Raw genomic sequence first — 57,671 nt, forward strand, 5'->3', positions numbered from 1 at the left:
GAATTCAAATACGGTGATGGACAGAAAGCATATCTTAGCGCAATTCTTGACCTTGCAGATAGAAGCATAGTATCTTACGTTATTGGCCATTCAAACAACAATGCACTTGTGTTTGAGACTTTTGATTTGGCAGTTGCTAGCCATCCTGATGCAAAACCCATCTTCCATAGTGACCGTGGCTTCCAATATACCAATAAAACCTTTAAGGCAAAACTGGATAAGGCAGGAATGACCCAGAGTATGTCTAGGGTAGGCCGCTGTATAGATAATGGCCCTATGGAGGGATTCTGGGGAATCCTGAAATCGGAGATGTATTACTTACATAAGTTTGATGACTATGATAGCTTGAAAAAAGCGATTGAGGAATACATAGATTACTACAATACAAGGAGATACCAGAAACGTTTAAAATGCATGACGCCAATGGAGTATCGCAACTATCTTGCCGGTATGCAGCATAAAGAAAGCACCAACCATTTTTTTGATTGGTGCCTTACATAGAATTTTAATTATTTCCACTGTCTACTTGACAGGGGGCAGTTCAAAGGAGGGGCGGTTTTGTTTTATTCGAACCTGTCCTTCAGTTTTTCCATTACCTGAGGCAGGGTTGTATACTCCATCTCGTCCAGCGGGAGGCGGTGAGGTTCAAAGGGACCGAGCTGCCTGAGGTAATCGGCCATTTCCAGAGCCTTCTGCCTCGCTCTATCAAAGGACACATCTGCAAACATGTCCTGAGGGCCTACCAGCTTGCCGCCGGCCAGCTGGAACCCCAGCGCCGTCACCCTCGGCGGACCGTCAAACCTGCTGGGGGTGGCACCTTTGCAGGATACCGGCATCAGCGGCCCAAAGTGGGAACCCCTCATCCACCCCGCCACCAGGTGCGGATTGGCAAATGGTTCCAGAGCTTCTCCCACTGCGGGGAAACCGCTCTGGCAGCGAACTACAAGCACGGGGTCATCCTTGCCCACATATCTTCCGGCCATCAGGTTCATCCTCTGCGTGGAGGATACGGCGGCCGGTTCTCCGCTCTTGCTGTATACGGCTTTCACCGCATACCGGTTCGACGCTCCTAAAAATACGAGCAGGTCGTAAAGCTCCTCAGGGCAGGAGAAGACGATCTTTTTATTTTCCATGGTATCGAGAACTTCGAACTTGAACCCTTGATGCATCTTGGGATCTATCACAAGGCCGATGGTGTTGAACGGGTCGGCAAACATCTTGTAAAGCGGCAGGTTCCACGCCCCGGGCTCCGTCTTATCGGCCATAAACACTATTAAGGGTTCGCTGGGACGTTCCTCAAATTCCATTTCCGCGACTCCGGGGCCCATCCCCTTTATGTTACCGGAGAAAGAATCGGATAAAAGGTCCTGGCCCGCCCCGTAAAGTTTCAGCCTCTTCGCAATCTGGGTGCACGAAAGGAAAGTGTCCCAGGCCAGCTTGTGGATTTCAGGATTGTCTACACCCTTCCTGTGAGTCATGATGAGGTTGACGTCATCACCCACATGAGTTACAACGTAGTCCTCCAGCAGGCCTTTTCCATTTTCCTCAAGAACTCTGTTGGCTTCTTCGATCAGCTCGGGATGTACGCTGCAGTGCCCTACATATCCGCCGATGTCGGCTTTAATGACTGTTAAAGTTATTTTTGACATATTATGGTTGACCCCCTAATACTTAATATGTTAAAATATAGTATAACACATTACCCTGTAATCACGTAATTATTATAGCATATTAAGACTTATATTAACAACATTTTTGTGAAAAAAAAAGCACCGTTTTCACGGAACGGTGCTTTTTTTTAAAAAATGGTCTAGGATTTTATATAAAATTTCCCTCTCTGGAACGTCGTAATATACGCCCGCCCTACCCAGTTTCTCCGGCAGGGCAAACGCCAGGCGACCTCCCTTGTTTTTCTTGTCGCAGGCCATTGCTTCAATTAAACCGCCTGTTTCCACGCACCCCGGTATTTCCACCGGCACTACCCGCCTCAGGATTCTCTCAATCCTTTCATAATCCTGCCGCTCGAGTAAACCTATTTCCAGCGCAATGCCCGCCTCAATTATCATACCGGCGGCAACCGCTTCGCCGTGAAGCAGCACACCGTACCCTACCAGTGATTCCAGAGCATGGCCCACGGTGTGCCCGTAGTTTAGAATCATCCTGGTACCTTCGTCCCTCTCGTCCAGAGTAACCACCGACGCCTTTATGGCGCAGGATTTTTTTATAGCGTATATCAGGCTTTCCCCGCCCTGCCGGAGGGTCATGACGTTTTCCTCGAGCCAGTTAAAGAAATCCCCGTCCCATATTATCCCGTATTTAATCACCTCCGCAAGGCCTTCCCTGAATTCCCTGTCGGGCAGTGTCTTCAAGGTGAGAGGATCTATTATCACGGCCACCGGCTGGTGAAAGGCTCCAACTATATTTTTGGCCGACTCAAGATTAACGGCAACCTTTCCTCCGACACTGCTGTCGACCTGGGCCAGCAGGCTGGTAGGCACCTGTACGTATCTTATCCCCCTCATATAAGTCGCCGCTACAAATCCCGCCAGGTCTCCTACGACACCTCCGCCCAGAGCTATGACGGCGGAGTTCCTGTCCAGGCCGTAATCCAGCGCTATATAGTAGAGCCTCTCGGCTTCCTTCAGGGTCTTGCTGGGTTCTCCCGGAGGAATTGCCGCAAGGTGCGCGTCGAAACCGGCTACCTTTAACAATTCCAGCACCCGGCCGGCGTACAAATCCCTGACATTTCCATCCGTTATAACCAGTATTTTTTCCAGGCCTATCAACGCCCTTAAGATTTTTCCTATTTCATCGAGGATGCCCGGCCCTATGTGAATGGGGTAAGACCTGGCGCCCAAATCAACGGTTATGCTTTCCATGGGATATCCCCCGCATCCTAAAGATTAAGAGATGACATGAATCGATGTAATCTTTTTAGAATTCCTGCAGGTACTTCATCCACCTTTCGAAACCCTCCTGCATCTCTTCCACCGTGTCGCTTCCGAACTTCTCCACCAGCGCCTCAGCCAGTACCCAGGCCACCGCCGCCTCACCCACTATGCTGGCAGCAGGTACGGCGCATACGTCGGATCGTTCTACGCTGGCGGCAAACGGTTCCTTTGTCTTTATGTCAATGCTCAAAAGGGGCCTGTAGAGGGTAGGTATTGGTTTCATGGCCGCACGAACTACCAGTGGACACCCGTTGGTAATGCCGGCCTCCAGCCCGCCGGCGTTGTTGGTCTTCCGGTAAAAACGGCGGCTTTCGCTATCGAAAAAAATTTCGTCGTGAACCTGGGAGCCCCTCCTCGCTGCGGCTTCAAAACCAAGCCCGATTTCTACACCCTTTATGCCCTGCACACTCATAAGCGACCACGCTATCCGGCCGTCCAGTTTTCTATCCCAGTGCGCGTGGCTGCCCAGCCCCACCGGCACATTGAAAGCCACTACCTCAAAAACGCCCCCTAGAGAATCCCCCTCCCTTTTCGCCCCGTCTATGGCTGCCATCATTTTCTGCCCGGCGAACCGGTCGATGCACCTTACGGGAGACTCGTCGGCCCTCCTCAGATCTTCCTGCCCAGGGTTTTTAATTGCTGCTTCTATCCCACCAATGGCGATCACGTGGCTTAAAACTTCTATGTTAAAAATTGATAGCAGCTGTTTTGCCACTGCGCCCACGGCCACCCGGGCAGCCGTCTCCCGGGCGCTGGCCCTTTCCAGGATGTTTCTTATATCGTTCTGTCTATACTTTAAAGCCCCGGCAAGGTCACCATGACCCGGCCGGGGCCTGGTTACGGGTTCTACAGCTTTATCCTGCCAGTTGGGGTAATCGAGATTCGGTATGAGGAAAGCTACGGGACTGCCGGTAGTGCATCCTTCTTTCAAACCGCTTATGACTTCCACCGCATCTTTTTCTATCTTCATCCTGCCGCCGCGGCCGTACCCCATCTGGCGCCTCGAAAGTTCCCTGTTTATGAAATTTATATCGACCGCAAGGTTCGCCGGCAGTCCCTCTATGACGGCAATGAGGGCCTTCCCGTGGGATTCACCGGCGGTTAAAAACCTCAACACGATGGATACCTCCGATCTTTCGCGTATTATCAGCCGAACCTGCCAGTTATAAAGTCTTCTGTTCGCTTGTCCTTCGGAACCGTAAACATGCGGCTGGTCTCCCCGAACTCCACCAGCTCTCCCTGCAGTAAAAAGGCTGTATAATCGGCCACCCTTGCCGCCTGCTGGATGTTGTGGGTTACAATCACTATGGTGAGCCTTTCCTTGAGCTGCCTGATCAGTTCCTCGACGTGCATGGTGGAAATCGGGTCCAGAGCCGAACACGGTTCATCCAAAAGCAACACCTCGGGCTCTAAAGCCAGCGCCCGCGCGATGCACAGCCGCTGCTGCTGACCTCCAGACAGCATATAGGCGTTTTCATGCAGCCGGTCCTTCACTTCGTCCCACAAGCCCGCCCTCTGCAGCGACTGCTCCACCAGAGCCGAAAGGTCCCCCTTATAGCCGTTTATCCGGGGGCCGAAGGCTACATTTTCGAAAATACTCTTCGGGAAGGGGTTAGGTTTCTGGAAGACCATGCCTATCCGGAAGCGTATTTGAGCCGGGTCGATCTTTGGAGAATATATATTCTCGCCCCTGTAAAGCACCTTTCCCCCGACCCGCGCCCCTTCAGAAAGATCGATCATCCTGTTCATGCACCTGAGCAGTGTGCTCTTCCCACAACCCGACGGTCCCATAATCGCAGTGATTCTGTTTTTATATATATCGAGGTTGATGCCTTTTAACACCTTACGGTCTCTGTAACTCACATGGAGATTTCTGACGGAAATAATGCTTTCCAAAGTCATACCTCTTTTATCCTTCCCTGGTATTTATTGCGAAGCAGTATGGCAATCGAATTCATGCCGAGCAGCACCACCAGAAGCACCACTATCCCCGCCGCAGCTATGGCCCTGAAATCATCCTGGGGTCTGGAGGTCCAGTTATAGATCTGGATCGGCAGTACCGTAAATGAATCGAAAAGGCTCCCGGGTATAACGCGGATAAAAGTCAGCGCGCCTATAGGGATCAGCGGCGCCGTCTCCCCTATTGCTCTGGAGAGCGCGAGAATGATGCCGGTTAGTATCCCGGGCAGGGCCGAAGGAAGCACCACGTAGCGGATGGTCTGCCACTTGCTGGCCCCCAGGGCGTAGGAAGCGTGGCGCCAGGACTGCGGGACGGCCCGGATAGCTTCCTGAGCGGTGACTATTATAACCGGGAGTATTAAAAGGCCCATGGTGAGACCCCCCGCGAGGAGGCTGCGCCCCAGCATCATCCACCGGACGAAAACTGTCAATCCCAGTATGCCGTAGACTATTGACGGAATCCCCGCCAGGTTATAAATGTTCACCTGTATGATAGATAAAAATTTGCTCTTTTTCGCGTACTCCTCAAGAAACACGGCTGCTCCAATGCCGAGGGGTATCGCAAAAACGGCTGTTATGATCATTAAGTAAACGGTGCCGTACAGTGCCGGAAGTATTCCTGCTTTTTCGGGAAATCTGGAGGGAAAGGAAGAAATAAATTGAAGGTCCAGCCATCCCCAGCTGTCCCGCATCACTTTTACAAGGAGCGCGGCGAGCACTACCAGGCCCAGGAGGTTTGCGCTCAAAAAAATCCACTTAAAAATCCGGTTGCGGCGCTGGCGATTTTGAAGCCCCGGAGAAAACATCTCATCCTGCCTGATCATCAGTACACCTCCTTGTAGCGGCGCACGATCCATGTCCCTATCAGATTCAGGGACAGCGTCACAACAAACAGCACGCTGGCAACAGCATAAACGCTCTTATACTCTATGGACCCGAAGGGCGCATCTCCCAGCATTACCTGCACGATGAAAGCCGTCATGGTCTGTATGCTGTCCAGAGGATTAAATGTCAGCTTGGGAGTACTGCCCGCTGCGAGGGTCACTATCATTGTCTCCCCTATGGCCCTGGAAAAGGCTAGGATGAAGGACGCCACTATCCCCGAAACCGCCGCAGGTATTACTACTTTGTACGAGACTTCGAGTTTGGTGGCTCCCAGGGCATAAGCCGCCTCCCTGAGAGAATTGGGCACGGCTGTCATGGCGTCTTCGCTGAGGGATGAAATCATGGGTATAAGCATTATCCCCATGACAATTCCCGCGCTGAGGGCATTAAATACGTTGGTCTGCGGGAATACCGCCCTGATGATGGGTGTCACGAAGGTGAGAGCGAAATATCCGTATACAATGGTGGGTATTCCGGCCAGTATTTCCAGCACCGGTTTAATCAAGCGCCTTACTCCGTCAGGAGCGTATTCGCTGAGGTAGATAGCACTCGCAAGCCCCAGCGGTGCGGCTACGATCATAGCTATAACAGTGACCAGCATTGTACCTGCAACAAGAGGAGCTATGCCGTAATGGGCCGGGCTGAAAAGCGGAGTCCACTTGGTCCCGGTGAAAAACTCCTTTACGGATACTTCTTTGAAAAAACCGGCCGTCTCGCTGAAAAGGGAGACGACTATGCCTATGGTAACCAGCACCGAAACCGAAGCGGCCAGGGCCAGCAGGATTTCGACGCCCTTTTCCCGGCGAAAACCCTTACCGGCAGAATCGACCATTTTATGATTCCTCCAGTTTAACAAAATTTTTAAAATTCAAGGGCACAAAATCTGACGGCCGCCAGGGCTTCCCCAGATTTTCGGCCGTCAGACCAGTCTACATAAATTACATGGGAGGGGTTTTAATTTATCTTATTAAGGTTCTCCTGATACACGCTGTCGGGCATAGGGACGTAACCGATTTCCTCTACCAGCTCCGGCGCATTTTCCATATAAAATTTAACAAACTCTTTAACTTCGGGGCGCTCGAGGGATTTTTTGTTCACATAGATGAAAACCGGCCGCGCGAGGGGTTTATAGGTGCCGTTGTTTATGGTTTCCATGGTAGGCTCCACCGGCCCGCTGCCGCCGTCAATCGCCACTGCCCGCACCTTGTCCGAATTTTCCAGGTAGTAAGCGAAACCAAAGTAGCCCAGGGCGTACCTGTCGCCGCTCACACCCTGCACAAGCACGTTGTCGTCTTCGCTGGCGGTGTAATCGGAGCGGCTTTTCTTAGCTTCACCGTTAATCACTTCGGTGAAGTACTCGAAGGTACCTGAATCGGTACCGGGGCCGTAGAGGTTTATCTTCTCGTTAGGCCAGCCGGGCCTTATATCACTCCACTTGGTGACCTTGCTACCCGGCGACCAGATCTTCTTCAGTTCTTCCACGGTCAGACGGTCAACCCAGTCGTTCTGTTTGTTGACAACTACGGTAATGCCGTCGTAAGCCACGGGAAGTTCGATGTATTCAATGTTGTTTTCTTCTGCCTTGGCGGCTTCCTCATCCTTGATCGGTCGGGAAGCGTTGCTCATGTCGGTTTCACCCGCGGTAAAACGCTTGAAGCCGCCGCCCGTACCGGAAACACCGACGGTTATATTCACGTCGGGATAAATATTCATGAATTCTTCAGCTACAGCCTCGGTGATGGGATAGACCGTACTGGAACCGTCGATCTGGATGGAACCGCTTAAGCTTGCCTGACCGCTCTGGCTCCGGTTTGACGCACCACAGGCAGCCAGCACCAGAACCGCCGCCAAACTCAAAGTAAACAGGGCTAGTATAAAGCCGGCCTTCGTGCCCTTAAGCTTCGATGCCATATCATCTCTCCTTTTTTATGGTTTACACCATTCATTATACGAGCCCTGTGTTAAATTATAATTAATCAATTGTTAAGGTTGCGTTAATTGTTACTCCCATTCGATGGTGGCCGGCGGTTTTGAGGTTATGTCGTATACTACCCGGTTGACCCCTGGGACTTCGTTCACGATCCTGGTAGACATATTATCCAGCAGGTCGTACGGAAGCCTGGCCCAGTCGGCCGTCATGCCGTCCTCGCTCGTAACCGCCCTGATCGCCACCGTATATGCGTAAGTCCTCTCGTCACCCATCACTCCCACGCTCTTTACGTCGGTAAGCACCGCAAAGACCTGCCAGAGCTCCCCGTAAAGTCCCGCCTTTTTTACTTCTTCGGTCACTATAGCGTCGGCTTCCCGCAGGATGGCCAGTTTCTCGCGGGTTACTTCACCCAGAACCCTTACGGCAAGCCCGGGACCCGGGAAGGGATGGCGGTATACGATTTCCTCGGGCAACCCCAGCTGGAGCCCCACTCTTCTGACCTCGTCCTTGAAGAGATCCCGGAGGGGTTCAATCAGTTCGAAATTGAGGTCCTGGGGAAGCCCGCCCACGTTGTGGTGGGTTTTTATAACCGCCGCCGTCTGGGTGCCGCTTTCAATGACATCGGGGTAGAGGGTTCCCTGAACCAGGAAGTCGATCTTTCCCAGTTTCTTAGCCTCGTCTTCGAATACCCTGATGAATTCTTCGCCGATAATCCTGCGCTTCGCCTCCGGGTCTGTAACACCTTCCAGCCTTTTTAAAAACCTGTCGGAGGCATCAACGGCAATCAGGTTCATATGGAACTTGTCCTTAAAAGTCTCAACAACCTTCCTGGCTTCGTCTTTTCGCAAAAGACCGTGGTCCACGAAAATACAGGTCAGGTTATCCCCCAGGGCCCTGTGGGCGATCAACGCAGCCACCGAAGAATCAACTCCGCCGCTCAGGGCGCAGAGGGCTTTTCTGTTCCCCACCCTTTGCCTGATCAACTGGATCTGTTCCTCGACAAAGGCCTTCATGGACCAGCTGCCGATACAGCCGGCTATGCCGAAGAGAAAATTGTTAAGAATTTCCTTGCCCCTGGGCGTATGGGCAACCTCCGGGTGAAACTGCACCCCGAAAAGGTTCCTGCCGTTGCCGATAGCCGCATGGGGGGTGTTTTTCGTGCGGGCCAGAGTCCTGAACCCTTCGGGCAGCGTTATTATCGAATCCCCGTGGCTCATCCAGACGGTGAGGTTTTTCTCCAAACCGCTGAATATACCGTCCTCCTCGTCAACCATGAGCTCGGCTCTGCCGTACTCGGGGGTTTCGGCCGGTTCCACCCTTCCGCCCAGCATATGGCACATGAGCTGCATACCGTAGCAGATTCCCAGGATGGGTATGCCGGTATCGAAAATCCTCTTATCGCACACGGGCGCATTTTCCGAGTATACGCTGGCCGGGCCGCCGGAGAAAATTACCGCTTTCGGTTTTCGGCTTAAAATTTCGTCCAGAGGGGTATTGTAGGGTAAAATCTCGCAATAGATATTCGCCTCCCTAACCCGGCGAGCTATCAGCTGGCTGTACTGCCCGCCGAAATCGAGGACGATCACGTTTTCCTGGTCTTTAATCATTAAAATTCCTCCTATCCAGTGGTGTTGATACCGCACTTTTATTATAATTATTCCAAAAAAACCGGTACTTTTCTATCCCCGGCGGGAAAAAAGATCGTCTTCTCAATAAAACCTGTATATGCCCTTTTCGGTCACGATGGCGTCCATCCTTATGTCGTGTTTTTCCGCCGGTATGTATTCGGTAAGCTGTAATTCAAAAGCGAGGGCGATTTTCTTCACCTCCGGCCGTAGCCGCGGTAAAAAGCCGTCGTAGTAACCGGCGCCGTACCCCAATCGGTAGCCCCTCCTGTCGAAGGCCACCCCGGGTACCACGACCAGGTCGATCACTTCCGGATCGAGGCCGTCGTCTTTTTCCGGTTCGAGTATGCCGAAGGTGCCGGGCACCAGTTCACCGGTACCTTTTATCTCCACAGCCAGAAGTCTTTGACCTTTTATCGTTTTAGGCACAGCCACCCTTTTTCCCATGGACAAAGCCCGCTCTATGGCTTCACGGGTCTCGACCTCGTTCCTGGCATCCACGTAAAACATTACGATTCCCGATTTTTTAAACTCTTCAAGGGCAAAGAGCGTCGATATTATCTTCTCGCTCATATTTTTTACGTCTTCCCGGGATAAACTCAGCCTTTTATCAAGGAATATGCGCCGGAGCTTTTTCTTGTCCAACACAGCATGCCCTCCTCACCTTTATAAAATTAAAAAGGCGGCAAGGTCAACCCTGCCGCCGTTATAGCTGTAATATAATAGTATCCTTGGTATTTTATTATATCATTTTCAACGGGACCGTCAAGGAATTTTTTAGGTCACTTCCATTTTGTGCCTAAACCGCTCGAGGATCTTCATAAAGCCGGGGCCAAAGAGCAGGCAAAAGGCCGCATTGCCCGCAGCGTGCAAAGTGTCAAACCAGAAACTTGCCGCACAGACGGCAATAAAGCTCTGCCAGTTTAACGGCTTGACAAAGCCGATCCAGGACCACAGATTTAATATCCACCCAAAAAAATACCCCCATAAAAGGCAGAAAAATGCCATGCCCCATCTGCCTATACGCGGGGATAGACTTTTAACCATGCCCGCCGATGAACCTGCAAGACCCCAGGCAAACATCTGCCACGGTGTCCAGGGCCCCTGCCCCAGAAAAAAGTTTGAAACCAGGGCCGCAGTGGAACCCACCATAAAACCGGCGGTGGGGCCGAAGACATACCCCGAAGAGATCGCTATAAACGTGGTGGGTTGTACGTTGGGCAGGGCGGCAAAAGCAATCCGGCCTGCGGCCCCTACCGCTCCCAGCACCGCTATCACCGCTATTTCTCTGGGAGACGACGTTTCAAGTTCAAACCCCAGGTACATCAAAGCAATGGCAGCAAAGATGACGATGTAAGCCGCCACGCCCCATTCCCCGGAGATAGTCGTCTTTCCTGACATGGCAGCCGCCATAAATACCGGGATAATCCCAAAGCCGGACCAGAACAGGATTTTTGACAGCACTTTTTTCATAATCATCTTCCTTCATATAACTAATTAATTATTTACTACCGCAGGTTTAAATACATCCAAAGCTTCTTCCGGAGTCAGGATACCGTCGGCAAAACCCCGGCACATCCTGCCTATCTGGGTGGAATAAAAAATCGAATCGGAAAGGACCTGATGCACCGGGCCGTCACATATCACCCTGCCGCCGAACAACAGGATAACTCTCGATGCGTATTTCGCTGCAAATTCTACATCATGGGTGGTCAGCACGACACTGGCACCCCGTCCGCAAAACTCTGCCAGTACCTCTCCCAAGTCTTCTTTCAGGCGATAGTCCAGCCCCTTGGTGGGTTCGTCCAAAAGCAAAAGCTTCGGACCGGTGACCAGCACCGAAGCCAGGGCCACCCTCTGGCGTTCACCGTAGCTCAAATCCCGCGGGTTTACATGCCGAAAGTCCCGTAAAGAAAGCTTTTCGATTATTTCATCAACCGCACCGGTCGAGCCGGTGCCGAAGTTTTTTAAGGTGTATAATAATTCTTCCTCCACAGTATCCTGAAAAAGATAATCGTTGGGATTCTGGGAAAGATAACCCACGCTGGGGTCCCAGGTCGTTCGATCAGGGCTGCTTTCCTGCCGACCGCCCGTCAATATCACCTGGCCGCGCCCGGGTTTCAACAAGCCCGCCATGTTCTTGAGGAGTGTGGATTTGCCCGAGCCGTTGGGTCCTATCACGGCCACCATCTCTCCGGCAGAAATCTTCAGGTTTATATCCTGAAGCGCTTCCCTGCCGTCGGGATATGTAAACCACACTCCGTCCATGCGTAAGATCGGTTCGCTTTCGTGTACTCTTTTCAAAGACTTCATAAATAAATTCCCGGAAGCCGGGTTAAAATTTTGCCTCAGCACCCTCCTTCCCTCTTTTACAGTGACGGGAATGGTATCAAAGCCCGCCTTGCCGAAGAAACTAGCTACCGGTGGAATAAAGGGGTTTTCACAAAATGCCGCCCTACGCGCCACCTGCTCGGGCGTGCCTTCAAACTTTATTCTCCCATCTTCCATGATTACAACTCTGTCGGCAAGATGAAAACATCTTTCCAGCCGCTGTTCTATCAAGATCACGGTCATGCCCATATCTTCATTCAAACGTTTTACCACATTTAAAAAATCCTCCGCCGCCACCGGGTCCAGCTGAGAAGTGGGCTCGTCAAGGATCAAAACCGAAGGCTGCATGGCCAGGACTGCAGCCAGGGCAAGTTTTTGCTTCTGGCCGCCGGACAATTTCGCCGTAAACTCTCGCCTCAAATCCGCAAGGCCCAAAAAACTCATGACTTCGGCAACCCGGCGGGCCATTTCCTGCTGTGGAAGGCCCAGGTTTTCCGGGCCGAACGCTATTTCGGCTTCCACGCTGGTCTTAACCAGCTGTTTTTCCGGATCCTGGAATACTATCCCTACCTCTCTTGCCATAGTGCGCCGGTCAATCTGCTCTATATCTTTCCCCCGAAAAAAAACGCTACCGCTGATGCGGCCGCCGGAAAATCCGGGTATCAGGCCGGCAAGCACCCGCGCCAGAGAAGATTTCCCCGAGCCGGAACCGCCAGTAACGAGCAAAAACTCGCCCTCTTCAATGCTCATGTTTACGTCTTTCAATGCGGGCCTTGGGCTTTCCGGGTAAAAATAAGTCAGATTTTTGATTTCAAAAACGGCCAAATGTGCCACCCCCAGCTCAAGAGTAAAGGAAAGGATAATAGAAAAATTACGGCAAAGAGGAACCCGATACCCGTACGCCCGTCAATAAGATTGCCGGCCTGCGGGTAAAATCCGAAGGTACCCAGGCCTTTGCTCCAGCCGTATACCGCCGTCACCAGAGCGATCAGGCTTGCGGCAAGGCACGCTCCGTCCCTGGGTCGCAAGTTTTCGCGAACGTAGCATGAACGCCTGCCGCTGCCAAAGGCCCTCGCGTACATGGCCTCGGCCGTCTCCATGGAATCTTCCAGAAAAGTTAAAAGCAGGATTTTCATCAATACGGCGTATTTTGACATTTTTTCTTTTAATGTTCCGGCGTTAAAATCGACTCCCCTTGCAGTCAGTGCCTCCCTTATGCCGTCAATTCGACTTACCACGGCGGGAAACATCCTGGCAGCCAGGGAAAGCACCAGCCCGGACTTAGAAGAAAAGCGGGATAACAGATCCAGTACACGATCGGGATGAATCATAAAATTGTAAAGGCAAAATATGCTCATTATTAAAAGGAGCCTTAATCCCATGACCGCACCAAATAAAATGGCCTCTAGCGAAACGTCCAACCTCCCGAAAACCGGGATATGCGGTCCCCCCCACAGGACGGTTTGTCCAGCCCTCACGGTAAGCACGTTAACAATTATGATAACAGAAGTCGCCCCCAGGCTTATTTTCAAAAAAGCCTTCCAGGCGTCGAACCCACCAACAGCTTTGACGGCCGCAACTGTAATCGATAGCAACCCCAGGAGGTATAGCGGGTGGTTGAACATCAATGCCAGCGTCAGCAAAACCGCAATATAGACGAGCGCTGACAACGGGTGAAGGCTCTGCAGAAAGAGCCCTTTTTCTCTATAAAAAAAGCGGTCCAGCATGATGATTTTCCCCTATTCTGCCAGGCTCTCCCAGGTGGGAGGGGGGTTATTAATGCTCTCATTGTACCACCATATTATCCGGTCGCCCGGTTCGATTTTTTTCTCACTGGCCGCTACCATCGGAACTTCATCATTGACGCTGTACATCCAGCCCGCCATGCCTTTGTTCGCCTGCCCCGCTATGCTTACCACAAAACCGTCATACCCCTTGCCGGTCTTATAATCAATCCCGGTGGAATCCAGAGCCCCCAGCGCCGTCAAACCCCACCGGTTGTTCTCTTTTACCGTCACGGTACCGGGGCCGTACAGCACCCGGCCCTCCTTTCCTACAACGGCAATTTCCACCCGGCATTCAGCATCACCAGTGGAACTCGAATCCGTTTCCTTTAGGGAATCACCGCCACCATCGGCGCCTTTTTTCTCAGGAACAACCCAGGTCGCACCATCGCGAGAAGAATTCGCTGCGTCGCCCGTGGAAGTATCTCCTTTGCCGAAAGATTCATTTTTTGTGCCGGAAGTCTTTTCCTCATTGATCTTTGATGACACATCGGAAGGCTCTACTTTTTCGATAACCTTCTTTTCTACCTTAGTGTCACCCGAACCGGCATCCGCCTCAATCTCAGGCGGTGTGTTTGTATTAGGTTTGCCTTTCTGCTCTGCAGGGCCGTCCATTGGGGCTTCGGAGGATTCCCCGCCGCCGGCCTCTGCCGGGTTTGCATTCGCATCACCGGACACTAAAGTCCTTTGATTCTCTTCAACCGCCGTTAGGGGCCCTTCTTTTGTATCGTAAAAAATATTTTTGGCGTATATTACATACCCCGCTGCTATGATAAGCACTAACGCCAGAATAATTGCCAGCTTTACGGTTTGCTTTTTCACTGAAATCACCCATTAAATAAGTGTTGCAAAGCCGGGAGCGCAATAAAGAGCGCGCCCCGGCCTCTAATAAATCTACTATTCCCCCAGGAAGCGGTAGATTACGACAGCGGCTTGGGCTCTGCTGGCCGCCGCTTTAGGCCGGAATGTCCCATCTTCAAAGCCGTTGATCAGCCCGCCGGCTACGGCAGCCGCCACACCGTCCCTGCTCCAGGGCGAAATCGATTTTCCGTCTTTAAAATCCGGATTTTCTCCGGAGGGAGCAAGGCCCCCCGCCCGGGCAAGGATAACCGCAAGTTCTTCTCTGGTAATGCTGCCGTCCGGCCGGAAGGTGCCATCTTCATATCCGTTCACAAGCCCCGAATCCAAAGCGGCGTATACGGCCTTCTCGTACCAGGAGCCTTCCTCTACGTCTTTGAATTGTCTTTTTTCGCCTGTCTTCGGCTCGAGGCCCAGGGCCTTTACAATCATGGTAACGAATTCAGCCCTGGTCACCGCCCGCCCCGGCTCGAAGCGGGTTCCGTCAACTCCAGTAACAATCCCGGAACCGGCCAGGGCTTCAACGGCGTCTTTGGCCCATCCGAAGGACGTGTCGCTCACATCCGCAAAGGACTTTCTGACTTCCTTTGCAAACACGGCAACTTTCGAGAAATGTTCTATCCTGGCTATAATGACGCCTTTTGCCATGTCGACCACGGCAGGGATGACCGTCCACCTGCCGCCTGCTTTATCGTACCGCGCCAGGACCAGATTTTCCGGCTTTACCAGGGGAGAGACGGCCACTCTTATTGCCAATGTTGCAGGCATTGAAAGAGAAGTTCCTTCAGGTGCAATTTCGTAAATCCCCGATAAAGCTTTGAAACCAGGGGGAATTGTACCGTCGCTCTCTTTGATCGATATTTCCAAATCCTTTTTCAATGCACCGGCCGGAACGAGGAGGGCAACTTCCTCTTTGCTGTCAACGATGGCCGCACCTATAGAAGCGGCTGTCTCTTTCTTCAAATCGACCTTGTTTTGAAGAAGCTTTTCTTTTAAATTCAAGAATTCTCCTCGTTTAAACGGTCCACTGTTTCCGGTGAGTACAACGGCTTTGTCTATTTCTTCAATGCCTATCGTTTCTTGTGCGTTTTCTTTCAGTTCGAGCAATTCTGCCAGCGCTTCTTGGGAAACCTGTAGAGCCTCCGGAATTCTTTCGTTCTGCTCTTCGAGGTCCTCGGGAATGACCCCCTCCTGCTCTGGAACCGCACTTTTATCCATCAGGTCTTTCCATGTGGGGCCGGATGAATTATAATCCGTGCTGTACCACCAGATAATCTCGTCCCCGTCGCGAATGGCTTTTTCCGATGCCGCCACCGACGGTATTTTCCCGTTGACCTTGTACATCCACCCATTCATGCCCCGGTTGGCCTGGCCTTCGATGCTCTTTACAAAACCGCCGTCACACTCGTAATCGAGGCCGGTGGCATCCAGGGCGCCCAGGGCGGTCAACCCCCACCTTCCGTCCCGGCTCACGGTGACAGAGTCGGGGCCAAAGAGCAGCTCACCATCCTTACCCACCACCGCGATATCCACGGTGCACTCAATCTCACCGGGAACCGGCTGCGGAGATCCCGGCCCTGACCCCGGTGATCCGGTCTCGCCCTCCAGGAGGATAAATGCGTGCAGGGCTTCCGCAGCATCCAGAATATTTTTGACAGGGCCGAAACTGCCGTCGGGATTTAACGCTTTCTGCATCATGTAGTCGACGGGGGTAAGACCCTGGCTGCTCTTCCATTCTCTTGGATCGCGCCCCAATTTCTTCAAAGTAACGATTACCTCGGCCGTATCCACCACCGGATCGTCCGGAAACGGCTGTGTGATATAGACGCTGCCGTCGGGCTGCAGCTGTTTTTTGAGATAAGCAAGGCCTTTTTCTATCGCACTCTGGACCTCCGCATCCCCTGAAGCCGCGGGCAGGTAGGTGAGCGCCCGGATGGCCTGAGCGGTTGACATAAAGTCAGGGTAAAATGCGTCACCCCATTTTTCTCCCCAGGGACCTTTAGCGCTCTGCTTACCCAGTATGTAGCTTTTGGCTTCTTCCGCCTTTATTGCATTTATCTTCCCAGCTTCGCCCAGTGCTATATACGCCCAAAAGTCGGTGTAAACGCTGTTATCAAAACCGCTTGAAGAATGCCTCTCTTTTAAAAGATTTACCAGCTTCTCTACCCTAGCCGCATCTTTCATAATGTTTAAAGCCAGCAGGTGCTGGGCGATGGTCTTCGTCCCCGATCTTTTCACCCAGCCGGAACCGGCGCCGGCATAATCTTCATATGCCTTTCCCAGCGATTTTAAAGCTATGAGGGTTTCGGCGGTGGCAAAGGTGCTATCATACTGGGCTTTTATGGCCGCCGTGTCAGCGTCCTGGATATCCTTTAGATAAGCAAGGCCTGCCTCAATGGCGTTATAGACATCGCTGCCGGTATCGCGAGCACCATCAAAATACCTGAGGGCCGTAATCACCTGGGCCGTCAGGTCGGGCTCTTTTTCTTCAAAGCCGCCCCATGCGGCGCCGGCGGGATTTCCCCAGGCATCCTCATGCTGGTGTTTGAATTTTTCCACATAATTAAAAGCCTTTTGCTGGTCAATCAGGTCAAGTTTGCCCGCCTTGCCAAGAGCGGTCAGAACCATCACATCGTCATAGATGCTGTCCCCAAACCAAATCGAATCGCCGTCGGTATTCTTCTTATCCGCAATAGCCTGAGCAAGAATTTCGATATTATCCGATTGCGGTTCTACCGCGTAAAGGGCGGTCAGCTCTTTGGCGAGGTAAACGGCATCGAGGACTGCAGCGTTATCCGCTGCGGCGTCGGCGGAGGTGATGACTATTTCCTTGAGAGACTTACCGTCATGTACCCATTTTGACAGGTCTTCACCGGCGTCGGCCAGTGCCTCTACACAGCGATAGTCGAAGTTAAACCCCTGGGCGTCATAAGCCAGGCTTCCACTCATATAGCGGTCTTTAAAATATTCGACCGCCCTATCGATGGCCTTCTGCACCCGCCCGGAAATATCCCCCTCCGGCAGGTCGCCTTTCACCATCGCCAGCGCCTGCAGGGGGGCCTTGGTGCCGTATTCGTTGGCATAAGGGCCAAAACTGCCGTCGGCGTTCTGCGTGGCCAGAATGTATGTAACGAGACTGTTTTGATTGCCGAGGAGGTCCGCCGACTTTCGTATCTCCTCCTTCAAGCTTAAATTATTCCTGGTCCACTTTTGGGACGCCAGATTTTCCCCTGCCAGTGTGAGAACGTACGCGGTGTAGCCGTCGATTTTTTCCCCGGATTTGAATTTGTCGTTAATAAACTCCACGGCCTTGGCGGCCAGCTGATCGGAAGTATAACTTCCCGAGGCAGCCCGGGCTGCAGTCAGAACCTGCCCATCCACAGGAATGCTCAATAAAAGACAAAAGACCAGAATCAGCGATACCAGTCGTTTTTTGATTTTACAGTGCATGATCTCATCCCTTCCACCGAGTATTCTTTTTTTAGTGTAAAAAGTGAGAATACCTGTTGGTGCCGCTAGAAATTATTGCAATATAAAAAACGGCTCATTCCAACACCTCCCCTTTAGGGCTCCCCTCAGGGGGGTTGAAACACGCCGCCGCTGAAGTAAAATAAAAACCCTGGCTCCAACGTAAACCAGGGATAAGCTGTTTCCCCATCCTGCGTAGGGAGCACCAGTTCGACGGCAAGCACCAGGTATCCTGGCTCGGATTCACCGCTCCCCCACGCCTTCCCGGGTATTCCCAGTGGCATATTGTAGGGTCGCTCCTCCTCACAGTGGCGCGGACCGCGCCGGAATTTCACCGGCTTCCCATGGTTGCCTGTCCTATTCAATTTGCTTTGTCATTTTTAATAATATATTAAATATTCCGGTTTGTCAATAACTTGTTTCTTCTGCCATGTAGATGAGCTCGAAAAAACTGACGCCCATTACTTTCTGATAGAATATGCCATCCTTCTATACGTATGCCGTTTCCCTCTTATGGCAATCGACAAAGCCATAATATTTTCGGGGAGGGCTATGCCTGAGTAGCCCGCATCGCCTATGTGCTGTATATCCACACCGGCCATCTTGGACATGAGGGCCATCTGTTCTACAACGTCGGCACCGGCCCCTTCCTGGGATGTGCCGATGGCGGTCATGGCCAGAGCCCCGGCCTGGTGAATCGCCTCGACCTGGCGCTTTGCCAGTTCCAGGTCCATACCAGGCACGGTCCCGGGCGCGGGAATCAGGACCACATCTGCCCCCGCTTTGGCGAAATCTTTCAGGACCTCCGGATCGTAGATATTTTCTCCGCCGGCGCAATGCATCTTGCCAGCTATTATGATAACGCGGTCCACCAATATTTCGGACGCCGTCTCGATGCCCTTAAGTATCCCGCCATCGGTTACGCCGGTGTTGGGGTTGCCGGTAATTACAATGTAGTCGAACCCCATTTCCAAAGCCCTTCTCAGGTTCGCCTCGTCCAGCTTCCTGCCAGCAGGGTAATCCATGCCATCCGGCACCGGTTCCAGATTTACGCCGATGAATCTGCCCACAATGTCTTTGACTTTTTTGGCATAACCAGGCGTCCTGCCGTTTTCAAAAGACCTGCGGGATACCTCCTCGAAGGCGGCAGCCCCCCGATTCAGGTCGATGCCATTATCGTCTATGCCGAAGATAAAAGGAGCTTTTAGATCTAAAAAATTGAGTGTGACCATGTCGGCTCCGCAGGCTGCCGCCAGTTCCGGGTTGCTTACGCCATATATAAGGGGAGGGACGGCAACGATCGTCTCCGCCATTACCGTCCTGCCCTCGGAAGCTTTAATGCAGGCCAGGATTTCCGTCTTATCCATGTTTATTACATCGTTAAAGCCCAATTCAAAAATCCTCTTCACTTCATACCACCTCAAAACCCACTACTTTAAAAATACTCTCATCAGCACATCTTTGCCCTTTATTACTTCTTTTTCCCGGGTCAGCTCGATGCTCTTCACCTTATTCATGTCGGGGATGACCAGGGGACTGACGAGAGGATTGCCTTTACTCTTCAGCAGGCCCATGTCAAACTCCACAAGAGGGTCGCCGACCCTGACTTCCTGATTTTCAACCGCGAGGATTTTAAAGCCTTCTCCCTTCAAATTCACGGTATCGATCCCTATATGGATCAAAAGAGGCAGCCCTTCCACAGACTCCACCACCAGGGCATGGCCCGCGGGAAAAACCTGCTTCACGACCCCGTCAAAAGGCGCCACCACCGTTCCTTCCGCGGGATCGACGGCAATTCCTTCTCCCACCATTTTTGAAGAAAATACTTTGTCGGGAACCTCCGAAAGATCCACGACTTTCCCGCTCATCGGAGCTGCGACAGCAACAGGTACGCTATTATGTCTCTTTCTGCCGAATAAACTGAAAAACACCGGAAATCCTCCTTATACGCGACTGTGAATTTTTGAGGCAGGCAGGCAGGAAAGAATCCGCCTTCCCTGCCGCCAAATCGATCTTTCTTTAATCATATCACAGCAATTTCTTTATTTCCTCCACAATTATTTCCGCTTCTGTACCGACGACTACCTGCAGGTTTCCTCCTCCCAGTTTCATTACACCCGTCGCCCCGGCCTGTTTGAGCACTTCTTCGATGGGAATAAGCATCAGGGGGCGTGTGGCAAGACCGTAATTTAATACGTAATCTATCAGACCGGCGGAAAATCCGAACCCGTGTAATGGGCACGAAGCGCTTACCACCGAAAAAGCCACGAAAATCAGGCAGTTTTATGTCCTTATACTTATTGTAAAGATGAGCCGCTACGTAATACCCCACCCCGCCGGCGAGAGCTGCAGCTCCGGCGCCACCGGCAAGTCCCATGGAAACACCCAGGGCAAAAACGAGGGGCAGGTTGTCGAAAATGGCCTTGCCGCCGGCCATTATAACCGGTACATTGAGCACATCTTCTGCACCCAACCTTAAAAGCAGGGCCGCTGCAGGCATCACCGCCACCGGTGTCATCAAGGCTCTGCCCAGTTTCTGAAGGCTTCCCAGTCTACCCTTCATAATGTAAACCTCCTTTTATGATTTTGAAATAGAAAGCGGAAAAAACGCATTTCGGCCTGACCATCACCTCCATTTTAATGTGTGCAAAAACAAAAGAGCCGAGAAGGATAAACGCATCCTTCCCGGCTCATGCCCGCTTTGCGACACCGGTAACACGCCGGTTTATATCGGTACTTTAATTATGTACTTTATTTAATATTATAACACCCTGCTGAAAAAAGCAATTGACAAAATTAAAAAAGTACAGTCAAGATTGGCTGCCGTACTTCGATTTTTCCCGGTACCACTTAAGCGCCTTATGTTCCAATTCCTTGACAAATTGATCTTTACCATCCATATAGGCCTCGATGTCATCGGGGAAGCGTTTGGCCAACTTCTCTTTCAATTTTCCGTACTCTTCTGCGGCATCTTTATGTTCCCTTAAGTAATCCCGGAACGCCAGATGCCTTTCCACTTCCGTCGTATTGTCGAACTGGTATATATGTACGTGGTGAGTGCGGTTATCCCCACCCTTTCTGAAATACCTTCTTCCAGGAAGGCCGAATTCCCCCATGGGTTCATATCCGAGTTCAATCATTTTATCGTTAAATTTATCGACCGCATTAATGTCCCTGACCACAGGCATGATATCAATGATGGGCTTTGCTTTCATTCCCGGTACCGATGTGCTGCCGATATGATGTATGGCAATCAATTCATGGCCAAAAATTTTTTTAATTTCAGCCGCTTCGGCTTCAAACATAACAGGCCACATAGGATTATACTCGGTAACTACTACTCTACGCATTATTGAAAATTCCTCCATTTTGAAAATACGAAACGTCAATTTTTTATACTATCTCACCGGCCGCCGAGAGGCTTATTCTGTGGATGTGCAGCGCAAGGTACCCCAGTTCATCTTCAGGGACCTTCCTGCCCATTCGCTGACATATAAAATCGCCCAGTTTTTCCGCTATCTCGTAGTTTTTCCGAAACTCTCTTTTAATGTTGGCAAGCAGCGGATTTCTTACAGGGGCGTTTTTATCGATACGATCCAGGGTAAACCTCAGATGGACCAGGAGTCTGGCATAATTTATCCCGTGCCTTTCGATTTTTGCACCAAGTCCCTCTTCTATAACTTCAATCATAGTATTGATCATGGAGGCATATTTTACAGTCCGGGAGACCTCGCGGTTCGCCCTGGCGGAATGGATGTGCATGGCAATGAATCCCTTCTCGCCGTCGGGTATTTTCACGTTGAATCTTTCCTCGATCATCTTTGCAGCCCTACAGGCCAGTTGGTAATCCTCGGGATAGAGCACCTTTATTTCTTCGAGAAAAGGATTTGCTATCTCCAGACCCCCGGCCAGGCGCTCGAGGGTGAAATTTATGTGGTCCGCCAGTGCTACGTGAATATGCTCGTTGAGGAGTGTTTTAAGCTCGGCCGTCGCCATGGCGATGATCTCTTCGGCAACCCCGATCACCCGCTTATCTATACGGTTGATAATAGTCTCGTACTGGCTGAACTGGTCCTTGTCGAAAAAATAAAATACCTTCTCGATCCTGCAGGCATCGACCTTATCACCGGGCCCGGCGTTAAACCCCAGGCCCCTTCCGACCAGCATCGCCTCTTCTCCGCTGGCTTCATCTCTTGCCAGGACCACATTGTTGTTGAAGGCCCTTTTTACGGTGTAACTCACCACTGCGAACTCCCCCGGATAACCAATTCCTTTTGCCCTACAAATATATTATACATTAGAGTGTAATTTAAAAAAAGGAGCTGGGAATGGAAACCAATTTATTTTTCATTTTAACTATATGATCGTTAACAAGCCGTTTTTGCTCTGCTGCATCTGCCATGAGACAGGAAAGGCTACGCGGTAAGCTAGGATCCGCCTGACAGGATTGATTCTTTGAAAAATTATCTGTTATAATATAAAAGGCTGTCCGCATTATAATAAACACGGGAGGGGATGCTTTTGAAGAACAACAACAATCGGAGGGGGCTTTTCAACCGTTTCCTGGACTTCGTCGAAAGAGCGGGCAATAAACTGCCCCACCCTGTGACGCTGTTCATCATTCTGGCCTTATTGGTAATCGTTATTTCCGCCATAGCGGCATCAGCCGGCGTCCAGGTATCCTATGAACGCTTTAAGGACGGCCAGCCTGAAATGGTTACGGTGACTGCTGTTAACCTCTTAACAGTCCAGGGAATCAGGCAAATATTCTCGGAGGCGGTGAAAAACTTCACCAGCTTTGCCCCGCTGGGCACCGTTTTAGTGGCCATGCTGGGCGTAGGTGTCGCCGAAGGCACCGGCCTTATCCAGGCATCGCTTAAAAAGCTGGTCCTCAGCACCCCTAGGCAGCTGGTGACCTTCGTGGTGGTCTTCGCCGGCGTTATGTCCAATATAGCTTCCGATGCCGGTTATGTGGTGCTGGTACCGCTGGGTGCCCTGGTTTTCCTCAGCTTCGACCGACATCCGCTGGCAGGCCTTGCAGCTGCCTTCGCGGGAGTATCCGGTGGATTCAGCGCCAACTTGCTCGTGAGCACTCTCGATCCATTGCTCGCGGGTATAAGCCAGGAAGCCGCCCGTATGTTCCAGCCGGGTTACGTGGTAAACCCCACCGACAACTATTACTTCATGGCGGCATCCACGATTCTTATATCACTCCTCGGCACCTGGGTCACCGAAAGGATCGTGGAGCCCAGACTCGGAATATACGAAGGCGAGTTCCAGCACGAGGAAGGTCTCACAACGCTGACACCTGAAGAATCGAAAGGCCTCAAATGGGCCGGCATCACACTGCTTATTTATGTGGCCGCTATACTTGCCATGGTGGTTCCGCCCAATGGACTTCTCCGCTCCGAGACCGGAGAAGTCTTAAAGAATTCCGCATTCATCAACGGGCTCGTGCCCATAATAGCTTTCGGCTTCATGCTGCCCGGTATAGCCTACGGCATGGCCGTCGGTTCCGTTAAAAGCGACAAGGACGTAGCATCTATCATGTCAAAAGGCATGTCCACCATGGGCGGTTATATCGTGCTGGCGTTTTTCGCGGCCCAGTTCGTGAGTTACTTCAGCTGGTCCAACCTGGGTATAATTCTGGCTGTAAAGGGGGCCAACTTCCTGAAAGCCGCCGGCATGACCGGAATTCCGCTGATGATCGGTTTCATACTCGTCTCGGCGTTTATAAACCTGTTCATCGGCAGCGCCTCGGCCAAGTGGGCGATCATGGCTCCGGTATTCGTGCCGATGTTCATGGCTCTGGGTTACTCGCCGGCCTTTACCCAGTTAGTTTACAGGATCGGCGACTCCTCCACCAACATCATTACTCCGCTCATGTCTTACTTTGCCGTTATAGTAGCCTTCGCCCAGAAGTATGATAAAAATGTCGGCATAGGCACGCTGATTTCGGCGATGCTCCCTTACTCCATCATGTTCCTAGTGGGCTGGACCATCCTGATGGTAATCTGGTTCATACTGGGACTGCCCATCGGACCTGGTGCATATATAACACTATAATTACGGCAAAAATTCATGCCACCCGCCTGCCGGCAACCGGTTCTGGCGGGTGGTCATTGTTTTTAAAATAAGGGCAAAGGGGAGGTTTTGATGATAAATGAGGAAAGGCTGATAAACGAATTCCTGGAGCTCGTAAAAATCGACAGCCCCTCGGGCAAAGAGGGGCGTCTGGCCCAGGTGCTGATCGAAAAACTCTCTACGCTGGGCCTTAAGGTCTCCGTCGACGATGCGGGCGAAAAGGTCGGAGGTGAGACGGGCAACGTAATAGCCCGGCTGAAAGGCAAGCCCGGCGCTCCCGCCATTCTGTTCAGCTGCCATATGGATAACGTAATGCCTTGTGAAGGTGTAAAACCGGTTATAAAGGACGGTGTCATTTACAGCGACGGTACCACTGTGCTCGGTGCCGACAACAAAGCCGGTATCGCCGCAGTTCTGGAAGCCCTGAGGGTCGTAAAGGAAAATTCAATCGATCACGGCGACGTGGAAGTCGTCTTTAGCATCTGGGAAGAGGGGGGCCTCAGGGGAGCCAGTAATCTTAACGCCGATCTTCTAACGGCGAAGTACGCCTTCGTCCTGGACAGCGGAGGTTCACCCGGTGAGATAATAACCTCCGGCCCCGCCCAGGATAAAATCGAAGTGAAGCTCATAGGCAGGGCAGCCCACGCCGGTGTGGCACCGGAGGAAGGCATCAGCGCAATAATGATGGCCGCCCGTGCCATCGACCGCATGAAACTGCTTCGAATCGATGAGGAAACTACCGCGAATATCGGGGTGATAAACGGCGGCCAGGCCACCAATATAGTAACACCCGAAGTAACCGTAAAAGCCGAGGCCAGAAGCCTGAGTGAGGAAAAACTTTCGGCCCAGACCAGGCATATGGTCGAGGCTTTCGAGAAAGCAGCCGCTGAGTTCGGCGGCAGGGCCGAAATAGAAGTGACAAGGATGTATCCACCTTTCAGGGTGGAAGAAAGTGACGATATAGTCCGCGGCGTAAAGAGGGCTTTAGAGCGCATAGGTATTACGGGCTACACCCGTTCCACCGGCGGAGGCAGCGATACAAATATATTCAATGGTATGAGAATCAAAGCCGTAAACCTAGGCATCGGAGAGAGGAAGCCCCATACCCTGGAAGAACACATTCACATCAAAGACCTGGTAGATACCGCTCGCATGGTAATCGAAATAATAAGGGTATTTGCCGAAATGTAGATGCAGGGCCCCTTCCACACGAAGGGGCATAAAAAACTAATTCCTGATTTTAAACGGTGCTCTGTTTGCTTTTTTCGAATCGATCAAAAACACCGGAATTCCTCTTAATACGAGTTAAGTATAATTTCATTTAATTTTATATTTATTGTAATTTGACTTCAACATTACCCAAAAAAATTAATATTTTCTTGGGGCAACCGCTTTACTGGTGTTTTCCAGGTATTTGATTATATCGTCGTACTTCCTGCAGGCTACGATGGTGAAAAGGATGTCGATTACGCTAAGCTGCGCCATGCGGGAAGCCATAGCACCGCTCCGGAAAAGCACCTCCGAGGAAATGACGAAAAGCTTAGGCCGAATTTTGTTTTGCAAAGGTTTTAATTTTTATGTTACTATATTTTAAGGTGATGTTATGAACCTCGATAAAGCCAAAGGCTATCTTGCCGGAGTGGGTTTTTCATCTATTTTCGGGTTTTCTTTCATGTTCACCAAAAACGCTTTGGAAAGGGTGGACCCCTTTCGATTCATAGGTTTCAGGTTTGCCCTGGCAGCTTTCACTATCGGATTGCTGGCGGCTACGGGCGTGATAAGGTTTTCGCTGCGGGGCAGAAGGCTGGCGCCCCTTCTCGCGGTTGCCTTTTTACAGCCCGTCTGCTACTTCACATTTGAGACCATGGGGGTAAACCTCACTTCTTCTTCACAGGCCGGCATGATGATGGCACTCATTCCTATCTTCGTGGCCATTCTCAGCGCCCTCATGCTGAAAGAGCGCCCCAGCCCGGCCCAGACTTTTTTCATCATCCTCTCAGTATCGGGTGTGATTATCATAGCCGCCTTTCAGGGTGTAAACGGCGGTGAAGCCAACCTGCACGGGCTTTTGTTCCTCACCGGAGCCGTGCTCTCAGCAGCTTTTTATAACATTGCCAGCCGGCGCTTTTCCGCTGAATACACGCCGTTTGAAGTCACTTTTGTTATGATGTGGGTGGGGGCCCTTTTCTTCAATACCGTGGCTTTTATACTGCACCTGAAATCGGGAAATCCGGGCACTTTTTTAGCCCCTCTCGCCGACGGCAGGGTCCTGGTATCCCTCTTTTACCTGGGGATAGGCTCTTCGGTGATAGCCTTTTTCCTGGTGAACTATTCACTGTCGCGGCTTCCCGCATCCCAATCGGCGGTGTTTTCGAATCTGACCACGGTCATATCGGTACTGGCCGGAGTAATTTTCCGCGGCGAACCCTTTTTCTGGTACCAGGCTGCCGGAGCACTTCTGATACTGGCAGGCGTATGGGGAACCAACCATTTTGCCGAGTTGGCGGAAGAAAAACAGAAAAATCTCCGTGAAGGAGGAAAAATCTCAAAATGAATAGCATCCTTTTGGTTGAAGACGATTTGAGCCTTATTGACGGTCTTAAATTTGTACTCCAAAAAAATGGCTTCAATGTTGATATTGCAAGAACAGCAAAAGAAGCACTAAATGCAGTTCAAAATAAAAAATATGATTTGTTGCTCCTTGACCTGACCTTGCCTGATGGAAACGGATTTGAAATATGCAAAAAAGTGCGTCAGTCCTCCTCTGTACCAATTATTTTTTTAACGGCATCAGATGATGAGGTGAATATTGTAGTGGGGCTAGATATAGGAGGAGACGACTATATTACAAAACCTTTCAAGCTCAACGAACTGATTTCAAGAATTAATGCCGTGTTGCGGCGTGCTAAACTGTCAAATAACGTCCATCATGAGCTTCACTCCAATGGTATAACAGTAAATCTTCTTGAAAATCGTGTATGGAAGAATGGCCTTGAGATTGAACTTACTGCTTCAGAATATCGGCTTTTATGCTTGCTAATGCAACATCCAAATACCATTTTAACAAGAGAAACCATAATGAATAGGCTTTGGGACAATAATGGCAACTTTATAGATAATAACACCCTATCGGTCTATGTTCGCAGACTCCGGGAAAAAATTGAAGATGATCCTGACAATCCAGCATTTCTGGTGACGATTCGAGGACTAGGTTATCGTTGGAATGTTATAAAGTGAGGGATTGGGGATCTCTATGAAAATTTTTATAAATAAAGAAGTGAAAAAGCTATTTATTACCCTGGCAGGAGTATCCATTATATTTATAATATTAGGACAAGTTGCTATAATGTTTTCCGCAAATGACTATAAGCAGAATATGCTTCAGCATGATTACGAGGTTGCGGGATATATGAGGCGAAGAGGAATTGATAAATTGTTGATTATTCGTTCATTTACATGTGAAAAATCAAATGAAGATATAGAAGCAGGTCGAAAGTTACTCCAAATGGCAGGATATAACAGCGAAATTCAAAACAATCTTCTTCCTTCAGTAGAGCGCTTTTATCAAAAAAATGCAGCAATTTCGCTGGCACTTTTCATTACTTTTTCAGTAACAAGTAGCCTGACCATTCTTTTTTTTGTTTTACAGCACTATAAAAGAATTGAGGAAGCTGACTTAAGTTTGCGGGATTTTATGGCTGGCAATACCAATATCCGTTTGGACGAACTGGGAGAAGATAGTTTGCACAAACTTTTTGCTACAATCAATTCAATAGTAACTTCACAAGTCGCACATATTGAAAGAGAAAAACAGAACAGGAAATTTTTAAAAGATACGATTTCTGATATATCGCATCAACTGAAAACACCGCTTGCCGCACTTAAAATGTATAACGAAATTATACTAAATGAAAATATTGAAAATAATGTGGTAAAAAGTTTCTCGTTAAAAATTGAACGCGAAATTATCCGGATGGAATCACTTATTCAAAACCTTTTGAAACTAGCAAAGTTGGACGCGGGCTCAATTAAACTCGAAAAAAGTACGCACAATCTAAAAGATTTCCTTAGAGAAGTTATAGAAGGGTTCCGAACACGAGCAGAAATTGAGTGCAAAAAGATAATACTTGATTGTGACGAACATATTGTTATGAATTTTGACAAAGAATGGCTGCTAGAAGCGCTCAGCAACATCATAAAAAATGCTCTAGATCACACCGAAGCTCAAGATAAAATTGAAGTGCATTGCACTGAAACTCCTGCATTGATACTAATTACAATAAAAGACAATGGAACAGGAATTCATCCTGAGGACATTCCTCACATTTTTAAAAGATTTTATCGCAGCAGATTTTCAAAAGATAAACATGGAGTTGGTATAGGGCTTACTCTAGCAAAGACCATTATTGAAATGCACGGCGGAATTGTTACAGTTGAGAGCGAAGTAGGTAAAGGGACTGCCTTTAATCTGATATTCCCAAAGCTTTCAAATTTGTAAGATTTAATTCACGTTAAAGTAAGGGTCAAATGTTACTATTTAAATATAAAAACTTTCCTATAAGACGTTCTCCCAGATAAGTGAGGTGTTTTAATTGAATGTATTAGTAGTTAAGAATTTAAGCAAAACATACGGATCCGGTGAAACTAAAGTGGAGGCTCTAAAAGATGTTTCATTTTCCGTTTCAAAAGGAGAATTTGTTGTCATAACGGGACCCTCAGGTTCTGGAAAAACTACTCTGTTGAATCTTATAGGCGGATTGGATGTTCCTACTTCCGGCAAGGTGTTTATAGATGGCAAAAACATTTTTACAATGAAAGAAAGTGAACTTACCGTTTTTCGCAGACGGAATATAGGGTTTATTTTTCAAGCATACAACCTGGTTCCTGAACTTAATGTGGAGGAGAACGTAGTCCTCCCAATGCTATTGGATTATCGAAAACCCGATGAGAAGTATATAAATGAACTCCTTGATATCTTAGGTCTTGCAGAAAGAAAGCATCATTTGCCGAACCAGCTTTCCGGAGGTCAGCAACAGCGAGTAGCTATAGCTAGGGCACTCGCCACAAAACCAGCTATTATTCTTGCTGATGAACCTACTGGAAATCTGGATAGTAAAAATAGCAAAGATGTCATCAATTTATTGAAAATGTGTGTTGAAAGGTATAAGCAGACGTTGATAATGATCACTCATAATCAAAATTTTATGTCTTATGCTGACCGTGTGTTTTATATAGAGGATGGCATACTGACCGAGCTAGGGGGCAGACAAAAATGAATAGTTATCTTTCTATTGTCCCGAAATATTTATCTGCTCATAAAAAAAGAACAAGACTAGTTATCACCAGCGTTGTCATAGCTGTAGCCCTTGTCACCGGCATATTTTCCATGTTAGATGTGTTTTTAGAATTTCAAAAGGTACAGGTCATCCAAGACTTTGGAAATTACCACATTGTTGTAAAAGAAGTAACCGAAGAAGAAATTCAGATAATCGGCAGTCGTGTTGATGTACAAAATGCAGGGAGATGGATAGATCTGGAAGAGGGAACAATCAATGGTGTTAAATGCCTACTCGGAGCTATTGATCCAAACTTTGCCGAAAATATGAATATCAAGCTCATTAAAGGTAAGTATCCTACTGAAAAAAACGAGCTTATGCTAGAAAATTGGGCAATGGAAAAACTGAAAGGATTAAAAATCAAGGATAAAGTGAAAATTGCGTTGAAAAACGGGATAACTAGGGAATTTGTTATAAGTGGTGTTTACAAGGACTTAAGTAATACAAAAGGAGCAGGAGTTCCGGGGATATTATTATCCATTAACGGCGCTAAGGAGCTTGTCCCTGGAATCAAAATGGATTATGTTGTGTTGTTTAAAGACGGTGTAAATATTATTAAAGCAGAAGCTGAAATAAAGGAAGCGTTGAGCATAAAAGATGATAGAATAGCGCGTAATGAACGGCTGTTAGCGCTTATTGGACAAAGCACTAACAGTTTTGTTATAGGCATTTATATAACCGGATGCATTTTATTTTGTATCGTCCTTATTGCTGGTTTTTTGATGATTTACAACACTTTTAATATCTCAGTGATGGAAAGAGTTCGACAATTCGGACTTTTGCGCTGTATTGGTGCGTCGCAGAAACAAATCAAAAAGATGGTAATACAAGAAGGACTGATTATCGTATTACGAGCTATTCCCATAGGATTAACGATAGGCATGTTCATAACATTTCTATGCTGTGCAGTGCTCAAATTCTATAATAGCAGCATTTTTGGAGAAATACCTCTGTTTAATATCAGTTTCTTAGGAATAGTTGCAGGTGTCTTGGACGGGTTCCTGACTGTATTTCTTGCTTCCTATGTACCTGCAAAAAAGGCATCAAAGGCATCTCCTGTTAATGCTGTAACGGAAATTAGTGAAATTAGAATTAGTAAAAATAAAAAGCACGGGTATTTAACAAAAATACTTCCTGCTGAAATTGCCATGGGTATCAACAATGCTGTTTTAAAAAAGAAAACGCTCTTTTTGATGTCCTCGTCTATTGCCATTAGCATTGTGATGTTCTTAGGCTTTCAGGTATTTATCGATTTCGTGCATTCTTCACTCAAAACAACAAAACCCTACACTCCGGATATCTCGATTGTTTCGGAACAGGGATTAGACAGTAGCCTTTATGAAAATATCTCCGAATTGAGTGGTGTAAATAAGGTTTCACGCAGAATGTTCAGTTATGTATATGCTACCTTTGATGCTTCAAGATTAACCCCTGCATATAAAGATATCGTTGGCAAAATTGAAACAACGGAAAATGGGTTGTTTATACCACCCGAAAAATCTTGGCTGATCTCTTATGACAAAAACCAATTGCAGTGGGCAAAGGAAGATTTGATTAAGGGAGAGCTTTCGGAAGAAAAGTTGAATAAACATAATGGAATCGTAGCAGTCGCCGAAACATTAAGAAATGGCATAGGAATTAAAACTACAAATTTGCAATTGGGAGACAAGGTTTATATACAAACACCTGACGGGGCAAAAGAAATGACCGTAATGGGAATTCTTCGTACTGTTCCATTCAGCAGTTCTGAACCTACTATGACTACTTTTATCACAACCGAGAAGATGTATACCCAACTGACGAGAGATTCAACGATAAAAGTTATCGACATTAAGCTTAAAAATCAAGGGCAGGAGAAGACGGTAAATGAAATTAAGGAGATTTTAGACGACTCGGTTTCGTTTTATGACCTACGCCAGAAAAATGCAGAGATTAATAGACACTTTATAACAATGGCAGTTTTTGTATATGGATTTGTAGTAGTAATTGCACTAATCAGTGCTTTAAACATCATTAATACCATGAATACCAGTGTAGAAGCAAAAACTCGATATCTAGGGGTCATGCGGGCAATAGGGATGACTGGTGTACAGCTAGAGAAAATGGTACTGGTAGAAGCGCTCACATATAGCATGACAGGATATATTGCGGGATGCATTATGGGTATAGCGTTGCAGAAGATTATAATTCATAATTTTCTTACAAAGCTTCTTGATATATGGAAGTTTCCGTTTATACAAATTGTGTTGATATTAATTGTCCTCCTTTTAATAACATTTATCTCCATTATTAGTCCATTGAGGCGGATTAAAGCTAAAGGGATTTCTGAGATTATTAGGACATTATAACATTAATTCGATATAATTTATCAATATATACCCCGAACCTCAGTGATTTCAACAGCCTGTTTAAGCGATTCCTAATTGCCGAAATTAAAGACTTCTCCTCCCACAACAACGCTTTTTATACTCAGATTACCGTCAAATATTACCATGTCCGCATCCTTCCCCACCTCAATACTACCCTTCATTCGCGACAGCCCTATCACTCTGGCAGGGTTTAGGCTTGCCATCCGCACTGCATCATGCAATGGAACCCCCAAGGTTTTGACCAAATAGCGCACCGCCCTGTCGAGGGTGAGGGTGGAACCCGCCAGGGTTCCGTTTTTCAAGCGGGCCTCGCCGTTTTTCACAAAGACCTGCTGGCCCCCTAGGGTGTATTCGCCGTCGGAAAGCCCGGCTGCCATCATTGCATCTGATACGAGGATTACCTTTTCCTTGCCTTTAACTTTAAGTATCAACTTCACGGCCGCAGGGTGTAGGTGTATGCCGTCACAGATCACCTCGCAGTAAACCCTCTCGTCGGTTAGTGCAGCTCCGGCGGCACCTGGCTCCCTATGATCGAATCCCCTCATACCGTTGAAGGTATGGGTTGCCAGGGTCACGCCCAGATCTATCCCGCGCTTTGCTTCATCGTAGGTGGCATTGGTGTGGCCCATAGCGGCCACGATACCTCCTTCCTTGAGAAAAGATATGGCATCCCCGGCACCGGCGGCTTCCGGAGCCAGCGCCACCACCCGGATGCTGTTTTCCGAAAGGCGAAGGAGCTCGTCCAGTTCGGCCGTATCGGGTTTCCTTATGTATTCTGCGGGCTGGGCTCCCTTTTTTGCAGTTGAAAAATACGGCCCTTCCACATAAATTCCCAAAAGCTTTGACCTCGCTTTATCCGGCCTCTGGATTTTTATAAAACCTGCCGCATTTTTAACCGCCCTTTTCATCTCCTCAAAAGGTGCCGTGAGTACTGTTGCCAGGAATCCGGTAACGCCGTTTTTCAGGTGAAATTCAGCTATGGTCTCCAGAGCCCCGGGTGTAGCCTCCATAAAGTCCCTGCCGTAACTGCCGTGATTGTGGATGTCGATAAAACCGGGCGCCAGGTAGTTACCCCCTGCATCCACCACTAAGTCGAAGTTTTCGGCGGGTTCCCTCCCTTTTTTCACTTCCGCAATCCTGCCGTCCCGAACCAGAACCCAATGGTCATCCAGCACCTCATAGGGAGTTATCACCCGGGCGTTTTTTATCAGCACCTTCATTTTACACCACCCCCTAGAAATCAGACGCCGGCTGTATCGCAGCGTCTATCTTTTTTGCCCTATTTTTGTAAATTTCGGCCGCATCTTTATCCATTATAACAGTGACGTCCCTGTGGAGAAGCAGAAACGAAGCGGGCACCCTGGTGGAAACCGCATCATCATCCAGAAGTTCCGCCATTATAGCGGCTTTTTCGGGGCCGCTGGCCAAAAGCAGGATTTTCTTCGCCTGCATTATGGTACCCAGGCCTACTGTTATGGCTTTTCTAGGAACCTCGTCAATGCTCCCGAAGAAGCGGGCGTTGGCTGTCAGGGTATCGGGCGCAAGATCGGTCAGGTGGGTGGCGGTCAGGAGCTCATCACCCGGCTCGTTGAAGCCTATGTGGCCGTTTACGCCGATGCCGAGAAGCTGCAGGTCGATTCCGCCGAACTTTTTTATTTCTTCGTCGTACCTGCGGGATTCCTCTTCCACGTCCGGGGCCGTTCCGTCGGGAATATGGATGTTTTCCGGCCTTACGTTTACGTGGTCGAAGAAGTTCCTGTACATGTAGTAGTGGTAGCTCCTGGGATCATCGGGCGAAAGGCCGTAGTATTCGTCCAGGTTGAAGGTTATTACCCGGGAAAAGTCGAGTTTTCCTTCTTTATACATTCGCACCAGTTCCCTGTAGGTGCCGAGCGGCGTGCTCCCCGTAGCAAGGCCCAGCACCAGGTCCGGCTTTTTTTTGATTTCCTCCGCTATTATGTTAGCCGCAATCCTGCTCATCTCCTGATAGTCCCCGGCGATAATTAACTTCATAAAACTCCCCCCATCTATCACCGGTTGAGGTTTACCGTTATTTTAAACTGATCTGACCTGTAATAGGAAACCTCGTAAAAAACCGGCTTTGTGTGAAAGTAGACGCTCTCCACCTTCAACAAGGGCATGGTCTCCTCCAGCATCAAAAGCGCTTCGAGATCCGGAGTGGAGAGCACCGCCGAAAAACTGGTCCTGGAACTCCTGACTTCGATTCCGTACCGGGTACTCAAAAGTTCGTATAAAGAACCGCTTAGGTCTATTTTTTCAAAATCCGGCACCAGCAATACGGGGATGTATACGGTCTCCACCGCTACCGGTACCCTGTCGGCTTTCCTTAATCTAGCCACCCTGTAGACTTCTTCTTTCAAATCTATACCGAGAAACTCTCCCATTTCACCGGCGGGAATGCTGTCAAATTCAACCACTTCGGTCCGGGGCGTCATCCCTCTGCTCATGACCATCTCGGTAAAACTCATGAGGCCTTCCTGTTCTATACGGGGGATGGCCACAAAGCTGCCCCTGCCCTTTTCCCTGACGATAACGCCTTCCAGTTCCAATTCCTTCAGAGCCTGCCGCACGGTCATCCTGCTGAGGCCGAAGCGCTCGCAGTATTCCCTCTCGGAGGGCAGCGGGTCCCCGGGTTTCAGGTCCTGCCTTTTTATTTCATCCCTGATTATCTGTTTCAATCTAAAATAGGCGGGTATCGGGCTTTTTTTGTCCAGCATTGGGACACCTCCACAATTAGTTTACCATATATATGTATAGTTGTATAGACACGTTATGTTAAAAAATTTACGTCAATATATTTTTGCCGCCTTCGCTGACCGGGCGATCGCGTTAGCCGCTTCCATACCAGTCTTCAATGCACCGTTGGCCCAGCCATGGGTCCCGGATATATGTTCTCCTGCGAAGTATACCCTGCCGTCGTATTCGGGGAGCGCCGACGCCCAGGAAAATATTCGCTTTTGCTCCGGAAAATAGTAACAAAACCCCCCTAAAAAGGTTGGCTGCCTACCCCAGCTGATTCTGGCAAAGTCAACAACTACGGGGTCAAGATATCCTTTGGGCAATCCGTGGACTTCCTCCACCTGACGCTTTATTATTTCAAAGGCCGCGTCATCGGGTATATTCCCCAGGCGGGCCGCATCCAATGTTAGATTATAAGAGGCCAGAAGAACCCCCGGTTCATCAGGTGAATACCCGTGTCTCATATCCCAGCTGTCCGCCGGCGACACAAAGAAACCCCTGCGCACCCTCTCCTTCCATTTTGAATGGCACCGCGCATGGTCCGATGGATACCGAATTTGTTGGATCGGCAGGTCTGTATAACTTGCTCCGCCGACAATTCTCTCGCCGGGCCCGCCAAGTTCCCAAAAGCGGAACTTGCAGAGAAAAAGGGTTTTCTGGGCCTCGATATAATTCACCTCTTTTATCGCCTGCATCTTTCTGTTGCTGAAAGGAGGATCTATCTTGACAATCCTGAGGGTCGAAAATGGTATTGCGCATACCACATAGTCAAAATCTTCCTGAAGGCATTCTCTCATATATTTTGTTTTATACCTGAGGGTTACCCTTCCGTCTTTTCGATGTCTAAATATTCCGTCCACCCAGGTACCTCTTCGCCACGTTACTCTGCCCAAAAGTCGGGCAGGGATACCGGGGTATTCTTTCGGATTCGGGTTCGTCAGCGATTCGTAAAAAGCCAGCGGAAGGCGGACCATACCTCCTATTATTTCATACAGGAAGGTGAAGGCAGAGGGATACACTTCCTGAAGAAATTCTGTATAACCGTTATACAAAAATGAGCCAACACCGGGAGATAAACTTCCCAGGAGATAGATGGCATCCTGGCTGAGTCCCGCCTCCTCCATCACCCTGCGTACGCTGAAATAGTCCCAATACACTATTTCCGGACTATACATGGGCCTGACTTCCACCGTTTCCGGGCGGACCTCCTCCGGAATTCGCAAAAGCGGCGTTTCAAGAGCGTAAAAGAGGAGGTCCTCCCAGGGCATCCTCTTTTCCCACTCGGCCAAATCGAACTTCGGGTAGATCCTTTCCATTACGTTCCTTCCTTCTGCATCGTTCCTTACGCGGACGCGGTGTACATAGAGAAACGCGTTCTCATTGGTCTGGACGAAGGGGCGGGTGTGCAGTTTAAAAAGGTTGATATAATGCCATGTGGTTTCGTGGGAAACGGGAAACCGCATAGCCCCCAGTTCGCCGTAATATTTTTTTTCCTCGTCAAAATAGTACGTATAGATCCTTCCCCCTATGCGGTCTTCCAGGGCTTCGAATACGGTGATATCGAATCCCAGCTTGCGAAGCTCAAAGGCGGCGGAGAGCCCCGCCAGACCGCCACCGATAATTCCTACCTTTACACCTCTAAATTCTCCCGGCGAGGCAATGGTCGTAATATCGGGAGGCGGCCCAAGCACCTTTAATATATTGTCAAAATCTCCAAGCCGCCCCCCTTTCGCCAGCGCATAGCGTAGCAGATCGTACCTTTCTTCATCCGTAGGATCATCGGGCATATACGGCGTAAACCCCGGCCCCGAAGGAATCATGCTGGGCTTTTTTGTATGGGACATGGTCGCTTTCCCCCTTGTGAGTTAGCTATCAGCTTATACTGAATCTATTCAATAAAATACGAATTATTGCATGTACGGTTACAAAGGTGGGCAAGCCCTCATAAACTTAAGGCTTTCTCACCGCGCCACCAGCAATATATCACATGGGTATTTGGCTTACAAAACTCGGGGTCAACGCCTTGTAAGTTGATATATACTTTCTCGATTGATATAATTTCTTTAAGAATATTAAAAAATGGTGATTTACATGGATTATATTGAAAAATGCGTTTCCGAGCTGAAGACTTTCTCTTTGCTTCACCAACAATATCTTATTTGCGTGCTTAAGCGGGTAATTGAATACTATAAGGATTCACTTATGGGTCTTGCAATTTTCGGTTCTTATGCCAGGGGAGAAAACCGGAAAAATTCCGACCTGGACCTGTTGATTATTTTAAAAAAAGCCCCGGGTTTCAGCCGGAGAATCAAAGAATTTGTGGAAAATGTGGAAATTGTACATGAATCCTTAGGGCAACAATTATATGAAGAAGAGGATATCCTTTGCGAGCTCTCTCCCTATATTCTCTCAAAAGAAGAAGCATTAAAGTTTCAACCTGTTTATTTTGACTTAACCGAGCATAGTAAAATCTTGTTTGACCCGGAGGGTATTATATGCCGTATAATCGAGTCTACAAAAAATTTAATGGACCGATATGGTGCAAGAAAGTCAGAATTCGGTAACTTTTGGGAGTGGGAAACGGAAAAAAGAGGATTTATAGGGGGTACTAAATTATGAAAGTAGATGCCTTAACTTTAGCCTATCTAGAAAAAGCAAGGGTTCGCTTCAAAGCACTGGGCTTTTATTATGAAAATGGTGCTTATTCAGATGTGGTTAGGGAAGCTCAAGAAATGGTAGAACTATTATTAAAAGCTGTGTTGAGGGCTATAGGCGTAGAAGTACCGAAAATACACGACGTGGGTCGCGTACTCGAAAAGCATAAAGAATCGCTCCCTCAAATCTTGCAGGAACACCTCGATAGAATCAAAAGCATTTCTAAACGCCTACGCAAGGAAAGAGAACTGAGTTTTTACGGTGCTGAAGATTTTATTCCTACTGAAGAATACGGACCCGATGATGCCGAAATGGCAATTAAAGATGCGGAGTTTGTTCTGAAAACCGTTGAGGAAGCATTTAAAAAAGGTATATAGGTTTTCGATAAACTTGAAATTGTGAGGAGAAGAAAATGTTCATTGAAGTTTACCCCACAGCGCAGAGCGTGAAGGATCTGAATGGAAAAACCGCAATAGTTATAGATGTGCTGAGGGCTACCAGCGTCATAACCACCGCTCTTCATAACGGCGCAGAAAGGGTCATCCCGGTGCCTTCGGTGGAGGATGCTTTTCGTCTGGCGAGGGATCTTAAGTACAATTCGCTTCTTGGAGGGGAGAGAGGGGCTGTAAAGATTCCGGGTTTTGACCTGGGAAATTCGCCGCTCGAATACAAAAAAGAACTGGTGGCGGGAAAAACGGTGATCCTCACCACCAGTAATGGCACAAAAGCCATAAAAGCTTCCGAAAGTGCCGAGCACATCCTCATAGGATGTTTTTTGAATGCCTCAGCGGCGGCCGGAAAAGCCCTCCAGTTTGCTCTGTCCAGCGAAACCCCCGGTGTGGCGGTGGTATGCGCCGGCACCCTGGGGGAATTCTCGCTGGACGATGCCGCCTGCGCCGGCCTAATCGTGGACAGCCTGGTCAGGAATATCGAAAGGATGAACGAAATTCCGGAACTTTCGGACCTGGCCTTCGCCTGCCGGGACCTTTATCTGGAACACCGGCACGACCTTAAAGCTTTCATATCCCATGCCGCACATTTCAAAAGGCTTCTTGGCCTGGGCCTTGAAAAGGACATAGACTACTGCCTGCAACGGGACGTAATAAACTGCGTGCCGGTTTATGATAAAAGGACACCTATAATTGACGTCCCTTTAATAACTTTATTTACCAATCCACCATTTTAAATCCGGCATCAAAAGACCATTTTGAGTAAAATCGCATTATCGTTATGCATGTAATAGGAAGAATTGAAATTTATCCTATAATGTTGTTATTGATACCTTCAGCCTGAAAAAGGGCCAGTATATGAAAAAAAATTTAGACGACCACAAAAAGGCCGCCTAAATTTTTTATGAGCCTAAATTTCCCGCGGCTTTCACACGGATTCTAATGGCATTTCCCGGAAGGTACGCAAGAGGAATATCTTCTACCTGAACGATTTTCACCGTTTCCGGATTGGCTCCGGCTTTTATCGCTTCATCTTTAGCCCTTTGCTTTGCCTTATTCAGGGCTTCGTCCCTGCTCATTTCGCTTAAGGAAAAGATGCTGTCAATCTCTCCGCTTACCTGAGCTATGGCCGCACCTAGTGCATTAGCAACTCCGTAGTTGTTGGGCCTTATTATTTCGCTTACACCGGTGATTTCGTTACCAACGATGATGCTTCCGCCGCCGACCAAAACGAGGGGTTGGGGATTTTTGCTGGTTTTCATCTTATCCACGGATTCGTTAATCATTTCCTGCATTTTTTCGTATGCCCGCAGGGCAAATTCAAGGGGAATATCCTTTGCCTTGTCCTTTGATCCTATATCAGCAAGTCCAAGGCGCACCACTATATCCGTAGCTGTTATTGTATTTCCTCCGAAGACTAAGGCTTCTTCGGTTATCCTGTAACCCACGCTTTCGGGTCCTATTTTGATTTCTCCGTTTTCTTCGCGAACTATTGTGCTTCCTCCTAAAGCAATCGAGATTAAGTCGGGCATTCTGAAGTTTGTCCTTACCCCTCCTATTTCAACGGCGATGGATGATTCCCTTGGAAACCCTTGGGAAATTACTCCTATATCGCTGGTGGTTCCACCGACATCAAGGACCAGCGCATCATCCAATTTGCTTAGAAATGCCGCACCTCGAATGCTATTAGTGGGACCGCAGGCGATAGTAAGAATTGGATAACGCATGGCATATTCTATGGACATTAGCGTTCCGTCGTTTTGGCAAAGGTAAACCCTAGCTTCTGTCAGGCCTTCGCGCTTTAAGGCTTCTTTAAAACCGTTGGCAGTGGTACGTGCAACTTCGACCAGCATCGCATTTAAAACAGTGGCATTTTCCCTTTCGAGAAGGCCTAGGGAGCTAATTTCGTGGGACATGGATATGGGGATATCCCCCACGATTCTTTGAAGTATATCTTTTGCCCTTAATTCATGAGCATTGTTAACTGGAGAAAATACCGAGATTATGGCGATGCTTTCAATTTTATTGGCTTTGATATCTTCCGCTATTTTAAAAAGGGCCTCTTCTTCAAAAGGACTTATTTCCCTGCCGTCGAATTCATGGCCTCCCGAAATGAGGTAATGGTAATTTCCCACGGCATCAATGAGATCTTTCGGCCAACCCACCAGCGGAAGAATGGCTGATGTTGCCGGATAGCCGATTCTAATTATTGCTGTTTTGCAAAGCCTTTTTCTTTCAACGATGGCATTTGTCGCATGGGTCGTGCCGAGCATGGCGTATTTAACCCTTTTACGGTCGATTTTACTTTTTTCCAAAACCTTATTCATTGCTTCGTATATTCCGCTGGAAACGTCTTTGGTTGTAGGTACCTTAACGCTTTCAATGACCTCTAAATTTTCATCTACTAGGACGGCATCGGTATTGGTGCCGCCCACGTCGATCCCGAGACGGTACTCCATTTTTGCCATACCTCCTATTGCAGATTGAGTTCTTCTACCGGTATATAGTCAACGTCATATCCGAAATAGTGGGGTCCCACGGTTTGTATTCCCTTTTCGGTTCGCCACTTTTCGTCGCAAGGTATTCCTAGAACGAATACTCTTTGCCCGTAGCGCAACCCTTCGGTGGTTATGGGGAGTCCGGTATGGGCATCTACCACGCAAATTAGATCCGGTACCGTTGCTACGACCTTCCCGTTCCGGAGCGCTATTAAATTTTCGTTTTGGAAGTTAATCGTAAAAGATTCGCCTTTGTACTGGTCGATTCCATCAAGATAAGCTTCTCCGCGGACAAAACCTCCCGTGGTGCGCCTTATAACATCGGATATTTTTCCTTTGAAGAGCGGTATGCCATCTGTCGCTTTTAAAAGTGCTTCTATCGGATCGTCTCCCCTTTTAAGGGCTTCCCGAATTACCCTTCCTATTTGTGCGGAATAAGATACAATATTTCTAATACCTGCCTGTTTTACCTGCTTCCCGGTCATCGGGTAAATCGCTATCATGACCGAACCGCCCATTACGACCGTCGCGTTTCTCGCGAGGCTTTCTGTCCAAAAGTTATTGATGGTTTTTAAGAGCAGGGAATTTCCCTTTTCATCGGCCAAAACCATGGGTGTTGCGGAGATTCCGAAAAGGTGGTACGTCACCATTTGAAGTTCGGGGAAGGCCCTTCCCATGCCATCCACGTCAACCAGAGGAACCTTCTTTTCCGCTGCAACCATTATGGGAATCATGGAATTTACCCCTCCTGCTTCGATGGGAAGGACGGCGAATACTTCCTTTCCGAGGAAGTTTTGGAGGCTTTCAAAGGCATTGAAAATTTCCCTTCCTGAAGGCACTTTTTCTACCAGCACCGTCGGTGCTCCCATCATAGCAACGGGGACTACCAGTGCATCATCAGGTACGTCTTCGACATCTATTAATTTCACTGGACCGTTCTTTTGAATTGATTGAATTGCCATAAGTTTACCTACGTGAGGGTCACCGCCTCCGCCGGTACCCAGCAAGGCGGCACCCACTGCGATATCTTCCACGGCTTCTAAATCGATTTTTTCCAATCTTTCTGCGGATTTTTTCATCGTTCTAAACCTCCTTGAAGTTGGTTGCGGTTTTCGTTTTATAGGCTTTTAGTGGATAGTAAAGCACAAGATAAGATATCATGGAAATGATTATACCATTTATGGCAGAGATACCTGTTTTCAAAAACATGGCTGCTAAAAAACCTAAAATCCAGGATATTATTCCGGCCCAGTTGATATCGGTTATTTCGGACTCCCACAGTTTTTTGTTGCCTTTTTTCAATATCCAGTAATCGGCTATCATGCTGCCGGCAATCGGTGGAATACCAGCTGTGAGTAAAGTGAGGAAGGAAGTGAAATAATTCAAAAATCCCATGACGGCCAGGACTGTTCCCACAGCTCCGGCAATGAAGGTCATAAGAGGCCTTAATTCGTTTTTCATTTTGAAGAGGTTAATTATGGCTAATCCTCCCGAGTAAGCGTTGACGGTATTCGTGGTCCACGTGGCTAAAACGAGAATTACCGCACCGATGAATCCCAGGCCGAGTTTTGTTACAGCTATGGTAATATCGTAAGTGCCGCTGACTACCGTAAGAAGAACTCCGACAATGAGGAGAAACACTCCCGTAGGCCATACCCCCACGAATCCCGATAGCATGGCATCCTTCCTGTTATTTGCGTATCTCGAAAAATCGGCGGCGATTACACCGCCTACCGCAAAACCTCCTACGGAAAGGCCTATGGCATAGCTCCAGGAATAATTTTCCTTGGGAACGTAGTTTATAATATTCGTCATGCCGTAAGATGAAAAAATTTTTGCAAGGCCCCAAAGGGAAAGGATGATCAAAGAAGGTATGGCGATGTAGTTTAAGAATTCGAGAGCCCTAAACCCGTATACTGCAGTTGTGAGCATGATGATTCCCCAGAGTAGTCCGCTCAACCAGACGGGGATGTTTATGCCGAGCCAAAGGTTTATTATTTGGGAAAAAGCCGAGCCGGCTACGTTTGCCTGCACTCCGAACCATCCTATTGTGGAAACGGCAAGGATGGTTGAAATAATAAAGCGCGCTCCCTCCCTGCCGAAGGCGGAAGATGATACTACAACCGTTGGAACTCCTAAGTCGGAACCCTGCATCCCCTGAAAGGTCATAAATACGATTATTATAGTATACCCGATGGCTCCGGCGGCTATGGCCTTTAAGATGGGCATTCCTTGAACTATTGCGCCACCTACCATTAAAGATGACACGCATATCATGGCGCCAGCCCATATTAATGCTATGTTATACCAGGACCTCCTTTCGTTTTTTGGGATCGGATTCAGTGCGTGCTGTTCCATTGAGAATACCTCCTCCTTGGTTTTTATTTAGTGCTGATTTATGGGTTCTGTTTCGATGGTGGGAATGTATAGCAAATACCGTGCCAATACTTCGCCGCGGATTTGTTCTAATAGGGGGGAAAAAAGGGCCAAGAAGTATGTTTTTGCGGGGACATATTGACATATCAATTGCTGTTGGAGTAAAGTATTATATAAAACTTCCGTTATTTTTTAAATCGTACGTTGATTTTTATCATAATTTCTCATTATTTCTTGGTGATAAAGTATGAGAAGAGAATTGGAGGAGCTCCTCGCAGAAGATCTGGGCTTAGAAAAAATAAAAAAGGAATGCGAAACTTATATATTTCTTAGGGCTTCGGGCTACGACGTTTTTTCACCGCCCTGTAGTGAAAAGTGCCCGATTGCAAAAGAATGTCCCTACGATTTGGTAATTTCTTTTCAATTAAATAAGGAAAATTTCTCATTAGGGTTGCCGAAAGATAAAACTTTAAAAGTTCTGCCCGCTACAATTGTCAAGTTATTGTTCGTGGCTTATGAAAAGTCGTTAATTTTGGAAGAAAAAACTAATGATATTAGCCTTGTCGAAAATGCATTAAAGTTTTTGGCTAATCAGTTAAATATGGAGTTTTTGCTCTTTGATAAAAGCGAAAGGCTGCTTTTGAGCCAATGTATTTCCCCCTATCAGTTGCCTTTTTCAGAGGGTCGGGAAAAACTCAATATTTCCTCCGATCCCGAAGGTATTACAAAAACGGCACTGGGAAATTATTATTACCATAAATTTATAAGAAACGGCGATACAGAAGGCATTTTGTTGTGGAGGACTAAGTCTATAAAGAAAAAGGAAAATGATGCACAAAAAATTAAGGATCATTATTTTGCCTTGGTAGGAAAAAATCCCCATTTTGTTGAGATTAAACGACTTTTGCGGCAAATAGCGGAGACGGACCATACGGTGCTTCTTCAGGGAGAAAGCGGTACCGGAAAGGAGTTATTCGCGCGCTATATTCACAACTTAAGTTCCCGAAAGGATAATCCCTTTATTGCGATAAATTGTGCTGCGATCCCTGAAAATCTTTTGGAAAGCGAACTTTTCGGATACGAGGATGGTTCCTTTACAGGTGCCCGGAGAGGGGGTAAACCTGGAAAATTCGAGCTGGCGGATGGGGGAACCATATTCCTCGACGAAATCGGGGACATGCCTTTGCCGCTTCAGGCTAAGCTTTTGAGGGTTTTGGAAGATAGGCGCGTTGAGAGAATAGGAGCTATGGCATTGAGACCCGTAGATATAAGGGTTGTTGCTGCTACCAATAAAAATTTAAAGGAATTAATAGATAAGAAAATGTTTAGGGAGGACCTTTTTTTCAGGCTAAACGTTTTTCCCATCAACATACCACCCTTGCGCGAAAGAAGGGATGATATATTGCTCCTTTTGGATTTTTATCTTAAAAACATCTGCCTTGAGCAGGATAAGTGTTTTAAGGTATTCAGCCCCGAAGCGTTTGAAATCCTGCAAAATTATAACTGGCCAGGTAATATAAGGGAATTAAAGAACGTGGTAACCTATGCGGCATCGATTTGCAAGGAAGATGTCATCTCACCACAATATTTACCTAAGTACCTTCAAAACGGAATGCCCCCCGAGATACCTACAATCGATGATTCGAAGGGAGAATTTTTGACAAGCGACGAGGATAAATTGAAAAACCAATTGGAAATCATGTTGGAAAAATACGGAAGGTCTACGCATGCGAAAAAAACGATAGCCTGCGAAATGGGCATAAGTTTAGCTACCCTATATCGTTGGCTTAAAAAATACAAATTAAAGTAGGTGGTAGGATGCAAAGGATAACGTCAAGTTGGATCGAACCCCTTTGGTACGGCAGCATATTTCTCGGTTCGGGTGGTGGGGGGAAAAGCGAACTTTTAGCTTCTTTGCTAGATAAATACCTTAAAGACAAGGATATTCCTTTGATGGGTATTGAGGACCTACCCGGCGGCGATTTTTTTTGCGGTGTAGGCTTTTTGGGCTCACCGGAGCTTACAGAAGAAAACCTTCCCTCTGGGAAAGAAATAAAAATTGCAATTGAGGAATTGGAAAGGTATACGGGAATTGAATTTCGCGGAATTTCGGTGGTAGAAGGTGCGGGGGTAAACATTTTCTATCCGCTTTTGGCGGCTCTTAAAACGGGGCTACCGGTAGTGGACGGCGATGCTATGGGTAGGGCTTTTCCCGAACTGCAGATGACCACATATCATCTAGAAAATCTGCCCGTGACCCCTCTCGTATTGGTAGATGGTACTTATAACGTCCACCTTTTCCTCGAAAAGCAGGATACGTTTCTTTTGGAGCTAAATACCCGTCAAATAGTTTGCCAAAAGGGAGGAGTGGGGTATTTTGCTGGTTTTCCCTACCCGGGATCCGTTTTAAGAAAGGTGCTGTTACCAAAAACCATCAGTTTTGCCCGGGAAATAGGAGAGTGCTTTTTAAAGGCCGAAAGCTACGGTGAGTTGGTGGATTTGCTTTTGGAAGTTACTTCTAACTCCTTTTACGGCCCCGTGGTTGAGATTTTTAAGGGTACTATAAAAAATATATCTATATTTTCCACCTCCAAGTGGAAGGCAGCAACGCTCGTTTCTAAAGGAGATGAACTGCAGCTTTTATTTCAATACGAAAATTTGCTTGCTTTCAAAAATGGACATATAGCCGCTAGCGTGCCGGATCTGATTTGTGCTATTGACCTTGACAAGCTGAAACCCGTCAATAACAACGAATTTTATGAGGGACAGCCTTTAACGCTTTTGGGTTTACCGGCACCGCTCAGACTTAGAATAAATAAAGCTTTGGATGTGGTCGGGCCCCAGTGTTTTGGCTACCGCACGATTTACATGCCTCTGGAAAAGATATACAAGGACTTTTACAGGGGGGTATATTTTTGAAGATAGCTCTAGGGATTTTAAAAAACGGTAGGACCGGAACGATTATAGCATCTTCCGGTAAAAGTATTTTGTATGAAGGAAGATTTTGTCTAGAAAACTTTTCGGAAAAACTTTTGCACTGTGTTTCGGTCTTAGGAGTATCAAAGGATGATGTGGAAAAAATATACCTTTCCGCCCCTTTTTTTTCCGAAAGACAGGATTGCGTTTTTCCGATAATCCACTTTAGGATCGCACCCGAACTATTCGGTGATGTTCCGGCTTATCCGTATTATTTGCTCAATAATGTAAAGATTTTACAATCAACCCCGGAAAATTTGGCAGAAAAAATTGAAGAAAATTTGAGTCTCATAAAAAATGCCAGCGTAATTTCTACCATATCTCCTTTTGGCTTGGTGTATCCGAAACAGGAAAGCAAGGTAGTATCCATAATGGTAAATTTCGGAAAGGAGAAAATTTTAACCTCTAGGGATTACCCCCATCTTGGATTTTACCAGCGGGAAAAGGTTCTTATAATTGCCGGAAATTTTTTGGTTTCCGCCTTGCCTTTGATATATCAAATAAAAAGCTTCTTTTCCCCTCTTAACCCTGGAATATACTGGGTGGAAAATGAAGCTGTCTTTTTAGAGGCTGATTTTTTACCGGGGTCCTGCGGCGTATATCACGAAGTTGCACCTTTGATCCAGATCGCCAGGGGTTGTGCGGTTATACACGATTGCGGTTATGCTTTGGCCCTATTTAAAATGGGTTCTACTTTTAAACTTTTTCAAATAGAAGGCACCAGGGTAAATGAGCTACCGCTTCAATTCAATTTAAATTCCACCGCATTTATACAACTGCAACGCCAGCTATATGATATTAAGAATAGGTATTCCAAGGATCTTTGCGGTACCATCCCCGTTTTTAACTTTTCACGTTATGATTTCGCGGATTGTGATCCGTTCCGCTTTTACAAGGTGGATTTTATGAAATTAAAGTTATTGCGCTACATTGGTTTGATTTTCGCTCCGAAAAGCTTAGCTTCAGGTACCATTTGCGAACAAAAGAATCTTTTCGATATCAAAAAAAATCTTTTTAGGAAATTATACCTTGTAAGCAGGCGCTATGATCTTCTAAAAAGTCCCTTGGCCTTTTCGCAGGAAATTCCAATCCGCTACCTAACTTCGAGCTTCATTATTTTAAAAGTTGAACTTAGAGAAAGAGATGGCGAAATAGAGGGGATTAAACGCCAGCGCCGGCGTTAGACATTAAGGGGACGATATTTTGGGAGGTGCGGTATATCGGCTGGGGACAAGATAGAAAAATAAGCTCCCCCTTTCCCCCAGCAATTTTCATTGCCAAACCATGAATTTTTTCCTTGTCAAACGCACCCCGTAAATAAACAGAACAATTACGGGTGATAAGATAATCCCTGACGCTACTATTGCTGTAGGAATTGAAATCTTCAACGCTATTAACCCAATAATGGGACCTCCTATAATTTGGCCTAAAGCGTCTATTTGTCCGTATGTAAGATACATGAATAAAGCCATGCTAAAGTTTCTTGATAATCCAAATAAAATCATGGATATAACCATAAATACATTAATTAGGGCCAATATAAAAACCCGTTCCAATTCCCTCGTCTTCTCCATCCTTCTCTTTATATATTCAACTGCCAGTATGCTCAGCAGCATTGCACTTCCATTTATAATTCCAATCCAAACCACCGGCTTTGTATTTACTGCAGTCAGGAAGCCTATGTCCGTTAAAAAATGGGCTGTCCACAATCTATCGAAACCTTCAATATATAATCCGTATAATAAGGAAATAGCCATCATCAGCATTAACACCGACTTCCCTCTTATGAATTTAACACCTTCCATAAAGGTATGCCTCATCTGCCCCCAGGATTTTCGGTCTTCTGCAGGAGATGGTGTAAAGTTTGCTCCCTCATAAAGAACATGAATAGGGGAATGGTTCCTTCTATTACGAATGCTATGCCCATTAATATAAGCCCTATAATAACCGAAAGCTTTCTGCTTCTCATGTCCGCCACAATTCCAGTCGGTATCTCAAAAATAAAGCAAGAGATTTCCAGCGCCGTACCCACCAGTACAAGCTGAAAGGGGTTTAAGTGCAGCATATCAATTCGGTATATTTGACTTACTGTAAAAGCTAAGGAGAAGAAAAAGGCAGGGGCACCTGAATAAATTAAATAAATTAAAGGTTGTGATATGCTTCTGCTCATTAAACCGGCCTCCTTTTATACCCTATCCATTTAATTATATCATTTCTACTTAATATCAACCTTCCTCCACCGACTGCCAACTGCCGTTTTAAAAACCGTCGAGGAAGCATTGAAAAAGGGCGAATAGATCTTTTACATTCGCCCCTTATTAATGCCTCCTACTTTTTAATTTCCGAAATCAGATACTGGCCGCCCTTTTCTATAAATCTTATTTCCACCCCTTGTGCCGGGCCCGAGATTATCCTTATTGGGCCCCGGCGCTCCCCCGACGGATCGCTAAGATCTATCTGCCACTTCTGGCCGAGAGGGTCCTGCACTAATTTCAGCTCTTTCGCCCTGTCGATGAGGGCTTTACCGGTCACCCACCTTTCGGCCTCACCTTCATCGGCGGTGCTGAGGGCGTATATGAAATTCACCAGGGTGTTATACGCCGAGGGAACGACATTGAATTTCATGAGAACGTAATCATCGCCCGAAGCAGCCCCTTCGGGAGTCCCCTTAGTCCCAAATTCGCGAACCCATCTGGCCTCAAACCGCCTGTGAGGCCCCGGGTTGCTCTCCATGAAAATATCTTCCTTCCCATCTTTAAAGCCCCAAAGGTCTCCTTCCATTGTAAGCTCCGAAAGACCCCGCCCTGTAAAAGAAACCCTTGATCGCACGTTAGGCCACCGGGCGGCGGGGTGGGATGATGACCATATTACCTTCCACTCGCCGCCCTCCAGACGAAGCAGCCTGTACGCGGGAATGGGGCTTCCGCTGCCGCCGGTGGCGGAATCGTATATTACCCCCATTTCCACCGTATTGTTCCGGCCGGTGGAAAGGCGGGCGTCCATGACGGTAAAAGTCGGGGAAAATCCGTGCTCATCATCGTTGGCAGAATAGAACACCTGGGAATAAAGCTCATCCTTTTCCCACCAGAATATGGCATGGCCGTCTACATAGCCGCCCAGCACTTGAGAATCCGAAGTAAAATCCACCAGTAAAGTCAGCGGAAGGTCTCCTTCAGTATTTTCGGCCAGCAGATGGTTTATACTGATACCCTGGTCCTTGCCCCATTTATCGATGTCCTGTATTTTCTGCCACCTTTCCTCGGGTTTTATAGAAGCCATGTACCGATAAATCTTTTCGTATCCCCTGACGCCTTTCAAGCGCCGCAGGGCTTTACCGGCCGGCATCAAAGCCAGAGTCTTTTCGATGGAGTCTTCCTTAAATAGTGTCTCTGTTATTTCCATGGACCGGCGGTAACAATCCTCCGCTTTATCGTATTGCTTGAGGCTTTCATAGCTTTTGCCCATGTCAATCAAAGCCTCGGCTTTGATTTTCTTCAAATATGCGGGCTCCTCCTGCTGCCGGCTGCCGGGAAGCTCGGGCGCTTTCGCCTTTATAACATCATTCAAAAGTCCTATGGCTCTGTCGTACTGGCCCAGGTCATTTAGCGCCCTGGCTTTCACTATCATAAACTTATAATCCGGCGGGTAATCCCCTTTTAGCGAAAGGCCCTTTTCTACAGATTTCAAAGCTTTCTCCGGCATGCCCGCCTTCTGCTGGGCATCGGCCAGGTAATACCAGATAACCGGTGCGTCGGGTGCTTTTTTAAGCTGTTCTTCATAGTATTCAACTACTTTTGGAAAATACTCCGGATACAGGTCTTCCGCAGGGACCAGGCCGATTTCATACCAGCGCAGCACATCCACGGCCATGGCGGTGATGGTGTCCTTCTGCCAAACCGCCAGCTGAGCCCGTCCGTCATAGCCCTTTTCGGTGCTGTATTTTCCGGTAAGGTGCAGTATATCCAGCCTGTGATACCCCGTTCCGGCAATCTTCTTCAGCGTGTCCCCATGCCAGGAGAAAATATCAAGGCCGTTTCCGGCGGAGGCCCCGATGGTGGTTCCGATGAGTACTTCGGGTTTTCCATCGCCGGTTATGTCCTCAAATTCCAGCAAATCCAGGGCAAATCCGAAACCCTGCTGCTCCCATACCTTCTGCCATTGACCGTCCTTGAATTTGAGCACGAAAGCCCCGATTTCGTTGGTGTTATCTCCGACCCGGTAAACGGCCAGGATCTCGCTTTTGCCATCGACAGCGTCGAGGTCCCTTTGGCTGATAGCGCGACCTGAACCATACCGTTCGAGCTGTGCCCCCGGAGGCAGGAATTTCTGGACAACGGCGACCACATCCCCTTCGTTTTCGACAGGAGTGCTGACCGTCTGCGGGGGCCTTATGATGCTGGCCGGAGAAGGTAGAATACTGCACCCGGCGATCAGCGATGTCCCGGAAATTAAAATGGCAGCAAACTTTTTTAAACGGCTCATGAACACCCCTCCGTTGAAGCATATCATCGCAGCTTGAGCCTTAGCTAAGGTAACTTCCCCACTGCAATAATAAGTATAACCATTGCTAGCAAAAAAAAGGGTTATTAAGAGGTTAAAAATGGTTACAAAAAAGTTAAACGGGCAATATAACCTCGACCCGGGTTCCCTTTCCGGGCGCGCTGGTTATTTCCATGCGCCCTCCGTGAAGCCTGACAATCTCGTCACAGATGGCGAGCCCGAGTCCGCTGCCCGGCTGTTTGCTCTTTGCCTTATAAAATTTTTTGGTGACGTGGGGGAGGTCTTCCGGCGGTATGCCGCAACCGGTGTCCTCCACGGTTATTCTGACACTGACATTGTCGCTTTCAGCTCTGACCCGGACCGTGTCGCCGGCCTGGGTGAATTTGAAGGCGTTGTCCAGCAGATTTATGAGTACCTGTTTTATGCGGTTTTCGTCCGCCGGTATCTCCGGAAGTCCTTCTTCCGCGTATACTTCAAATTCTACAGCCTGCCGCCGGGCCCTCGGCATCATCTGGGTTTTTATATAGTCGAGCGTATCCGAAAGCACGACCTTATCTAAATTCAGCTTGATGGCCCCGGCCTCAAACCTTGAAAAATCAAGGAGTTCCTCCACCAGCTCCGAAAGCCTTTCGCTCTCTCTCGTTATAATTCCTAGGCCTTCTATTAACTCATCCAAATTGAGGTAAACTCCTCGGTCCGGAACGCCGGCGTTTTCGGGTAATTTTTCGTTTTCCCAAACAGCATTGCCTCCTGATGGCAAAATTCCCCGGGCGGCTGAAAGCAGCGTGATTGTCCATCCTTTAATAGCAGTAAGCGGCGTGCGGAGTTCATGGGATACTGATGCTATGAATTCATTTTTGAGTTCCTCCTGCCGCATTATTTCCTGTGCCATGAAATTCAGGGTAACTGCCAGCCTGCCTATCTCATCATTGTATCTTTTGGGAGCTCTTGCCGTAAATTTGCCCTTTGCCATCTCTTCCGCCACACGGGTTATCTCATTCAGAGGCTTTACGATGGTTTGTGACAGTACGACTGCGGCAAAAACGGATATAATCACCGCCGCCAAACCTATTGAAATTAGGATAACGGCGATTTTGCCTACCACATCATTTACGCCCTCCAGAGAAGTCACAAACCGCACAACCCCAACCACATTATCGCCGGATTTCAGGGGATAAGAAACCGCCAGCACCCTTTCTCCGGTACCGCGCATCCTCCCCCACCATTTCGACGGCAACCCCTCCAGAGCCTTTTTAACATCGGAAAAATTCACAATTCCACCCAATTCCTCTCCTGCCGAATCGGCCAGCAGCCTTGCTTCCCGGTCAATGATCTGCACCTGGGCGGCGGTAGGGGCCGAAAAGCTTTCCAGCAGAGCATTGGCGTTCTTTTCAAGGACACCATCCCGCGCCAGATATTGCCGGTAGAAATTTGCCGAGACTTCCGCCTGTTTTGACAGTACTTCTTCCACATTGCCGAAATAATACTGTCTGACGGATATTATTAGTATAATTTCGAAAATTATAACCGTCAGTAAGATGACCGCAAGAAAACTCTTCAAAAGTCTTGCTCTAATCCCCTCCAATTACTTTTCCCTCCAGCGGTAACCCATACCCCATACCGTCTCGATATATTCGGGCCTTCCGGGGTTATCTTCTACCTTTTCCCTTAGCCTCCTGATATGCACATCCACTGTCTTGGGATCCCCCACATAATCCGCACCCCAGACCGCATTCAAAATTTCATCCCTGCTGAAGGCCTTTCCGGGATTTTTCATAAAAAGCGCCATCAGGTTAAATTCCCTGGGGGTAAGGTCCAGCTCTTCACCCTTTTTTAAAACCCTGTGCCCTTTCAGGTCCAACACAAACGGCCCCGAGGAAATTTTCTCATCTTCCCAACCACCCCTACGAATCCGGCGCAGCACCGCCCGGATCCTGGCCGTAAGCTCCAGGGGATTGAAGGGCTTTACCACATAATCATCGGCCCCCAGTTCCAGGCCCATAATCCTGTCCATGTCCTGCCCCCGGGCCGTCAGCATGACGACGGCCATATCCGGCAATTTTTCCCGCAGGAGGCGGCACACTTCAAAACCGTCCATACCCGGGAGCATTACATCAAGTACCGTGATATCGGGCTTCTCTTCCAGGGCTTTTTTCACAGCTTCTTCACCGGAAGCCGCCTCAATCACTTCATAGCCGTTCCTCTTTAAGTTTATGACAATAAAGCGGCGGATGGAATCCTCATCCTCCACCACCAGTATCCTTCCGGATATCTGCTGCACTACTGAAACCTCCAATATATAACTTTTTTTGTGCAAAAAATAAGCCCCTTTTTAGAGGCTTATCCAATTTTTACTATGATACCGATTATAGCAACTAGTATGCCCAGAATACCTATAACAGAACCTATAAACCAATATCTTAAACTATTGAATTCTTTTTTGAGTTCATTTATTTCATCTTTAAGCGATCTTGTATCAGACTTAACCGAATTTATCTCAGTTTTCACTGAATTTATTTCACCTACTAATGCTTGCCTGAAACCATCAATTTGCTGCTTTACCGAATCTATTTCACCCTTTAACTCTTGCCTCATACCACCATTCTGCTGCTTTACCGAATCCATTTCACCCTTGAGCTCTTGCTTGATACCATCAATCTGTTGTTTTATTTCCTGTCTTAAGCTGTCAAAGCGTAGATCCGCATTGTTACGAAATTCGTTATGTATCTGCATTAATGTGTTGATCTGCTGCGCCAGATAAAAATAGCCTATTTCGGTAATCCTGGCTTCTTCCCCTGAACCCGAAGCGGTAACTTCTTTTTTGGCCTTTTCCAAATCATCCAGCGCCATTGAGAAAACCCCCTCGGTTTTATTATAACACAAACGGTAAAGGGGTTGTCATATATTCAAATATTTTTTTAAAAATCCGACAATCCATTATCCTGCTTTCTTTTTAAGCCGGGCTACGGTATAGTACGTCGGCCGGTCCTGGACGATGGCGTAAAATTCGGTTTCCAGCATCAGGCCGTTATACCTCAAAACTATTTCCCTCAGTTTTTCCTGCGACACATTTTCCAGAAACGCGACTATGACTGCCTTCCTAGCCCTTCTCCTTCCGGCCGCCGCCTCGATAGATTTATTATCCACCGCCGGTACGATGTCGATAACCGTGCCGTCGTCCCTCAACAGCGCCGCCACAAACGCAGGTCTGGGAGCCTTGGCCAACCTCCGCCTTACTTCAAATACGACCGAATTCATAAATTTTTACCCCCTGATCGTGTTCCTTATGAAAGTGGACAAAACCCACCTACGTTAAACTTATATGCACCGTATTTCCGTTTTTATGACGGATTTTTGTAATTAATAAATACGAACGAGTGTTCTTTATATTAACTATATAACATCGAAGACGAACTTTCAAGATGAATTCAAGTAAAATCAAAAAAATTGAATTAGATATGGCGAAGATTAAGATAAAGGTATATAATGATAATCGTCAAGCATCAGTGCTTGTGCTGTTTCGTTATATTTCCAGATTTTATATAATTATCATCTGGTTAAGATTACGGATTGGTCTGCTCTTATGGATATAACGGATAATGTGACGTTTGTTGCATCAGTTCTTCTTATCGTTACCATTATATTAAATGCAATTACTTTGCTTGTATATCGTGACAGAATAGCAAAATAGAAGGTTGAAATAATTAATTCAAATTCATAATGCAAAGAGGATTACCTCACAAAAAAATGACTTATTCCCCAGCAGCAGTGTTATAATTGAACTCGGAAAGGAGATATTTTGATATGAATATAACTATAAGACAAGAAACCGAAAAGGATTATAAGGTATCAGAATTTATTGTAAAAGAAGCCTTTAATGATGCAGTGTATAGTGACCATAAAGAACATCTTTTAGTTGCAAAATTGAGAAATAGCGATGCATTTATACCGGAACTTTCTCTTGTAGCAGAACTTGACGGGGAAATTGTAGGACATATTATGCTGACAAAAGTAATTATTAAAAATAGTGAAAGAGAATATGAATCATTAGCATTAGCCCCGGTTTCAGTTTTGCCTCAGTATCAGAATAAGGGCGTTGGCAGTGCATTAATCGTTGAAAGCCTGAAAATTGCAAAAAGACTCGGCTTTAAGTCGGTGATTGTTCTTGGCCATAGTAAGTATTATCCCCGTTTTGGATTTAAACCTGCAAGTATATGGGGTATAAAGGCTCCCTTTGATGTGCCTGATGAATCATTTATGGCATTAGAACTTGAGAGTGGAAGCCTTGATGGTGTTTCGGGAGTTGTAGTATACCCTAAGGAGTTCTATGAATAAATAGCGGAGGTTATTGTTAGGCAACAGCAGGAAAAAGCGAAGTAGAGATTATTTATGAATCTATAAAAGGAGTGTGTCTATAGTGGTTGGAGTAGAAATCGATATGGTTGTCACAGACAGCCTGAAAGCATTGGAATTATACGAAAAAATATTTGATATCGAGCGTGTTGAGGTTACAGATTTTCCCAAAGGTGAAAATGAAGTCATTTTTACCCTATACGGAGTACGCTTTCACATGTTGGATGAAAACCCAAAATTCGGGTTGAAAGCGCCAAACCCGGATGAACCTAAAACGATTTGGTTTAACATCCTTGTCCCTGACATCAAGGAAACATTTTCAAAGGCGATCAGTGCGGGCTGTACTGAGGTGCAACCGGTGACTGAAATGCCTGATTACGGAGTGTCAAATGCCATATTTATTGACCCTTTCGGCTATCAATGGATGCTGCATCAAATACACAAAGAAGTGAGTTTTGAAGAACGCACACGACTTTGGGAGGAAAAAAGGGATAATTAACAATTGGTGCATAATACGAAGTTAAATTGGTTCCCTATCTTCTTATTTTACGAATCGAATTACCCGCAAAGTTATACACAGTTTATATATAAACTAAGAGGCAAGCCTTCATTTATGTGGCTTGCCTCTTTTTGAGTTTAGATAATTTTTATCGGCGGGATTTTTTTCTATTAATACATGTCGGGGTTGGGCATGGGCTGATTCTTTTCTTTTTCGGGGATCTCGGCGACCACCGCCTCGGTGGTGAGCACCATGGATGCAACGCTGGCCGCGTTCTGCAGCGTGGAGCGGGTTACCTTGGTCGGATCCACGATACCCTTCTTGATCATGTCGCCGAACTCCTCGCGCAGGGCGTCGAAACCGATGCCCTTCTCCATGCCCTTCAGCTTCTCGACGATCACGGAACCGTCCAGACCGGCGTTATAGGCGATCTGCCTTACGGGTTCCTCAAGGGCCCTCCTGATGATGTCCACGCCGATCTTCTCGTCGCCTTCCACGCTAAGCTTGTCAAGAGCGGGCAGCGCGTTGATGAAGGCGGTTCCACCGCCGGGTACGATACCCTCTTCAACGGCAGCTTTGGTGGCGGAGAGGGCGTCCTCGATGCGGTGCTTCTTCTCCTTGAGCTCGGTCTCGGTGGCGGCACCTACTTTGATTACGGCTACGCCGCCGGCCAGCTTGGCAAGGCGCTCCTGAAGTTTCTCCCTGTCGAAATCGGAGGTCGTCTCTTCGATCTGGGCTTTGATGGAGTTGATGCGCTTCTTGATTTCTTCCTTGCTGCCGGCGCCATCGACGATGATGGTCTTCTCCTTATTGACCTTGACCTGTCTTGCCCTGCCCAGCATATCCATGGTGACGGTCTTGATGTCGATGCCCAGCTCTTCGGAAATTACCTGGCCTCCGGTCAGGATAGCGATATCCTGGAGCATGGCCTTCCTGCGATCGCCGAATCCGGGTGCCTTTACGGCTACGGACAGCAGCGTGCCGCGCAGCTTGTTAACCACCAGCGTGGCAAGGGCTTCACCTTCTACATCTTCGGCGATGATCAGGAGTTTGGCTCCGGCCTGTACAACTTTTTCAAGAATGGGCAGGAGGTCCTGGATATTGGAGAGTTTCTTATCGGTAATCAGAATGTAAGGATCATCCAGAACGGCTTCCATTTTTTCGGCGTCGGTTACCATGTAGGGGGATATGTACCCTCTGTCGAATTCCATACCCTCAACTACTTCAAGGGTGGTTCCCATGGTCTTGGATTCCTCGACGGTGATTACGCCGTCTTTGCCGACCTTTTCCATAGCCTCGGCAATGAGGTTTCCGATCTCTTCGTCGGCAGCGGATATGGAAGCGACCTGGGCTATAGCTTCTTTGGTCTCGACGGGTTTGCTGAAGGTTTTCAGTTCTTCAACAACAGCTTTTACAGCTTTCTCGATACCCTTCTTGATGAGCATCGGATTGGCTCCGGCCACAACGTTCTTCATTCCTTCATGTATTATGGCCTGGGCCAGCAGTGTAGCGGTCGTGGTGCCGTCGCCGGCCACGTCCTGGGTCTTCGTGGCCACTTCCTTTATCAGCTGGGCTCCCATGTTCTCGAAGGGATCTTCAAGCTCGATTTCCCTTGCAATGGTGACGCCGTCGTTGGTGATGGTGGGTGTGCCGAATTTCTTGTCGAGAACCACGTTGCGGCCTTTGGGGCCAAGCGTTACCTTAACGGTATTGGCCAGCTTATCGATACCCTTTAAAAGGGCTCTGCGGGCGTCTTCGTTGAATTTGATCTGTTTTGCCATCTCACATACCTCCTTCGGACTTTTACTCTATAATAGCCAGAACATCGCTCTGCCTGAGGATAAGGTACTCTTCATCGTCCAATTTGACTTCGGTTCCGGCGTATTTTGAGAATATTATTTTGTCTCCAACCTTAACTTCCAGGGGAACTTTTTTGCCGTCGATGATCTCGCCGGTTCCCACAGCTATTACTTCGCCTTTCTGGGGTTTTTCCTTAGCCGTGTCGGGAAGAACTATGCCGCCTTTTGTCTTTTCCTCTTTTTCCAGAACCTTGATGACTATGCGATCACCCAATGGCCTGATGTTCATGTTAACCCTCCTTTTAATTATATTTTTAATTGTGTAATATTATTATTAGCACTCTTCTTAAGTGAGTGCTAATGGCAATTTATATCATATCCTAATGATTTTTTAAAATCAATTTCACGCCGCCGCCCAAATCCGTTAAATTTTTTCCTCTATGCGGGATATTTGATTTTTTTTGCTTAATTCTCGTAAATTCACCAGTAATCTTTTTACTGTCCACCATTTCAATATTTTATCCGGCATTTGGAAAAATATGCATCGAATGCCATTCCGCATCCAAAAAAACCACCGGGCCAAATTCGTCCCGGCGGTATGCTTGCCTTCAAATCACCGGCTGCTTATCTATCCTGCCGCAGTCCCTCACCCGACCTCTGAGGAGCTCAATGGCGTGGGGGAGTGCCGGCAGCGCCACTTCGAGGTTTTCCCTGACGGCCTTGGGGCTCCCCGGCAGGTTTATGATAAGGGTTCTGCCGCGGATGCCGGCCACGGCCCTGGAAAGCATGGCGTTCGGCGTCTTCTCAAGACTTTTTTGCCTCATGGCCTCCGGTATGCCGGGGACCTGTTTTTCTACGACGGCCAGGGTAGCTTCCGGCGTGTTGTCCCGCGGGGAAAGTCCAGTCCCGCCGGTCGTCAGAACGAGGTCCAGCCCCTTTTCGCACATCACCAGAAGGGAATTTTTTATCGCTTCCAGGTCGTCGGGCACCATAACGTATTCCTCGACCCTTCCGTTCACGGCCTCCATCACTTCCTCTATCACCCTGCCGCTCAGGTCCTCCCTCTCGCCCCTGGCTCCCCTGTCGCTGGCGGTCAGTATTCCCACCCTGATCACGGGCACCACCTCGATCTCATCCCCAGCAGAAACCACGCCGCCCCGGAGTACCCGGGCGAAAATGCCTTCTTTCGGCATTATGCAGTCTCCGGCCTGGTGATAAATGGCGCA

51 protein-coding genes, 2 pseudogenes and 1 riboswitch (1 of these 54 running past the window's edge) are annotated in these 57,671 nt (G+C 47.8%); of the genes and pseudogenes, 16 read left to right on the forward strand and 37 right to left on the reverse strand.

The genetic code is table 11. The annotated features are described in order from the left end of the window. Positions 1-501: IS3 family transposase (locus LZ11_RS06825; protein ID WP_148867157.1), on the forward strand; the 501-nt coding region annotated here is incomplete at its 5' end. Between the two features lie 62 nt (positions 502-563). On the opposite strand, the gene fbp is transcribed toward LZ11_RS06825, so the two are convergent. The 19 genes and pseudogenes from fbp to glcT all read right to left on the reverse strand — a co-directional run bounded on the left by fbp (position 564) and on the right by glcT (position 22,033). Then, positions 564-1,649, reverse strand: a complete 1,086-nt coding sequence (gene fbp, locus LZ11_RS06830; RefSeq protein WP_148867158.1) for a fructose-1,6-bisphosphate aldolase/phosphatase — start codon at positions 1,647-1,649, stop codon at positions 564-566. Between the two features lie 129 nt (positions 1,650-1,778). Continuing rightward, positions 1,779-2,879 (reverse strand): 3-dehydroquinate synthase, encoded by a 1,101-nt coding sequence (gene aroB / locus LZ11_RS06835; protein ID WP_148867159.1) that lies wholly within the window; start codon positions 2,877-2,879, stop codon positions 1,779-1,781. Positions 2,880-2,934: 55 nt separating this feature from the next. After that, positions 2,935-4,068 carry a chorismate synthase gene (aroC, locus tag LZ11_RS06840; RefSeq protein WP_148867160.1) on the reverse strand — a complete coding sequence of 378 codons (1,134 nt, stop codon included), beginning with the start codon at positions 4,066-4,068 and terminating at the stop codon, positions 2,935-2,937. Between the two features lie 29 nt (positions 4,069-4,097). Next, positions 4,098-4,853 (reverse strand): phosphate ABC transporter ATP-binding protein PstB, encoded by a 756-nt coding sequence (gene pstB / locus LZ11_RS06845; RefSeq protein ID WP_148867161.1) that lies wholly within the window; start codon positions 4,851-4,853, stop codon positions 4,098-4,100. Further along, positions 4,850-5,734: a phosphate ABC transporter permease PstA gene (gene pstA, locus LZ11_RS06850; protein ID WP_148867162.1), complete on the reverse strand. Its 885-nt coding sequence runs from the start codon at positions 5,732-5,734 to the stop codon at positions 4,850-4,852. Before pstA ends, pstB begins: the two co-directional genes overlap by 4 nt. Continuing rightward, the gene (gene pstC, locus LZ11_RS06855; protein WP_148867163.1) at positions 5,734-6,627 is read right to left on the reverse strand and encodes a phosphate ABC transporter permease subunit PstC; all 894 of its coding nucleotides are present in this window, start codon (positions 6,625-6,627) and stop codon (positions 5,734-5,736) included. Before pstC ends, pstA begins: the two co-directional genes overlap by 1 nt. 122 nt (positions 6,628-6,749) lie before the next feature. Then, a complete protein-coding gene (locus LZ11_RS06860) occupies positions 6,750-7,706 on the reverse strand; it encodes a PstS family phosphate ABC transporter substrate-binding protein (RefSeq protein ID WP_148867164.1) in 957 nt (318 codons plus the stop codon). A 90-nt stretch (positions 7,707-7,796) separates the two neighbouring features. Continuing rightward, positions 7,797-9,332, reverse strand: coding sequence for a glutamine-hydrolyzing GMP synthase (gene guaA / locus LZ11_RS06865; RefSeq protein WP_148867165.1), 1,536 nt, complete (start codon positions 9,330-9,332; stop codon positions 7,797-7,799). Positions 9,333-9,434: 102 nt separating this feature from the next. After that, positions 9,435-9,998 (reverse strand): 5-formyltetrahydrofolate cyclo-ligase, encoded by a 564-nt coding sequence (locus LZ11_RS06870; protein ID WP_148867166.1) that lies wholly within the window; start codon positions 9,996-9,998, stop codon positions 9,435-9,437. Between the two features lie 129 nt (positions 9,999-10,127). Beyond that, positions 10,128-10,823 (reverse strand): ECF transporter S component, encoded by a 696-nt coding sequence (locus tag LZ11_RS06875; protein ID WP_148867167.1) that lies wholly within the window; start codon positions 10,821-10,823, stop codon positions 10,128-10,130. A gap of 24 nt (positions 10,824-10,847) precedes the next feature. Continuing rightward, positions 10,848-12,506, reverse strand: coding sequence for an ABC transporter ATP-binding protein (locus LZ11_RS06880; RefSeq protein ID WP_148867168.1), 1,659 nt, complete (start codon positions 12,504-12,506; stop codon positions 10,848-10,850). Then, entirely contained in the window at positions 12,479-13,408 is a 930-nt protein-coding gene (locus LZ11_RS06885; RefSeq protein ID WP_148867169.1) for an energy-coupling factor transporter transmembrane component T, read from the reverse strand. Before LZ11_RS06885 ends, LZ11_RS06880 begins: the two co-directional genes overlap by 28 nt. Positions 13,409-13,420: 12 nt before the next feature. Continuing rightward, positions 13,421-14,287, reverse strand: a complete 867-nt coding sequence (locus LZ11_RS06890; protein WP_170240318.1) for a DUF4430 domain-containing protein — start codon at positions 14,285-14,287, stop codon at positions 13,421-13,423. A 75-nt stretch (positions 14,288-14,362) separates the two neighbouring features. Next, positions 14,363-17,773, reverse strand: a complete 3,411-nt coding sequence (locus LZ11_RS06895) for an S-layer homology domain-containing protein (RefSeq protein ID WP_148867170.1) — start codon at positions 17,771-17,773, stop codon at positions 14,363-14,365. Positions 17,774-18,017: 244 nt separating this feature from the next. Continuing rightward, positions 18,018-18,135, reverse strand: a riboswitch (cobalamin riboswitch). 117 nt (positions 18,136-18,252) lie between these two features. Further along, positions 18,253-19,200, reverse strand: coding sequence for a DUF7916 family protein (locus LZ11_RS06900; RefSeq protein WP_148867171.1), 948 nt, complete (start codon positions 19,198-19,200; stop codon positions 18,253-18,255). A gap of 21 nt (positions 19,201-19,221) precedes the next feature. Then, positions 19,222-19,722: a PTS sugar transporter subunit IIA gene (locus tag LZ11_RS06905; RefSeq protein WP_148867172.1), complete on the reverse strand. Its 501-nt coding sequence runs from the start codon at positions 19,720-19,722 to the stop codon at positions 19,222-19,224. A 302-nt stretch (positions 19,723-20,024) separates the two neighbouring features. Beyond that, positions 20,025-20,354: pseudogene (locus LZ11_RS13015) on the reverse strand (PTS transporter subunit EIIC); the annotation flags it as partial. 247 nt (positions 20,355-20,601) lie between these two features. Next, a complete protein-coding gene (locus LZ11_RS06915; protein WP_148867174.1) occupies positions 20,602-21,141 on the reverse strand; it encodes a GrpB family protein in 540 nt (179 codons plus the stop codon). 43 nt (positions 21,142-21,184) lie between these two features. Beyond that, a complete protein-coding gene (gene glcT, locus LZ11_RS06920) occupies positions 21,185-22,033 on the reverse strand; it encodes a glucose PTS transporter transcription antiterminator GlcT (RefSeq protein ID WP_246110743.1) in 849 nt (282 codons plus the stop codon). A 273-nt stretch (positions 22,034-22,306) separates the two neighbouring features. Here glcT and LZ11_RS06925 point away from each other — a divergent pair, with 273 nt between their 5' ends. Together LZ11_RS06925 and LZ11_RS06930 are read left to right on the forward strand one after the other, a co-directional pair. Beyond that, positions 22,307-23,857, forward strand: a complete 1,551-nt coding sequence (locus LZ11_RS06925; protein ID WP_148867176.1) for an AbgT family transporter — start codon at positions 22,307-22,309, stop codon at positions 23,855-23,857. Positions 23,858-23,947: 90 nt separating this feature from the next. Continuing rightward, entirely contained in the window at positions 23,948-25,066 is a 1,119-nt protein-coding gene (locus LZ11_RS06930; RefSeq protein WP_148867177.1) for a M20/M25/M40 family metallo-hydrolase, read from the forward strand. Between the two features lie 177 nt (positions 25,067-25,243). Here LZ11_RS06930 and LZ11_RS12870 read toward each other — a convergent pair. Beyond that, a pseudogene (locus tag LZ11_RS12870) lies at positions 25,244-25,417 on the reverse strand (RpiR family transcriptional regulator); the annotation flags it as partial. Positions 25,418-25,478: 61 nt separating this feature from the next. Between LZ11_RS12870 and LZ11_RS06940 the strand changes: the two are divergent. From LZ11_RS06940 to LZ11_RS06960, 5 genes are all read left to right on the forward strand, one after another. Beyond that, entirely contained in the window at positions 25,479-26,429 is a 951-nt protein-coding gene (locus LZ11_RS06940; RefSeq protein ID WP_148867178.1) for a DMT family transporter, read from the forward strand. After that, complete coding sequence (locus LZ11_RS06945) at positions 26,426-27,112, forward strand: response regulator transcription factor (RefSeq protein ID WP_148867179.1); 687 nt, start codon at positions 26,426-26,428, stop codon at positions 27,110-27,112. Before LZ11_RS06940 ends, LZ11_RS06945 begins: the two co-directional genes overlap by 4 nt. A 16-nt stretch (positions 27,113-27,128) precedes the next feature. Next, positions 27,129-28,373 (forward strand): sensor histidine kinase, encoded by a 1,245-nt coding sequence (locus LZ11_RS06950; RefSeq protein ID WP_148867180.1) that lies wholly within the window; start codon positions 27,129-27,131, stop codon positions 28,371-28,373. Between the two features lie 94 nt (positions 28,374-28,467). After that, on the forward strand, positions 28,468-29,151 hold the full coding sequence (locus LZ11_RS06955) for an ABC transporter ATP-binding protein (protein ID WP_148867181.1): 684 nt from the start codon (positions 28,468-28,470) through the stop codon (positions 29,149-29,151). Further along, entirely contained in the window at positions 29,148-31,559 is a 2,412-nt protein-coding gene (locus tag LZ11_RS06960; protein WP_148867182.1) for an ABC transporter permease, read from the forward strand. Before LZ11_RS06955 ends, LZ11_RS06960 begins: the two co-directional genes overlap by 4 nt. A gap of 71 nt (positions 31,560-31,630) precedes the next feature. Here LZ11_RS06960 and nagA read toward each other — a convergent pair whose 3' ends face one another. From nagA to LZ11_RS06980, 4 genes are all read right to left on the reverse strand, one after another. Beyond that, positions 31,631-32,800: an N-acetylglucosamine-6-phosphate deacetylase gene (gene nagA / locus LZ11_RS06965; RefSeq protein ID WP_148867183.1), complete on the reverse strand. Its 1,170-nt coding sequence runs from the start codon at positions 32,798-32,800 to the stop codon at positions 31,631-31,633. A 13-nt stretch (positions 32,801-32,813) separates the two neighbouring features. Beyond that, a complete protein-coding gene (gene nagB / locus LZ11_RS06970) occupies positions 32,814-33,593 on the reverse strand; it encodes a glucosamine-6-phosphate deaminase (protein ID WP_148867184.1) in 780 nt (259 codons plus the stop codon). Positions 33,594-33,610: 17 nt separating this feature from the next. Then, positions 33,611-34,318, reverse strand: a complete 708-nt coding sequence (locus tag LZ11_RS06975; protein ID WP_148867185.1) for a GntR family transcriptional regulator — start codon at positions 34,316-34,318, stop codon at positions 33,611-33,613. A 72-nt stretch (positions 34,319-34,390) separates the two neighbouring features. Then, positions 34,391-36,184, reverse strand: a complete 1,794-nt coding sequence (locus LZ11_RS06980) for a flavin monoamine oxidase family protein (RefSeq protein WP_148867186.1) — start codon at positions 36,182-36,184, stop codon at positions 34,391-34,393. A gap of 247 nt (positions 36,185-36,431) precedes the next feature. Between LZ11_RS06980 and LZ11_RS06985 the strand changes: the two genes are divergently transcribed. From LZ11_RS06985 to LZ11_RS06995, 3 genes are read left to right on the forward strand one after another with little or no spacing between them, the layout of a single operon-like run. Continuing rightward, positions 36,432-36,959 (forward strand): nucleotidyltransferase domain-containing protein, encoded by a 528-nt coding sequence (locus tag LZ11_RS06985; protein ID WP_148867187.1) that lies wholly within the window; start codon positions 36,432-36,434, stop codon positions 36,957-36,959. Next, a complete protein-coding gene (locus tag LZ11_RS06990; protein WP_148867188.1) occupies positions 36,956-37,372 on the forward strand; it encodes a HEPN domain-containing protein in 417 nt (138 codons plus the stop codon). Before LZ11_RS06985 ends, LZ11_RS06990 begins: the two co-directional genes overlap by 4 nt. Positions 37,373-37,407: 35 nt before the next feature. Further along, positions 37,408-38,181: a 2-phosphosulfolactate phosphatase gene (locus LZ11_RS06995; RefSeq protein ID WP_148867189.1), complete on the forward strand. Its 774-nt coding sequence runs from the start codon at positions 37,408-37,410 to the stop codon at positions 38,179-38,181. 165 nt (positions 38,182-38,346) lie between these two features. Here LZ11_RS06995 and LZ11_RS07000 read toward each other — a convergent pair whose 3' ends face one another. Genes LZ11_RS07000 through LZ11_RS07010 form a run of 3 tightly spaced genes read right to left on the reverse strand, consistent with a single transcriptional unit; the run spans position 38,347 to position 42,300 of the window. Continuing rightward, positions 38,347-39,903, reverse strand: coding sequence for a hydantoinase/oxoprolinase family protein (locus LZ11_RS07000; protein WP_148867190.1), 1,557 nt, complete (start codon positions 39,901-39,903; stop codon positions 38,347-38,349). A gap of 14 nt (positions 39,904-39,917) precedes the next feature. Further along, on the reverse strand, positions 39,918-41,021 hold the full coding sequence (locus tag LZ11_RS07005; protein WP_148867191.1) for an S-methyl thiohydantoin desulfurase family protein: 1,104 nt from the start codon (positions 41,019-41,021) through the stop codon (positions 39,918-39,920). 4 nt (positions 41,022-41,025) lie between these two features. Further along, the gene (locus LZ11_RS07010; RefSeq protein ID WP_148867192.1) at positions 41,026-42,300 is read right to left on the reverse strand and encodes a cytosine permease; all 1,275 of its coding nucleotides are present in this window, start codon (positions 42,298-42,300) and stop codon (positions 41,026-41,028) included. 265 nt (positions 42,301-42,565) lie between these two features. Here LZ11_RS07010 and LZ11_RS07015 point away from each other — a divergent pair, with 265 nt between their 5' ends. The 3 genes from LZ11_RS07015 (at position 42,566) to LZ11_RS07025 (ending at position 46,478) form a co-directional block, all read left to right on the forward strand. Further along, a complete protein-coding gene (locus LZ11_RS07015; RefSeq protein ID WP_148867193.1) occupies positions 42,566-44,128 on the forward strand; it encodes a sigma-54 interaction domain-containing protein in 1,563 nt (520 codons plus the stop codon). An 8-nt stretch (positions 44,129-44,136) separates the two neighbouring features. Next, a complete protein-coding gene (locus LZ11_RS07020; protein ID WP_148867194.1) occupies positions 44,137-45,237 on the forward strand; it encodes a DUF917 domain-containing protein in 1,101 nt (366 codons plus the stop codon). A 272-nt stretch (positions 45,238-45,509) separates the two neighbouring features. Further along, positions 45,510-46,478, forward strand: a complete 969-nt coding sequence (locus tag LZ11_RS07025; RefSeq protein ID WP_222927210.1) for a hypothetical protein — start codon at positions 45,510-45,512, stop codon at positions 46,476-46,478. A gap of 87 nt (positions 46,479-46,565) precedes the next feature. Here LZ11_RS07025 and LZ11_RS07030 read toward each other — a convergent pair whose 3' ends face one another. The 7 genes from LZ11_RS07030 to LZ11_RS07060 form a co-directional block, all read right to left on the reverse strand. Then, positions 46,566-47,099 (reverse strand): hypothetical protein, encoded by a 534-nt coding sequence (locus tag LZ11_RS07030; protein ID WP_148867196.1) that lies wholly within the window; start codon positions 47,097-47,099, stop codon positions 46,566-46,568. 11 nt (positions 47,100-47,110) lie between these two features. Beyond that, the gene (locus LZ11_RS07035) at positions 47,111-47,464 is read right to left on the reverse strand and encodes an MFS transporter (RefSeq protein WP_148867197.1); all 354 of its coding nucleotides are present in this window, start codon (positions 47,462-47,464) and stop codon (positions 47,111-47,113) included. Between the two features lie 158 nt (positions 47,465-47,622). Beyond that, positions 47,623-49,776 (reverse strand): tetratricopeptide repeat protein, encoded by a 2,154-nt coding sequence (locus LZ11_RS07040; protein WP_170240319.1) that lies wholly within the window; start codon positions 49,774-49,776, stop codon positions 47,623-47,625. Positions 49,777-49,909: 133 nt separating this feature from the next. Continuing rightward, positions 49,910-51,379 carry a sensor histidine kinase gene (locus LZ11_RS07045; RefSeq protein WP_148867199.1) on the reverse strand — a complete coding sequence of 490 codons (1,470 nt, stop codon included), beginning with the start codon at positions 51,377-51,379 and terminating at the stop codon, positions 49,910-49,912. Further along, complete coding sequence (locus LZ11_RS07050) at positions 51,380-52,075, reverse strand: response regulator transcription factor (RefSeq protein WP_148867200.1); 696 nt, start codon at positions 52,073-52,075, stop codon at positions 51,380-51,382. 59 nt (positions 52,076-52,134) lie between these two features. Continuing rightward, positions 52,135-52,644: a hypothetical protein gene (locus tag LZ11_RS07055; RefSeq protein WP_148867201.1), complete on the reverse strand. Its 510-nt coding sequence runs from the start codon at positions 52,642-52,644 to the stop codon at positions 52,135-52,137. 87 nt (positions 52,645-52,731) lie between these two features. Beyond that, on the reverse strand, positions 52,732-53,052 hold the full coding sequence (locus LZ11_RS07060) for a hypothetical protein (protein WP_148867202.1): 321 nt from the start codon (positions 53,050-53,052) through the stop codon (positions 52,732-52,734). Between the two features lie 546 nt (positions 53,053-53,598). Between LZ11_RS07060 and LZ11_RS07070 the strand changes: the two genes are divergently transcribed. Further along, complete coding sequence (locus tag LZ11_RS07070; protein ID WP_148867203.1) at positions 53,599-54,129, forward strand: GNAT family N-acetyltransferase; 531 nt, start codon at positions 53,599-53,601, stop codon at positions 54,127-54,129. 82 nt (positions 54,130-54,211) lie between these two features. After that, positions 54,212-54,646 carry a VOC family protein gene (locus LZ11_RS07075; RefSeq protein ID WP_148867204.1) on the forward strand — a complete coding sequence of 145 codons (435 nt, stop codon included), beginning with the start codon at positions 54,212-54,214 and terminating at the stop codon, positions 54,644-54,646. A gap of 170 nt (positions 54,647-54,816) precedes the next feature. Here the strand turns inward: LZ11_RS07075 and groL are convergent, their stop codons facing one another. The 3 genes from groL to LZ11_RS07090 form a co-directional block, all read right to left on the reverse strand. Next, positions 54,817-56,427, reverse strand: coding sequence for a chaperonin GroEL (groL, locus tag LZ11_RS07080; protein WP_148867205.1), 1,611 nt, complete (start codon positions 56,425-56,427; stop codon positions 54,817-54,819). A gap of 22 nt (positions 56,428-56,449) precedes the next feature. Next, complete coding sequence (groES, locus tag LZ11_RS07085; RefSeq protein WP_148867206.1) at positions 56,450-56,734, reverse strand: co-chaperone GroES; 285 nt, start codon at positions 56,732-56,734, stop codon at positions 56,450-56,452. Between the two features lie 319 nt (positions 56,735-57,053). Beyond that, positions 57,054-57,671, reverse strand: partial view of an MOSC domain-containing protein gene (locus tag LZ11_RS07090; protein ID WP_148867207.1) — the 3' portion only. It continues 318 nt past the right edge of the window; the window shows 618 of its 936 coding nt (coding positions 319-936); its start codon lies beyond the right edge, outside the window — the gene reads right to left on this strand; the stop codon is at positions 57,054-57,056.

This window comes from Thermosediminibacter litoriperuensis (assembly GCF_008124715.1).
Taxonomy (GTDB): domain Bacteria; phylum Bacillota; class Thermosediminibacteria; order Thermosediminibacterales; family Thermosediminibacteraceae; genus Thermosediminibacter; species Thermosediminibacter litoriperuensis.

What these genes read in the sequence shown, in the direction of transcription:
- LZ11_RS06925 (WP_148867176.1), top strand. Translation starts at nt 22,307, where the DNA reads ATGCTTTTGAAGAACAACAACAATCGGAGGGGGCTTTTCAACCGTTTC.
- LZ11_RS07040 (WP_170240319.1), bottom strand. Translation starts at nt 49,776, where the DNA reads ATGAGCCGTTTAAAAAAGTTTGCTGCCATTTTAATTTCCGGGACATCG.
- LZ11_RS07020 (WP_148867194.1), top strand. Translation starts at nt 44,137, where the DNA reads ATGCAAAGGATAACGTCAAGTTGGATCGAACCCCTTTGGTACGGCAGC.
- LZ11_RS06940 (WP_148867178.1), top strand. Translation starts at nt 25,479, where the DNA reads ATGAACCTCGATAAAGCCAAAGGCTATCTTGCCGGAGTGGGTTTTTCA.
- groL (WP_148867205.1), bottom strand. Translation starts at nt 56,427, where the DNA reads ATGGCAAAACAGATCAAATTCAACGAAGACGCCCGCAGAGCCCTTTTA.
- LZ11_RS06995 (WP_148867189.1), top strand. Translation starts at nt 37,408, where the DNA reads ATGTTCATTGAAGTTTACCCCACAGCGCAGAGCGTGAAGGATCTGAAT.
- LZ11_RS07055 (WP_148867201.1), bottom strand. Translation starts at nt 52,644, where the DNA reads ATGGCGCTGGATGATTTGGAAAAGGCCAAAAAAGAAGTTACCGCTTCG.
- LZ11_RS07015 (WP_148867193.1), top strand. Translation starts at nt 42,566, where the DNA reads ATGAGAAGAGAATTGGAGGAGCTCCTCGCAGAAGATCTGGGCTTAGAA.
- LZ11_RS06960 (WP_148867182.1), top strand. Translation starts at nt 29,148, where the DNA reads ATGAATAGTTATCTTTCTATTGTCCCGAAATATTTATCTGCTCATAAA.
- LZ11_RS06980 (WP_148867186.1), bottom strand. Translation starts at nt 36,184, where the DNA reads ATGTCCCATACAAAAAAGCCCAGCATGATTCCTTCGGGGCCGGGGTTT.
- LZ11_RS06975 (WP_148867185.1), bottom strand. Translation starts at nt 34,318, where the DNA reads ATGCTGGACAAAAAAAGCCCGATACCCGCCTATTTTAGATTGAAACAG.
- pstB (WP_148867161.1), bottom strand. Translation starts at nt 4,853, where the DNA reads ATGACTTTGGAAAGCATTATTTCCGTCAGAAATCTCCATGTGAGTTAC.
- LZ11_RS06930 (WP_148867177.1), top strand. Translation starts at nt 23,948, where the DNA reads ATGATAAATGAGGAAAGGCTGATAAACGAATTCCTGGAGCTCGTAAAA.
- LZ11_RS07010 (WP_148867192.1), bottom strand. Translation starts at nt 42,300, where the DNA reads ATGGAACAGCACGCACTGAATCCGATCCCAAAAAACGAAAGGAGGTCC.
- LZ11_RS06895 (WP_148867170.1), bottom strand. Translation starts at nt 17,773, where the DNA reads ATGCACTGTAAAATCAAAAAACGACTGGTATCGCTGATTCTGGTCTTT.
- LZ11_RS07030 (WP_148867196.1), bottom strand. Translation starts at nt 47,099, where the DNA reads ATGGAAGGTGTTAAATTCATAAGAGGGAAGTCGGTGTTAATGCTGATG.
- pstA (WP_148867162.1), bottom strand. Translation starts at nt 5,734, where the DNA reads ATGATCAGGCAGGATGAGATGTTTTCTCCGGGGCTTCAAAATCGCCAG.
- fbp (WP_148867158.1), bottom strand. Translation starts at nt 1,649, where the DNA reads ATGTCAAAAATAACTTTAACAGTCATTAAAGCCGACATCGGCGGATAT.
- LZ11_RS06885 (WP_148867169.1), bottom strand. Translation starts at nt 13,408, where the DNA reads ATGCTGGACCGCTTTTTTTATAGAGAAAAAGGGCTCTTTCTGCAGAGC.
- pstC (WP_148867163.1), bottom strand. Translation starts at nt 6,627, where the DNA reads ATGGTCGATTCTGCCGGTAAGGGTTTTCGCCGGGAAAAGGGCGTCGAA.
- LZ11_RS07035 (WP_148867197.1), bottom strand. Translation starts at nt 47,464, where the DNA reads ATGAGCAGAAGCATATCACAACCTTTAATTTATTTAATTTATTCAGGT.
- LZ11_RS06985 (WP_148867187.1), top strand. Translation starts at nt 36,432, where the DNA reads ATGGATTATATTGAAAAATGCGTTTCCGAGCTGAAGACTTTCTCTTTG.
- LZ11_RS07060 (WP_148867202.1), bottom strand. Translation starts at nt 53,052, where the DNA reads ATGAATTCGGTCGTATTTGAAGTAAGGCGGAGGTTGGCCAAGGCTCCC.
- LZ11_RS06990 (WP_148867188.1), top strand. Translation starts at nt 36,956, where the DNA reads ATGAAAGTAGATGCCTTAACTTTAGCCTATCTAGAAAAAGCAAGGGTT.
- nagA (WP_148867183.1), bottom strand. Translation starts at nt 32,800, where the DNA reads ATGAAGGTGCTGATAAAAAACGCCCGGGTGATAACTCCCTATGAGGTG.
- LZ11_RS06950 (WP_148867180.1), top strand. Translation starts at nt 27,129, where the DNA reads ATGAAAATTTTTATAAATAAAGAAGTGAAAAAGCTATTTATTACCCTG.
- guaA (WP_148867165.1), bottom strand. Translation starts at nt 9,332, where the DNA reads ATGATTAAAGACCAGGAAAACGTGATCGTCCTCGATTTCGGCGGGCAG.
- nagB (WP_148867184.1), bottom strand. Translation starts at nt 33,593, where the DNA reads ATGAAGTTAATTATCGCCGGGGACTATCAGGAGATGAGCAGGATTGCG.
- LZ11_RS07005 (WP_148867191.1), bottom strand. Translation starts at nt 41,021, where the DNA reads ATGAAAAAATCCGCAGAAAGATTGGAAAAAATCGATTTAGAAGCCGTG.
- aroB (WP_148867159.1), bottom strand. Translation starts at nt 2,879, where the DNA reads ATGGAAAGCATAACCGTTGATTTGGGCGCCAGGTCTTACCCCATTCAC.
- LZ11_RS06875 (WP_148867167.1), bottom strand. Translation starts at nt 10,823, where the DNA reads ATGAAAAAAGTGCTGTCAAAAATCCTGTTCTGGTCCGGCTTTGGGATT.
- LZ11_RS06945 (WP_148867179.1), top strand. Translation starts at nt 26,426, where the DNA reads ATGAATAGCATCCTTTTGGTTGAAGACGATTTGAGCCTTATTGACGGT.
- LZ11_RS06915 (WP_148867174.1), bottom strand. Translation starts at nt 21,141, where the DNA reads ATGCGTAGAGTAGTAGTTACCGAGTATAATCCTATGTGGCCTGTTATG.
- LZ11_RS06860 (WP_148867164.1), bottom strand. Translation starts at nt 7,706, where the DNA reads ATGGCATCGAAGCTTAAGGGCACGAAGGCCGGCTTTATACTAGCCCTG.
- LZ11_RS07070 (WP_148867203.1), top strand. Translation starts at nt 53,599, where the DNA reads ATGAATATAACTATAAGACAAGAAACCGAAAAGGATTATAAGGTATCA.
- LZ11_RS07000 (WP_148867190.1), bottom strand. Translation starts at nt 39,903, where the DNA reads ATGGAGTACCGTCTCGGGATCGACGTGGGCGGCACCAATACCGATGCC.
- groES (WP_148867206.1), bottom strand. Translation starts at nt 56,734, where the DNA reads ATGAACATCAGGCCATTGGGTGATCGCATAGTCATCAAGGTTCTGGAA.